This window comes from Acinetobacter sp. Q85-2 (genome assembly GCF_013420555.1).
Classification (GTDB): Bacteria; Pseudomonadota; Gammaproteobacteria; order Pseudomonadales; family Moraxellaceae; genus Acinetobacter; species Acinetobacter indicus.
In genome coordinates this window covers 1-57,671 of the sequence record NZ_VOXW01000008.1, presented here as the reverse complement: position 1 = coordinate 57,671, position 57,671 = coordinate 1, and the positions used below count along the sequence as shown (strand labels likewise).

General features: G+C 43.7%; 56 protein-coding genes, 3 tRNA genes and 4 pseudogenes (1 of these 63 running past the window's edge). 21 read left to right on the top strand and 42 right to left on the bottom strand.

The genetic code is table 11. The features are described 5' to 3' along the window. The 4 genes in view from hcaB to hcaE are tightly spaced (at most 2 nt apart) and all read right to left on the bottom strand, a layout consistent with a single transcriptional unit that may run on beyond the window. Positions 1-3, bottom strand: partial view of a 3-phenylpropionate-dihydrodiol/cinnamic acid-dihydrodiol dehydrogenase gene (gene hcaB / locus FTT68_RS06175; RefSeq protein WP_005182001.1) — the beginning only. 813 nt of this gene lie to the left of the window's left edge; the window shows 3 of its 816 coding nt (coding positions 1-3); it begins with the start codon at positions 1-3; its stop codon lies off the left edge, out of view. 2 nt (positions 4-5) lie between these two features. Further along, complete coding sequence (gene hcaC / locus FTT68_RS06170; RefSeq protein ID WP_005181999.1) at positions 6-332, bottom strand: 3-phenylpropionate/cinnamic acid dioxygenase ferredoxin subunit; 327 nt, start codon at positions 330-332, stop codon at positions 6-8. Then, complete coding sequence (gene hcaF, locus FTT68_RS06165) at positions 332-850, bottom strand: 3-phenylpropionate/cinnamic acid dioxygenase subunit beta (RefSeq protein ID WP_005181997.1); 519 nt, start codon at positions 848-850, stop codon at positions 332-334. The genes hcaC and hcaF overlap by 1 nt, the downstream gene beginning before the upstream one ends. Then, the gene (hcaE, locus tag FTT68_RS06160) at positions 847-2,214 is read right to left on the bottom strand and encodes a 3-phenylpropionate/cinnamic acid dioxygenase subunit alpha (RefSeq protein ID WP_005181982.1); all 1,368 of its coding nucleotides are present in this window, start codon (positions 2,212-2,214) and stop codon (positions 847-849) included. Before hcaE ends, hcaF begins: the two co-directional genes overlap by 4 nt. Positions 2,215-2,498: 284 nt before the next feature. Between hcaE and hcaR the strand changes: the two genes are divergently transcribed. Then, entirely contained in the window at positions 2,499-3,398 is a 900-nt protein-coding gene (gene hcaR / locus FTT68_RS06155; protein ID WP_005181980.1) for a DNA-binding transcriptional regulator HcaR, read from the top strand. A 306-nt stretch (positions 3,399-3,704) separates the two neighbouring features. Then, on the top strand, positions 3,705-4,382 hold the full coding sequence (locus FTT68_RS06150; protein ID WP_160241647.1) for a DUF1345 domain-containing protein: 678 nt from the start codon (positions 3,705-3,707) through the stop codon (positions 4,380-4,382). Between the two features lie 75 nt (positions 4,383-4,457). Here FTT68_RS06150 and FTT68_RS06145 read toward each other — a convergent pair whose 3' ends face one another. From FTT68_RS06145 to FTT68_RS06115, 7 genes are all read right to left on the bottom strand, one after another. Continuing rightward, positions 4,458-5,318, bottom strand: coding sequence for an alpha/beta fold hydrolase (locus tag FTT68_RS06145; protein WP_005181976.1), 861 nt, complete (start codon positions 5,316-5,318; stop codon positions 4,458-4,460). A gap of 282 nt (positions 5,319-5,600) precedes the next feature. Further along, a complete protein-coding gene (locus FTT68_RS06140; protein ID WP_005181973.1) occupies positions 5,601-6,872 on the bottom strand; it encodes an OprD family outer membrane porin in 1,272 nt (423 codons plus the stop codon). Positions 6,873-7,461: 589 nt separating this feature from the next. Then, complete coding sequence (gene dmpG, locus FTT68_RS06135; RefSeq protein ID WP_005181971.1) at positions 7,462-8,481, bottom strand: 4-hydroxy-2-oxovalerate aldolase; 1,020 nt, start codon at positions 8,479-8,481, stop codon at positions 7,462-7,464. Positions 8,482-8,492: 11 nt separating this feature from the next. Next, entirely contained in the window at positions 8,493-9,389 is an 897-nt protein-coding gene (locus FTT68_RS06130) for an acetaldehyde dehydrogenase (acetylating) (protein WP_005181969.1), read from the bottom strand. A 36-nt stretch (positions 9,390-9,425) separates the two neighbouring features. After that, positions 9,426-10,223 carry a 2-keto-4-pentenoate hydratase gene (locus tag FTT68_RS06125; RefSeq protein ID WP_005181967.1) on the bottom strand — a complete coding sequence of 266 codons (798 nt, stop codon included), beginning with the start codon at positions 10,221-10,223 and terminating at the stop codon, positions 9,426-9,428. A gap of 537 nt (positions 10,224-10,760) precedes the next feature. Then, positions 10,761-11,429, bottom strand: a complete 669-nt coding sequence (locus tag FTT68_RS06120; RefSeq protein WP_016659605.1) for an HAD-IA family hydrolase — start codon at positions 11,427-11,429, stop codon at positions 10,761-10,763. A gap of 382 nt (positions 11,430-11,811) precedes the next feature. Further along, positions 11,812-12,780, bottom strand: coding sequence for an RluA family pseudouridine synthase (locus FTT68_RS06115; RefSeq protein WP_016659606.1), 969 nt, complete (start codon positions 12,778-12,780; stop codon positions 11,812-11,814). 753 nt (positions 12,781-13,533) lie between these two features. On the opposite strand from FTT68_RS06115, the gene FTT68_RS06110 reads away from it, so the two are divergent. The 5 genes from FTT68_RS06110 to FTT68_RS06090 all read left to right on the top strand — a co-directional run bounded on the left by FTT68_RS06110 (position 13,534) and on the right by FTT68_RS06090 (position 19,399). Further along, positions 13,534-16,935 (top strand): Rne/Rng family ribonuclease, encoded by a 3,402-nt coding sequence (locus FTT68_RS06110; RefSeq protein WP_160241649.1) that lies wholly within the window; start codon positions 13,534-13,536, stop codon positions 16,933-16,935. A 170-nt stretch (positions 16,936-17,105) separates the two neighbouring features. After that, on the top strand, positions 17,106-18,947 hold the full coding sequence (locus tag FTT68_RS06105; protein WP_016659608.1) for a long-chain-acyl-CoA synthetase: 1,842 nt from the start codon (positions 17,106-17,108) through the stop codon (positions 18,945-18,947). A gap of 130 nt (positions 18,948-19,077) precedes the next feature. After that, positions 19,078-19,153, top strand: a tRNA-Lys gene (locus FTT68_RS06100). Positions 19,154-19,173: 20 nt separating this feature from the next. Next, positions 19,174-19,249, top strand: a tRNA-Lys gene (locus FTT68_RS06095). A gap of 74 nt (positions 19,250-19,323) precedes the next feature. Further along, positions 19,324-19,399: transfer RNA gene (locus FTT68_RS06090), tRNA-Lys, on the top strand. Positions 19,400-19,524: 125 nt separating this feature from the next. On the opposite strand, the gene FTT68_RS06085 is transcribed toward FTT68_RS06090, so the two are convergent. Continuing rightward, the gene (locus tag FTT68_RS06085) at positions 19,525-20,121 is read right to left on the bottom strand and encodes a hypothetical protein (RefSeq protein WP_228718931.1); all 597 of its coding nucleotides are present in this window, start codon (positions 20,119-20,121) and stop codon (positions 19,525-19,527) included. 288 nt (positions 20,122-20,409) lie between these two features. Here FTT68_RS06085 and FTT68_RS06080 point away from each other — a divergent pair, with 288 nt between their 5' ends. Beyond that, complete coding sequence (locus tag FTT68_RS06080) at positions 20,410-20,676, top strand: PspC domain-containing protein (protein WP_005181954.1); 267 nt, start codon at positions 20,410-20,412, stop codon at positions 20,674-20,676. Positions 20,677-20,744: 68 nt separating this feature from the next. On the opposite strand, the gene FTT68_RS06075 is transcribed toward FTT68_RS06080, so the two are convergent. Continuing rightward, complete coding sequence (locus tag FTT68_RS06075) at positions 20,745-21,875, bottom strand: HPP family protein (protein ID WP_005181952.1); 1,131 nt, start codon at positions 21,873-21,875, stop codon at positions 20,745-20,747. A 480-nt stretch (positions 21,876-22,355) separates the two neighbouring features. Here FTT68_RS06075 and glyQ point away from each other — a divergent pair, with 480 nt between their 5' ends. The 7 genes from glyQ to FTT68_RS06040 all read left to right on the top strand — a co-directional run bounded on the left by glyQ (position 22,356) and on the right by FTT68_RS06040 (position 29,305). Further along, complete coding sequence (gene glyQ / locus FTT68_RS06070; protein ID WP_005181950.1) at positions 22,356-23,345, top strand: glycine--tRNA ligase subunit alpha; 990 nt, start codon at positions 22,356-22,358, stop codon at positions 23,343-23,345. Further along, positions 23,345-25,414: a glycine--tRNA ligase subunit beta gene (gene glyS, locus FTT68_RS06065; protein WP_180083874.1), complete on the top strand. Its 2,070-nt coding sequence runs from the start codon at positions 23,345-23,347 to the stop codon at positions 25,412-25,414. Before glyQ ends, glyS begins: the two co-directional genes overlap by 1 nt. 86 nt (positions 25,415-25,500) lie before the next feature. Beyond that, positions 25,501-25,779 carry an AAA family ATPase gene (locus FTT68_RS06060; RefSeq protein ID WP_180006767.1) on the top strand — a complete coding sequence of 93 codons (279 nt, stop codon included), beginning with the start codon at positions 25,501-25,503 and terminating at the stop codon, positions 25,777-25,779. A gap of 74 nt (positions 25,780-25,853) precedes the next feature. Continuing rightward, positions 25,854-27,395 (top strand): ATP-dependent endonuclease, encoded by a 1,542-nt coding sequence (locus FTT68_RS06055; RefSeq protein WP_180006766.1) that lies wholly within the window; start codon positions 25,854-25,856, stop codon positions 27,393-27,395. A 75-nt stretch (positions 27,396-27,470) separates the two neighbouring features. Beyond that, on the top strand, positions 27,471-27,860 hold the full coding sequence (locus FTT68_RS06050) for a hypothetical protein (protein ID WP_005181941.1): 390 nt from the start codon (positions 27,471-27,473) through the stop codon (positions 27,858-27,860). A gap of 290 nt (positions 27,861-28,150) precedes the next feature. Next, the gene (locus FTT68_RS06045) at positions 28,151-28,675 is read left to right on the top strand and encodes a hypothetical protein (protein WP_005181937.1); all 525 of its coding nucleotides are present in this window, start codon (positions 28,151-28,153) and stop codon (positions 28,673-28,675) included. A 204-nt stretch (positions 28,676-28,879) separates the two neighbouring features. After that, the gene (locus FTT68_RS06040) at positions 28,880-29,305 is read left to right on the top strand and encodes a hypothetical protein (RefSeq protein WP_104470692.1); all 426 of its coding nucleotides are present in this window, start codon (positions 28,880-28,882) and stop codon (positions 29,303-29,305) included. 98 nt (positions 29,306-29,403) lie between these two features. On the opposite strand, the gene FTT68_RS06035 is transcribed toward FTT68_RS06040, so the two are convergent. The 3 genes from FTT68_RS06035 to FTT68_RS06025 all read right to left on the bottom strand — a co-directional run bounded on the left by FTT68_RS06035 (position 29,404) and on the right by FTT68_RS06025 (position 32,034). After that, positions 29,404-30,360 carry a 2-hydroxyacid dehydrogenase gene (locus FTT68_RS06035; protein ID WP_160241653.1) on the bottom strand — a complete coding sequence of 319 codons (957 nt, stop codon included), beginning with the start codon at positions 30,358-30,360 and terminating at the stop codon, positions 29,404-29,406. A gap of 100 nt (positions 30,361-30,460) precedes the next feature. Then, on the bottom strand, positions 30,461-30,658 hold the full coding sequence (locus FTT68_RS06030; protein WP_160241654.1) for a hypothetical protein: 198 nt from the start codon (positions 30,656-30,658) through the stop codon (positions 30,461-30,463). A gap of 101 nt (positions 30,659-30,759) precedes the next feature. Then, positions 30,760-32,034, bottom strand: a complete 1,275-nt coding sequence (locus FTT68_RS06025; RefSeq protein WP_160241655.1) for a hypothetical protein — start codon at positions 32,032-32,034, stop codon at positions 30,760-30,762. 121 nt (positions 32,035-32,155) lie between these two features. Between FTT68_RS06025 and FTT68_RS06020 the strand changes: the two genes are divergently transcribed. Together FTT68_RS06020 and FTT68_RS06015 are read left to right on the top strand one after the other, a co-directional pair. After that, entirely contained in the window at positions 32,156-32,938 is a 783-nt protein-coding gene (locus FTT68_RS06020) for a class I SAM-dependent methyltransferase (RefSeq protein WP_034598303.1), read from the top strand. Positions 32,939-32,951: 13 nt separating this feature from the next. Continuing rightward, positions 32,952-33,500 (top strand): hypothetical protein, encoded by a 549-nt coding sequence (locus FTT68_RS06015; RefSeq protein ID WP_180006764.1) that lies wholly within the window; start codon positions 32,952-32,954, stop codon positions 33,498-33,500. A 65-nt stretch (positions 33,501-33,565) separates the two neighbouring features. Here FTT68_RS06015 and FTT68_RS06010 read toward each other — a convergent pair whose 3' ends face one another. Further along, a complete protein-coding gene (locus FTT68_RS06010) occupies positions 33,566-34,768 on the bottom strand; it encodes a TIGR03862 family flavoprotein (protein ID WP_180006763.1) in 1,203 nt (400 codons plus the stop codon). 2 nt (positions 34,769-34,770) lie between these two features. Continuing rightward, positions 34,771-35,421 (bottom strand): SAM-dependent methyltransferase, encoded by a 651-nt coding sequence (locus tag FTT68_RS06005; RefSeq protein ID WP_180083884.1) that lies wholly within the window; start codon positions 35,419-35,421, stop codon positions 34,771-34,773. Between the two features lie 84 nt (positions 35,422-35,505). On the opposite strand from FTT68_RS06005, the gene FTT68_RS06000 reads away from it, so the two are divergent. Together FTT68_RS06000 and FTT68_RS05995 are read left to right on the top strand one after the other, a co-directional pair. Continuing rightward, positions 35,506-35,679 (top strand): DNA gyrase inhibitor YacG, encoded by a 174-nt coding sequence (locus tag FTT68_RS06000; protein WP_005181919.1) that lies wholly within the window; start codon positions 35,506-35,508, stop codon positions 35,677-35,679. A 181-nt stretch (positions 35,680-35,860) separates the two neighbouring features. Continuing rightward, complete coding sequence (locus FTT68_RS05995; protein WP_005181916.1) at positions 35,861-36,040, top strand: hypothetical protein; 180 nt, start codon at positions 35,861-35,863, stop codon at positions 36,038-36,040. A gap of 69 nt (positions 36,041-36,109) precedes the next feature. On the opposite strand, the gene FTT68_RS05990 is transcribed toward FTT68_RS05995, so the two are convergent. From FTT68_RS05990 to FTT68_RS05970, 5 genes are all read right to left on the bottom strand, one after another. Further along, the gene (locus tag FTT68_RS05990) at positions 36,110-36,754 is read right to left on the bottom strand and encodes an MBL fold metallo-hydrolase (protein ID WP_075175249.1); all 645 of its coding nucleotides are present in this window, start codon (positions 36,752-36,754) and stop codon (positions 36,110-36,112) included. A 3-nt stretch (positions 36,755-36,757) separates the two neighbouring features. After that, positions 36,758-37,786, bottom strand: coding sequence for a ferrochelatase (gene hemH / locus FTT68_RS05985; protein WP_168381716.1), 1,029 nt, complete (start codon positions 37,784-37,786; stop codon positions 36,758-36,760). Between the two features lie 66 nt (positions 37,787-37,852). Further along, positions 37,853-38,881, bottom strand: a complete 1,029-nt coding sequence (locus tag FTT68_RS05980; protein ID WP_127801785.1) for a DUF4062 domain-containing protein — start codon at positions 38,879-38,881, stop codon at positions 37,853-37,855. Positions 38,882-38,995: 114 nt separating this feature from the next. Beyond that, the gene (gene murI / locus FTT68_RS05975; RefSeq protein ID WP_180083876.1) at positions 38,996-39,865 is read right to left on the bottom strand and encodes a glutamate racemase; all 870 of its coding nucleotides are present in this window, start codon (positions 39,863-39,865) and stop codon (positions 38,996-38,998) included. Between the two features lie 46 nt (positions 39,866-39,911). After that, a complete protein-coding gene (locus FTT68_RS05970) occupies positions 39,912-40,523 on the bottom strand; it encodes a DUF1285 domain-containing protein (RefSeq protein ID WP_180083886.1) in 612 nt (203 codons plus the stop codon). A gap of 188 nt (positions 40,524-40,711) precedes the next feature. On the opposite strand from FTT68_RS05970, the gene FTT68_RS05965 reads away from it, so the two are divergent. Further along, entirely contained in the window at positions 40,712-42,424 is a 1,713-nt protein-coding gene (locus FTT68_RS05965; RefSeq protein WP_016659624.1) for an electron transfer flavoprotein-ubiquinone oxidoreductase, read from the top strand. A gap of 147 nt (positions 42,425-42,571) precedes the next feature. On the opposite strand, the gene FTT68_RS05960 is transcribed toward FTT68_RS05965, so the two are convergent. The 12 genes and pseudogenes from FTT68_RS05960 to FTT68_RS05910 form a co-directional block, all read right to left on the bottom strand. Then, entirely contained in the window at positions 42,572-43,834 is a 1,263-nt protein-coding gene (locus FTT68_RS05960; RefSeq protein ID WP_180006762.1) for a type VI immunity family protein, read from the bottom strand. A gap of 171 nt (positions 43,835-44,005) precedes the next feature. Beyond that, complete coding sequence (locus tag FTT68_RS05955; RefSeq protein WP_228289504.1) at positions 44,006-44,479, bottom strand: hypothetical protein; 474 nt, start codon at positions 44,477-44,479, stop codon at positions 44,006-44,008. A gap of 12 nt (positions 44,480-44,491) precedes the next feature. Then, entirely contained in the window at positions 44,492-44,938 is a 447-nt protein-coding gene (locus FTT68_RS05950; protein WP_180083878.1) for a hypothetical protein, read from the bottom strand. A 297-nt stretch (positions 44,939-45,235) separates the two neighbouring features. Beyond that, entirely contained in the window at positions 45,236-45,664 is a 429-nt protein-coding gene (locus tag FTT68_RS05945) for a hypothetical protein (protein WP_075167225.1), read from the bottom strand. 101 nt (positions 45,665-45,765) lie between these two features. Beyond that, positions 45,766-46,044: a hypothetical protein gene (locus FTT68_RS05940; RefSeq protein WP_228151051.1), complete on the bottom strand. Its 279-nt coding sequence runs from the start codon at positions 46,042-46,044 to the stop codon at positions 45,766-45,768. Between the two features lie 84 nt (positions 46,045-46,128). Next, a pseudogene (locus FTT68_RS14120) lies at positions 46,129-46,230 on the bottom strand (IS5/IS1182 family transposase); the annotation flags it as partial. Between the two features lie 164 nt (positions 46,231-46,394). Further along, complete coding sequence (locus FTT68_RS05935; protein ID WP_168369763.1) at positions 46,395-46,808, bottom strand: hypothetical protein; 414 nt, start codon at positions 46,806-46,808, stop codon at positions 46,395-46,397. Position 46,809: 1 nt separating this feature from the next. Then, positions 46,810-47,529, bottom strand: a complete 720-nt coding sequence (locus FTT68_RS05930; protein WP_228289503.1) for a hypothetical protein — start codon at positions 47,527-47,529, stop codon at positions 46,810-46,812. A 210-nt stretch (positions 47,530-47,739) separates the two neighbouring features. Beyond that, on the bottom strand, positions 47,740-48,663 hold the full coding sequence (locus FTT68_RS05925; RefSeq protein ID WP_075175634.1) for a hypothetical protein: 924 nt from the start codon (positions 48,661-48,663) through the stop codon (positions 47,740-47,742). Then, the gene (locus FTT68_RS05920; protein WP_180006761.1) at positions 48,663-49,598 is read right to left on the bottom strand and encodes a hypothetical protein; all 936 of its coding nucleotides are present in this window, start codon (positions 49,596-49,598) and stop codon (positions 48,663-48,665) included. The genes FTT68_RS05925 and FTT68_RS05920 overlap by 1 nt, the downstream gene beginning before the upstream one ends. 2 nt (positions 49,599-49,600) lie before the next feature. Continuing rightward, a complete protein-coding gene (locus FTT68_RS05915) occupies positions 49,601-50,548 on the bottom strand; it encodes a hypothetical protein (RefSeq protein WP_180006760.1) in 948 nt (315 codons plus the stop codon). 17 nt (positions 50,549-50,565) lie between these two features. Beyond that, entirely contained in the window at positions 50,566-50,937 is a 372-nt protein-coding gene (locus FTT68_RS05910; protein ID WP_180006759.1) for a hypothetical protein, read from the bottom strand. Here FTT68_RS05910 and FTT68_RS05905 point away from each other — a divergent pair. Beyond that, positions 50,931-51,197, top strand: a pseudogene (locus tag FTT68_RS05905) (4Fe-4S dicluster domain-containing protein); the annotation flags it as partial. The gene FTT68_RS05910 and the pseudogene FTT68_RS05905 sit on opposite strands and share 7 nt — an antisense overlap. Positions 51,198-51,274: 77 nt before the next feature. On the opposite strand, the gene FTT68_RS05900 reads toward FTT68_RS05905, so the two are convergent. The 7 genes and pseudogenes from FTT68_RS05900 to FTT68_RS05880 all read right to left on the bottom strand — a co-directional run. Beyond that, positions 51,275-52,342, bottom strand: coding sequence for a PoNe immunity protein domain-containing protein (locus FTT68_RS05900; RefSeq protein ID WP_180006758.1), 1,068 nt, complete (start codon positions 52,340-52,342; stop codon positions 51,275-51,277). A 4-nt stretch (positions 52,343-52,346) separates the two neighbouring features. Beyond that, a pseudogene (locus tag FTT68_RS14145) lies at positions 52,347-52,454 on the bottom strand (hypothetical protein); the annotation flags it as partial. A gap of 93 nt (positions 52,455-52,547) precedes the next feature. Then, entirely contained in the window at positions 52,548-53,615 is a 1,068-nt protein-coding gene (locus FTT68_RS05895) for a PoNe immunity protein domain-containing protein (RefSeq protein WP_180006757.1), read from the bottom strand. A gap of 4 nt (positions 53,616-53,619) precedes the next feature. Further along, positions 53,620-53,739, bottom strand: a pseudogene (locus FTT68_RS14140) (hypothetical protein); the annotation flags it as partial. An 81-nt stretch (positions 53,740-53,820) separates the two neighbouring features. Continuing rightward, entirely contained in the window at positions 53,821-54,888 is a 1,068-nt protein-coding gene (locus tag FTT68_RS05890; RefSeq protein ID WP_180006756.1) for a PoNe immunity protein domain-containing protein, read from the bottom strand. 4 nt (positions 54,889-54,892) lie between these two features. Continuing rightward, a complete protein-coding gene (locus FTT68_RS05885) occupies positions 54,893-56,344 on the bottom strand; it encodes a hypothetical protein (RefSeq protein ID WP_180006755.1) in 1,452 nt (483 codons plus the stop codon). Beyond that, positions 56,341-57,671: type VI secretion system Vgr family protein (locus tag FTT68_RS05880; protein ID WP_180175239.1), on the bottom strand; the 1,331-nt coding region annotated here is incomplete at its 5' end. The genes FTT68_RS05880 and FTT68_RS05885, both read right to left, overlap by 4 nt.

Here is a 57,671-nt window from a genome sequence, read left to right as displayed (position 1 = left end):
CATGATTACTCTCCTGCCATCTCTACATATAACGCGCCATCTTCAACAATCACTGGGAATGTCTGGATTGGATCTGTTGCTGGCAAGCACAGTGCCTGACCAGTTTTCAAACAGAAACGTGCAGAGTGCAGCGGACATTCAACTGTACCGTCGTCTTCCAGATAACCTTCAGACATCGATGCATTACCATGTGAACAGCGATCATTCATTGCGAAGAATTCACCGCCATTGTTGAATACTGCCAGCGCATCGATACCGTTTACGCCGCAGTCCACTTTCAATGCTTCGCCTTCGTCAAGCTCGTCAACTTGGCAAACAAAAATCTTATTCATTAGAAGAACACACTCAGGTTATGTGAGTTATAGGTAACTTGGTCAAGCGTGATCTTACGGTTGAAGATCTGGAAGCCTAAGCCGCCTTCAACTTTACGGATCTTGTCATGACGCTTACCACAGTAAATCGTAACGTCTTTCTCTTTTTGGGTACGGTACAGTAAATAAGTCACGTACACATCGTATTCGCCTTCTACTTCAGACGCTTCAACAATCACGTTAGACACCATGTGAGTCGTACGTGATGGAGGCTCTTCTGCCCAGGCCATACCGGTTTCAAGACGGGCAACACGACGTTCCAACAGATCTTTCGTATCGTTGAACACCCAAGTCGTCGGTGGTTCAACCGAACGACGACGGTCACGGGTTTGTGCGTTTGGTGTGGTACGTAGCGTATAAGAAATATCTTCAGCTAGCGTGTCTAACCACTCGCGGAATTTCCAGTCATCAAGAAGCTTGGCTTCTTGATACAGGAACTGACTGATCTGGTGATGAAGTTCTAAGCTGATTTGACTCATTTCATAAGCTCCTTCTCGTATTCGTCAGCCGCTTTTTCAACGTCTTCCCATTTTTCATGGATCAATAAATCTGCCCAGCGACGGTACATACCGCGTGCTGCAGTTTCAGAGAAAATGTAGTTGGTGATGCCCGGGATACCATCTTCACGTACTTTCTCGTTGCCTTTACCCATCTCAACGATCAATTTGTTTTGACGTGCTTTATAACCACGTAAAACTTTCTGAATCTCGATCCAGTTCTCAGAGTCATCTTGCTCCAGGAAGCCGGCAGGACCGAATGCACGCGTTGCAGAGCGTTCAAACGCTTCTTTCACTTCTTGAGACGCTTCAGCATCGGCAATACAGAATGCCCAAACTTCAGTTTTGTTTGGACCACGTGGGTGCCATACGCGAAGTGTTGCAGTACCGTTCAACCAAGACAGTGTCGGGAACATGGTGTTGTGACCTGCAAGACGCAGCGCACGTACTTCACCTAGACGCTCTTTTACTTCTTCATACGTTTCGCGGAAGTAGTTGGCCACTTCACCGTCAACCCAAACGTTTGCATCTGGTTTCTCTGTGAAGAAGAAGCCTGAACCGTGACCACGTGAACCGTATTGCAGTGCATCTTTTGCAGTTTCCCAAACTGGACGAGCCGTTTGAGCAGCACCTAATTTCTTGGTTGATTCGTCGTCTGGTTTCGCGCCAAGTACCTGAATCGCAGATGCGTGAGAGAACAGAGCGTGGTATTGGTCAGATGCAAACTGTTCAGCTGCAAATTTCCAGTTACACTCGATTTCCCACTTGTGTACACCACCGATGATTTCAGTACCACCTGGACGACGGTCTACAACGCCATCAAGATACCAAGCGATATCACCCATGTATTCTTCTAGATCTGGTGTGGTTTCATCCCAGCAGCCGAATACCAGGCCTTTGTAAGACTTCACACGGTTTACTTCAACCAGACCCCATTGCTCTTTACATGCACCATGCGGGTAAGCACGATCTTCAAGCGGGATGTCTTTTAAAGAACCGTCAATACCGTAAGACCAGCCGTGGTATGGGCAAGTAAACGCACGGGTATTACCACAGTCTGCGAAGCTTACGCGCATAGAACGGTGACGGCATTGGTTTAAGAATGCTTTGATCGAGCCATCTTTTTGACGTGCCACAATGATCGGATCTTCACCCATATAGGTATTGAAGAAGTCGCCCGCCTTAGGAATTTGGCTTTCATGGCAAAGGAATAACCAGGTACGACCAAATACACGTTCAAGTTCTAACTCGTAGATATCTGGATCAGTATAGATAGATGGCGTAATACGTCCATTTTGTGCATCGACTAAAGCGTCGATTTCGCGCACATCAATTTTTCCACTCATTGAAAGCTCTCCTGTGACCGACACAACGGCACAAAATAAATAGACTCAACTTTGCATGGATAATGATTTTTTAGCGGGGTTTAGTGAAATATTTTTTTTGTTTTAATTAAGATATTTTATCAATTACTTATCGCTTATTTCTCTTTATTAAAGCATTAATAAAATTTGAAAGCCTATTTATTTCCTAAATGGCAGAATAATCTTCACCTAATAGTTGATTATAGACTATACTCTTAAGACATGATAGTTAGACATTTTTTGAATTAATCTTTTGGAATGGGTTTATGGAATTACGTCACCTTCGCTATTTCATTACCGTGGCTGAAGAACTGAACTTCAGTAAGGCTGCCTTGAAGCTCTACACAGCCCAGCCTTCTTTAAGTCAACAGATTAAAGACCTCGAAGAAGACGTTGGCGTAAAACTGTTACACCGGACCAAACGTAAGGTCGAACTGACAGAAGAAGGCGCAGTGTTTCTGGAACAGGCGCGCTTGACCCTGGCGCAGGCCGACAAAGCCGTGGCTATGGCGCGTCAGGTGTCCCAGGCCAAACAGCAGATGCTACGCATTGGCTTTGTACCGGTCGCGGAAATGAAGATTTTCCCGTATGTGTTGCCGAATCTGCGCGTACAGAACCCCGATCTGAAAATTGAATTGCTCAGTATGAACAACAATGATCAGATGAAAGCCATTAAAAAAGGTGAACTGGACATCACCTTTACCCGTCACAACTTTAACAGTGATGAAATTGAAAGCCAGTTCGTGCTGCGCGAACCGCTGATTTTCATTTTGCCAAAAGACCATCCGCTGGCCAAATACGAACGTATTCCGGTCAAAGCTCTTAATGGCATTGATTTTATTATTCCGGCCGCAGAGCAGTCGCAGAATCTGCACGACATGATTCTAAACTTTGCCAAGACCAATGGTATTGAATTTAATATTGTGCAAAAAGCCGACAACATCCTGTTCAATATCAACTCGATTGGTATGGGACTGGGTTGTACCATTTTGCCGGGCTACATTGCCCCGCTGACCATGAACAACACCATCATCCGTCCGCTGGATATCGAACTGCCTTATCTGGACCTGTATGTCAGTTACCGTAAAAACAGCAACTCGCCATCGGTCGACAAGTTTATGGAACTGTTGACCCGGGTGTTTTATCTGGATATTAACCGCGATTAAGCCGCGCTTTGGCTGACTGCCTGCCAGCATCATTATTTCGAGACTAAATAATGGTGCTTTTTTTATGGCCAATTTGCCGACTTTTTAATCAGATTAGACTTAAGTCGCAGGCTTTTTTGCACCATTTTTTATCATTTTTGCACTTTTACGACTTTTTCTCTGCTAGCCGCACAGATTTATTTTCAGCCGCAAACTACAACTTAAGTCTAATAAGCTAGACTACAGTGAAGTGCCGCTATGTTCTGCCCCTGAAGCAGGATGCTAGGCATGCTTTTATCTGTCATGGGCCAGATCAAAGGAATAAGAATGATAAAAACACCGTTTAGCCATATTAAAACCGGGATGCAGTCTCATCCTTATTTTTTTATCAGTTTTCTGATCACCACGGTGCTGTACGGTATTTTTCAGTGCTTGAGCCCGTGGACCTGGTCGACCTGCCTGCTCATCAGCTGGAATATTGCCGTGTCCGGCTATCTGCTCTTTACCCTGCTGAATTTCTGGCACAGTGATCATCAGCATATTCTGCAACGCGCCCAGCAGCAGGATGCCAGTAAATGGCTGATTCTGTTACTGCTGTTTCTCACCCTGGTGATGTGTTTTATTGCGATTATTGTCGAGATCAACTTATTTGCCCAAACCGACTTTGCACGCATGGGGCATTTTCTGCTGGCGATTACCACTATTTTATGTGCCTGGCTGTTTATGCATACCATTTTTGCGATTCACTATGCGCATGACTATTATCTGGCGCTGCAACAGCATCAGGCAGGTGGGCTGGAGTTTCCGAAAACCCCTTACCCGACCTATCCGGATTTTCTCTATTTTAGTTATGTGATTGGCACGTCGGCACAAACCGCCGATGTCAGCATCAGCTCACGCGCGATGCGTATCCTGAACACGCTGCATATTGTGCTGGCCTATATGTTTAACACCACTATTCTGGCGATTTGTATTAATCTGGTGGCCAGCTTTATTCAGCACTAAACCGGTTGAGCCAGAAATTCCGCCCATAAAAAAAGGATGGCCTGTCACCATCCTTTTTTCGCTTTTATCACCGGCTTATTTTACGCCGTGCGCCGCCAGGTAGTTTTTAATAACTGTGTTGAACTCATCGGCTTTTTCAACTTGTGACCAGTGACCACATTGGCTGAAGATGTGTGCATCTGCATTTGGCACCACATTCAGGATGTCCCAGGTACGGGATACTGGAATCACCACGTCTTGAGTACCATGAATCAGAAGTACAGGTACGGTGATGTCTTTCATTTTTTCGAAGTCTAACGGGAATTCGAAACGGTCACGGTCACGCGCACCCACCACGTCCATTAAACGGTCAGATGCATAGTCATTTGCAGCCGAGTCAAAACGGACTTTCACCAGTTCGTCTGTAATCAGGTCTTTGTTCACCACGAACATAGACAGTGTCTTACGGATCCCTTCTTCAGTCAGTACTGGGTTCGCGTGCGCTTTCAGTGCCGCAGTTTGCTTGGCACCACCGGTACCCATAGACACGATACCCAGAACGCGCTCTGGATAATCCAGTGCCAATTGAAATGCCAACCAGCCACCTAAAGAGTTACCCACCAACCAGGTTTTCTCGATACCTAAAGCATCTAAGGTACGGATTGCGTGATCAACCCAGGCACGGATCCCGTATTGGGTACCCGGTGCAACAACGGTTTGACCATAACCAATGGTATCAATCGCGATACAACGTGCCTGTTCACCAATTTGTGGCAGGTTTAACCACCAGTTGGCCGCTGCAGATACACCCGTACCTGAACCGTGCAAGAACAGAATTGGCGTACCTTCACCAATTTCATGGTAATGGGTGAGTTCACCTTCTGCGGTTTCAATCCATTTATCTTCTAAGCCAAAGAATGAATCTGTTGTATAGTCAGGGATTTGGACAGTGCTCATACTTACTCCTCATACAGTCTTTAGCTTGCGTTTCCCTCAATCTTGGAAGGTCTGGACGTCAAGTGACTCGTTGAACATGCGTTTTCTATAGGCTTATATTAACCGCTCCTGCGCTTTCAACTGATACAAAATTACGATTTTAAGCTACAAAAAAACGATTATTTAAGCCATTGTTTTTAAACATTTTAGTTAATTTTAAATCCTTATTTTTATTAGGACTTTCATCTGTTTTTACATAAAAAAGAGCAGCTGGAGGTGCAGCTGCTCTTTGAGCTTGACCAATTAGAATGTATAGGTATAGGTCGTCGCGATACGGTGTTCTTCTAGATCGTTACCACCTGAGATATTGTCATAGTTGGTATCAATAAACATGTAGTTGAAACCTAAACCTTTTAGCTTACCTTCTGGTACCACATAGTTCACAATCAGGTTGTTTTCATTTTCTTTGCCACGCGGTTCGCCTGCACCATTATCGACATCCCAACCACGGAAATGACGTGCAGTTGCGGTTAAACCTGGTACACCCACATCAGCAAAGTTATAGGTATAACCCAAGCTCCATGATTTTTCATCTTTACGGATAAAGCTTGCCACCGACCAGTTGTCTAGATAAGGCTGTGGTACCCAACCACCCAATGTCGGGAACATTGGCGCTTTGTTACCATGCTCTCCAAACATTTGCTGGTAGCCTAATTGTACTGTGTGCATACCATGGTTGATTTTTGCACCTGCAGACACGGCCTGGCTGTCAATCTTGCCATACAGCTGGTCACCCGATTCGCTGTTGTCAAAATAACGTACATGGGTGTCTAACTTGGTGTTTTCAGCCAAGGTCGTTTTATAGTTTACAGCGGCATAGTGTTGTTGGTAGATGTTGGTGACATCGGCATACCAGTAACTACCACCCACTTTTGGGGTGAATTGATGATCAATCCCGGCAATATACATACCGTCATCTGTACTGACTGCTGTCGCAAAGTTGTTTTGCGGAAATAAGCTCAGGTCATGATATTGATTTTCATAACGTGCATTAATGCCATCTAAATATGCCAAGGTCAGTTTAGTATCTTTAATGTCCTTAGACTCTAACCAGGCACCACTATAAGTAGTCAGTAATTGGCGAGATGGATCAAAGAATACCACTGGTGACATTGGTAATAGATCACCAACCTTCAACTCAGTTTCAGATACCTTAACTTTTAAGGTTGCACCAACTTTACCAAAATGATCTTTAGATTCTTTGCCATCGTGAGGTAACACCCAATCCGGATTTTGATCACGGCCGTTGAGTTTAACTGCATGTTGAACCAGTACATCTGCTCCAATTTGCACGCCACCACCAATATCATGATAACCAGACTTGGCATCCAAAGTTACCGCCTGTGACCATGAACCAAAGTTCAATTCTGGTTTATCTTGATACTGACGATCTAAATAGAAATTTTTAAATTTAAGTTGAACATTGCTGTCATCAATAAAATCTGCATATGTAGCAGAAGTTCCTAAAGTTGCTGTCGCAGCAAGCATTGCTATCCATAATTTTTGACGACGCATGGTAAATTTTCCCATTCAGCAGATAAAAACAATGCCGTCATCATGCGTAAGCATAATCAAATAGAAAATCCGACCACAGTATTAAACATTTATCGTTTTGGGCATTTTTTTGATTTCACAGCGCTTTTTTTATTTTTTTAAGATATTTCACCAATCATTTCCCTGCTAAATACTCTCCACCCTGCAAATATAAACCCCTGTTATTCATATTATTTTTCACTGTATTTTTTATTTATTTTGAGTTTTTAGGCTTTATTTATTGGTTTTAACATTAACACTTTAACTAATAGCTTTTAACTATCAGTATTATTTATAAAAAATTTAATATTTAAAACAATTCAGCTTTTCCCCGAATTTAAACCCCTTAGCTTTCCATTCCCCCTTCTCCATCCTTTTAAAATAAATCTCGGCTGATCATTTAAAAGACTTTTTATATAAAAATAAGATGCGTTTTAAATACATTGATCTGTGTGATTTTAAATCCGGATTTATTTTTAAAGTGTGATATTAAGCAACTCAATCACACCAATAAAAAAAGCACCCCAAATATATTGGAGTGCTTTGCTTAAGCCAGTTTTAAAATTAAAACTTAAGCTTGCATTTCACGTGCTTTAGACATAGTAAGCGCCAGGTCTTCAATCATGTCTTCCTGACCGCCCACTGTACCACGGCGACCAAGTTCCATCAGGATTTCACGCGCAGACACGCCATATTTCGCTTCAGCGCGTTTTGCAAACAACAGGAATGAAGAGTAAACACCCGCATAACCTAAAGTTGCCGCATCACGGTCTGCACGAATTGGGTTGTGCATCATTGGAATCACAAGGTCTTCAGCAACGTCTTGTACTTTGAACAGGTCAACGCCTGTATCCATACCCATACGGTTCGCTACAGCAATGAACAATTCAAGTGGTGTGTTACCCGCACCCGCACCAAGACCTGCAGAGGCCAAGTCCACACGTACTGCACCTGCTTCAACCGCAGCAACCGTATTTGATACACCCATACCTAAGTTGTGGTGACCGTGGAAACCGAGTTCGATGCTTGGGTCAAGGTGTTGACGTAAGTGACCCACGCGGTCTTTCACGTCTTGAGGAAGCATGTAACCTGCTGAGTCTGTGACATAAATACAGTTCGCACCGTAAGACACCATCTTCTGTGCTTCTTCTAAAAGACGCTCAGGAGAAGCCATGTGAGCCAGCATTAAGAAGCCCACGGTGTCCATGTCGAGTTTACGAGCAGCAGTGATGTGCTGTTCAGAACAGTCCGCTTCTGTACAGTGTGTTGCAACACGAATCGTTGATACACCAATTTCATGCGCCATTTTCAAATGATCAACTGTACCGATACCAGGAAGAAGCAGTGCAGACACTTTCGCATTCTTCATACGTGGCACAACAGCAGACAGGTATTCTTCGTCAGTAGCAGCAGCAAAACCGTAGTTCACTGATGAACCACCAAGACCGTCACCGTGGGTCACTTCAATTAAAGGTACGCCTGCATCATCTAATGCTGTTGAAATGGCAATCATTTGCTCAACAGTGGTTTGATGGCGCTGCGGGTGCATACCATCACGTAAAGTCATATCATGAACAATAATCTTAGACATGAGGTTGCTCCTTAAGCTTCAGCAGTGTTGAAAACGTGTTCAGCAAACATTTCTGCAGTACGTGCAGCTGCTGCTGTCATGATGTCGAGGTTACCTGCATATTTCGGCAAGAAGTCACCTAAACCTTCGACTTCTAAGAAGATCGAAACACGGTTACCGTCAAAAATAGGACCGTTTACCAGTTTGTAACCTGGTACATATTTTTGCACTTCTTTAATCATCGCATGTACAGATTCAGTGATCGCAGCTTGATCTGGCTCACCTTCAACTAAACAATGTACTGTGTCACGCATCATCAGTGGTGGCTCAGCTGGGTTAATGATGATGATCGCTTTACCTTGTTTCGCACCACCAACTTTCTCAATTGCACCTGCAGTAGTACGGGTAAATTCATCAATGTTTTTACGCGTACCTGGACCAACTGATTTCGTCGATACCGTTGCAATGATTTCGCCATATTCAACCGGTTGAACGCGAGAAACCGCAGCAACCATTGGAATGGTTGCCTGACCGCCACACGTTACCATGTTGACGTTTGGCACTTCACCAGCCGCAAGCAATGCTTCCAGGTTGACAGGTGGTACGCAGAATGGACCAATTGCAGCCGGTGTTAAGTCAATCATTAACACGCCAAGTTCATTGAGCTTGCGGCTGTTTTCTGCGTGTACGTATGCAGACGTTGCATCGAATGCAATTTTGATGTCATCTTCGATTACGTGAGGAAGAAGACCATCTACACCTTCAGCCGTGGTTTTTAAACCCATTTTCGCCGCACGCGCCAGACCTTCAGATGTAGGATCAATACCCACCATCCATACTGGCTCTAACCATTCGCTACGTTGTAATTTGTAAAGCAAATCAGTACCGATGTTACCTGGACCGATCATTGCACATTTAATCTTTTTCATGAATGTACTCTCTTAAAATTCTGATCAGGTTGGGGCTTATTCAGCAGCGAATGCCGCTGTAACTGAACCAAAGCCTTCAATTTCAACTTTGAATTCATCGCCTGGTTGCGCCACAACCATTGGCCCTAATGCACCTGTTAAGATGATGTCGCCTTTTAACAATGGACGACCACGGCGTACCATTTCATCTGCCAGCCAGACTGCAGCATTCAATGGGTTGGCTAAACAGGCTTTACCCACACCTTGAGAAACCACTTCTTCACCGCGGGTCATGACCATCTTACAGTTCACAAGATCCAGGTTTTCCAGTTTTACCGGTTGAGAACCCAGTACAAACGCCGCTGAAGATGCGTTGTCTGCCACGGTGTCAATCAGGCTGATTTTCCAGTTTTCAATACGGCTATCCACCACTTCTACTGCTGGCAGTGCGTAGTCAGTTGCACTGATAATGTCAGCATAGGTGTGTTTTTCTTTGGTCAAATCTTCTTTAATGACCAGTGCAATTTCTGCTTCAACTTTCGGTTGAATCAGCAAACCTGCAGGAATGGCTTCACCATCACCATAGGCCATATCTGCAAACAACATACCGAAATCTGGCTGATCAACACCCAGTTGTGCCTGAACTACCTTCGAGGTCAAACCAATTTTGCGACCTACTAAACGGCGGCCTTCTTTCAACGCGCGTTCGGTATTTACTTCTTGAACTGCGTACGCGATATCTACATCAGCAGATTCACCGCCTAATTGTGGGCGAATCGGTGCAATCGCAGTTTGTGATAATTCAGCATCTCTTAACGCTTGAGCAACTGATGCAACAACAGCAGAATTCGACATCAATGTTTCCTTAAACTGCAAAAATTGGGCTTATGCTGTTGACTAGATTTTCCGGCATGCAGCTGAACATCGGCCGATATAGGGGGGACTGATCAGAGCGGCAACAGGCTGTTGCTGCCGATCTCTAGCAAACGCGCATAGATATAAACTGATTTAGAATCGGAAAAATGGACTTTTTATGCCAATACTTATTTTATTTTTTACAATAGCTAGAACCTATAACACAGCCACAACTCAACCGACACGAAGCCCCTGATAGCTATAGATTTCCGAGTATTTCTATCCACTTTTTAAGAAAATCTGGATGAGAAGTTTCAGCGCTTAAGGCTTCGGTATTAGACGATTTTATCAGCAGCTTTTAGAGGCAATAAGGCTGCACAGTGTTTATACAGCCTCTAGAACAGAAAAAGAAAGACGAAACTTTGCAATCACGCAACATGCCCAGGCAGAGATCAATATAAGAAGGAAGAAAATAAGCTCTTGAATAAAAGAAGAAGCGGCAAGAGGTTCACTTCTTCTGAAAAGATGCTCTCCCACCTAGATGGCCTGTTTCATTTGTACCTGCTGTAACAGGAACTGATGCAGGCTGCTGACATCCCCGGCAATTTTTAGCGGTTGAAACAGCTGTAACACTTCGACCGTATGTACCCCATAGCTGACACCCACACGCGGCATGGCAATAGCCTGCGCCATTTCCAGATCATAAGAGGTATCGCCGACCATAATTGCCTGCTCAGGGCGCACCCCGGTTTCTGCCAGAATTTCTTCTAACATTAAGGGATGCGGTTTAGAGCGGGTTTCACTGGCGGCACGGGTCGCAGCAAACAGATTCATACTTTGAGTCTGCTGCAATACACGATCTAGGCCTTTACGACTTTTACCGGTAGCCACCGCGAGTTTTACCCCGGCATTCTGTAAATCATCCAGCATCGCCGCCACACCATCAAACCAGACATCGGTTTTGGAGTTGGCTACATAGTGCTCGGAATAGCACTGTAAAATCTCGCCATGCAATTCCGGCACCATCGGGAACAAACGCTGCGCCACTTCAGGCAGGCCCAAACCGATAATGCTTTTGGCTGCTTCATCGGTTAAGGGTTGCTGAAACTGCTGTGCAGCGAACTGTAAACTCGCCACAATTTGACCGACTGAATCAAACAAGGTGCCATCCCAGTCGAAAATGATGAGTTCTACAGCTGTATTCATATATGGTTTCCTCGATTTGATTCGGTTTAAATCCACCCCGACCCTCCTTTAAAAAAGAGGGAGAGCTTCATTAGAAAATAACTTTTATTGCAAGATCACAACAGATATTAATTACCCAACGGCGACATCCATGTCGCCTTTCGCACATTTCGGATGCAGATATCATTTACTATCGCAACGCTCCCTCTCCTGAACGAGTTTAAAGCACTGCTTTAAACGACGTGCAAGAAGGAGACTTGCGCAGCAGTGCTGCTCAGGGAGAGGATTTTTCCGAAATTTAATCTCCCCCTTTCGGAACAATGTTCCTCATCTTTAATTTTAATAAAGAGGGAAATTTCCCACTTAAATAAAGCAAGACGAACGAGAATTAAAAAGCCAAAGATTACTCATCATCTTCTGCAAGCGTTACCACCTTATCCGCCTTCTGCGCTCTTAACTGCGCCACCAGACTCTGCATATCTTCAGGCAATGGTGCTTCAATGGTTGGATAACCCGGAATCTCCAGACGCATGGCGTGCAAGCATAAACGGCGTGGTTTAGGCCCGCGATATTCGGTTTCATGACCGTATTTTTCATCACCCACCAGCGGATGGCCAATACTCAGACCATGCACACGAATCTGATGGGTACGTCCAGACAGCGGCGATGCATAGACCAGTGTGGCATGCATAAAGCGCTCTTGCACATTCCACTGGGTTTTCGATTCTTTACCTTCTTTAGACACACGCACGCGACGTTCGCCATTGGCCAGCTCATAACGATGTAGAGGTGCATCAATCAGCTGTTTGTCCAGCGTCACCTGTCCTTTCACCACCGCAGCATAGGTTTTACGGATTTTGTGCTCACGCAGCATGTCCTGCAAGGTTTTTAATACGCTGCGTTTTTTCGAAATCATCACCAGACCCGAAGTATCGCGGTCAATGCGGTGAATCAGCTCCAGATATTTTTTCCCGGTGGCCGCGCGCAAGCCCTCAATCAAGCCATAGGCCACACCACTGCCCCCATGCACGGCAATGCCCGATGGCTTGTTCACCACCATCAGCCCTTCATCTTCATAGATGACCCGGTTCAGCAAGCCTTGAGCAACTTTATCTGACACCGGCGCCGGGGTATCATCTTTCTGTTCAAAACGGATTGGAGCAACCCGGATCTGATCGCCAATATTCAGCTTGGTTTCGGCTTTGACCCGTTTTTTATTGACCCGCACCTGACCTTCACGAATCAGACGGTAAATCCGGCTTTTGGGCACGCCTTTTAAACGGCTAAACAAAAAGTTGTCAATCCGTTGCCCCGCTTGATGCTCATCGACTTCAAACCAAGTGACACTTTGCCATTGTTGGGTAGAATTCATACAGTTACGACGACCTAAAAAAATACTAAAATTGATTAAAAACTGATCACTTGGGCTATGCTTTACACAAGAAACATAAGCTTAGCCCATAGGCAGATGATGCAAGGTTTGATATAGTCAGCGCACGGAAACCATCGTAAGTGGGTAAAAGTTGGGTCATTTCGGTTTTTACTGAAGTTGATTATTCAATCAAACACTCCACTAAACACGTAAAGGTCCCAAAAGAATTATGCCGACGCCGAAGGCTTATTATATCGGCAAAACTGCAAACTGTTGCGTTTAATTGTACTTAAGGTACATAAATCAGTTTGCCTGAAAAAATATGTCGCCAACCTCAAGTTGGTTTTTAAACGTAAACTGATACACATCAGACTAGTCGTTCCCTGATGTCGCATTCAGGCTACAGCGTTGATACATTGGATCTGCACAAATTGTAAAGATACGACGATAATTCCGTATCAAGACACTCGACTAAAAGAAGGGATGATCTTTGAGCAATGTGACAGTGAAAGTTACTCACATCCAATGTACCGCTCGTCCGCCAGTGAAACGACCAGGTGACTTTAATCGTTTAAAGATTGAAGCCGTATTGACATCATCAATACGTGAATCATCCACCGAAACCCGATTATCAGGCCGGTAGAGAAACGTTCAGACCGCTGTATTTGAGATCTGAACCATGATCCGTGATGTTTGATGCTCGCTACGTATAGAGCGATGTTTTGCTGTGTATCACTATAAGGTGTTACACCCATGAAACGTATGTTGATTAATGCAACACATGCTGAAGAAATTCGCGTTGCACTTGTCACTGGTCAGCGTCTTTACGATTTTGATTTAGAAAATCGTACCCGTGAACAAAAAAAATCAAATATCTATAAAGGTCATGTGACTCGCGTAGAGCCATCTTTAGAAGCTGTATTTGTTGAGTATGGTGCCGGTCGTCAAGGTTTCCTGTCGATGCGCGAAATTGCCAACTCTTACTACAAGGCCGATCCTCGTCAAACTTCAAATATTCGCGAACTGATTACTGAAGGCACCGAACTGCTGGTTCAGGTAGAAAAAGAAGAGCGCGGCAACAAAGGTGCTGCCCTGTCGACCTTTATTTCACTGGCGGGCCGTTACCTGGTCCTGATGCCAAACAACCCGAAAGGGGGTGGTATCAGCCGTCAGATTTCCGGTTCAGTGCGTGAAGAACTGAAAGAAATGCTGGCCTCTTTAAACGTGCCACGCGGTATGAGCGTGATTGTACGTACTGCCGGTATTGGTCGTTCTCAAGAAGAATTACAACTTGATTTACAGCATCTGCTAGATCTGTGGGCGCAAATTCAAAGCACCTCAAGTTCTGGTCCATCGCCAATGCTGGTGCATCAGGAAGCCGGTGTCGTCACGCGTGCCATTCGTGACTACCTGCGTGATGATGTGGCTGAAATCCTGATTGACTCAGAACAGGCCTATAACGAAGCTTATAACTTCGTAAAAGCGGTGATGCCACGTCAGCTCGACAAGTTAAAAACCTATACCCTAAATGAACCACTGTTCGCGCATTTCGGTATCGAAAGCCAGATTCAAACCGCCTATGAACGCGAAGTCAAACTGCCTTCAGGTGGTTCAATCGTGATTGACCAAACCGAAGCATTGGTGTCAATCGACATTAACTCGGCAAAATCAACTCGTGGTCAGGACGTTGAAGATACCGCACTAAACACCAACCTGGAAGCTGCTGAAGAAATTGCACGCCAGTTACGTTTACGTGACATCGGTGGTCTGGTAGTAATCGACTTTATCGACATGACCAAAGACCGTAACCAGCGTATGGTGGAAGCCAAGCTGCGTGAAGCAACGCAAAGCGACCGCGCGCGTATCCAGTTTGGTCAATTGTCACGCTTTGGTTTAATGGAGATGAGCCGTCAGCGCTTACGTCCATCTTTAGAAGAAGCGACCGGTTATGTTTGCCCACGTTGTCATGGTACCGGCATGGTACGTGACTTACGTTCTCTCTCACTGTCGATTATGCGTAAAGTGGAAGAGATTGCGCTACGTGAGCGTCATGGTGAAGTTCAGGTTGAAGTACCGGTTGAAATTGCAGCATTCTTATTGAATGAAAAGCGTCACAGCCTGGTTTACCTTGAACAAACCTCAAATGTACGTGTAACGGTATTGCCGCACCCGCATTTAGAAACCCCACATTACGAAATCTCTTACAATCCGGAAGGCTTTGCCCCAACCAGCTATGAACGCACAGCAGCCACCCGCTTAAGCGAACAGGAACTAGGTTATGAAGCCTCTGAATGGCATTTAGAAGAAGAACAGCACGCTCAGCATGCAGCTGCGCCTGCAGCACCGCAAAAGGAACAGAAGCGTCCAGCCAAAGCTCAAGCCGCTGCGCCTGCACAAGTGGCCCCTGCTGCCGCTGCACCAAGTGCTAGCCCATGTGCATGGTTAGAAAACCTGTTTGTGCAAAAACAGGCCAACACGGTTGATCAGTCACGTAGCGCCAACAATGCGGCTGCAGCGATTGAGCAAATGGTCAATAATGGCGCAGTTAGCCGTGGCCAGTTCGGTCAGATTGCAGCTGCGGCGCCTGTGGCTGCACCAGCAGCAGCAACCAGCAATGCTTATCTTGCCCCATCAACTGTGGCCAAGCATGAGCGTGATCACGCTGAAAAACCGGCTGAACGTGAAGAAAAATCATCACGTCACAACAACAAAAAGCGCAGCAAGCACAAAGAGCCGCGCGAGCAAAACAGCCAGAATGACAACAGCCCAGCACAGCATCAGGTACACGAAGAAGTGGTGCAGCTGTCACGTCAGGAGCAACGTCAGGAAGCGCGTGAAAACAAACGCAACTCCCGCCGTCAGCACAACAACAATGAACAGACGCAAAACGAAGCGCAACAGCAAGATGCTGTGCCACGTCGTGACCGTCGTAACCAGCAACGTCCAGAGCGTCCAAATCGCCACCGCGATGCCAGCGTGCTGAATGACACGGCTGCACCGGCAGCAGCTACAGCAGCACCAGCCGCTGAAGCACAAGGCCTGAAAGTGGACCTGGTGGATGCACCACGTCAGGACGTGATGCCAACTGCTCTGGTGGTGAATGTTGATGCTGCACAAAGTGAAATTGTCGCGCTAAACCAGAACGCAGCCGCTGCACCTGCAGCAACTGCTGAACTTCCGGTTGCGACCAGCACTGAAGCAGTAGAAGAAGCACCAGTACCAAAAGAAGAAGTGGCACCTGCGGCAATTGTGGCTGAAGAGCACAAATCGCAACCGGTGAAACGCGCCAGCAACGATCCGCGTCAGCGTCGTCGCCAGCAACGTGAAGGTCGTGCGCAACAAAACCAGCCGCCAAAGCTGTCACCATCTCAGGTTCCAGCCTTGCAGCAGTACACGGTAGGCAGCCTGATCCGTCATGTGTATGGTGAAGATTGCTCGGTACTGATTGAGCAGTTTGGTTTAATCCCAACCTTTAACCGCGCCCTGCAAAAGTTCACTGAACAATATGCAGCCAGCCTGGTCGCTCAAGCACCTGCGGCAGAAAGCCAAAAGCAGCCTGTGACCCGTGATGTTGAAGTCAGCAAAGCTGAGCCAGAAGCAGAACCTGCTCCTGTGCTGGACCTGACTCCACCAGCGCCAGTCAAACGTGTGGCCAATGATCCGCGTGAGCGTCGTCGTTTAGCCAAACTTGCTGCCGAACAGGCGCTGGAACAGGCCAAACAGGCCCATGCCGACGAAGCAGAAAAAGCACCCGCTAACGATGCACCAGCAGAAACTGCGGCGGACGCTCAAGCAGCTGAAGCAACAGAAGCCACTGCTGCAAGCAGCACAGCAGCACCTGTAGAAGCGACTGCCGAGCCAGCAGCAACTGAAGCAGCACCAGCGGCTGAAACCACTGCGACTGAAACTGAAGTGGCGACTGAAGAAAGCGCTGCAGCCGAAGCACCGGCTAAAGAAACAGCGAAAGCTGAAGCAGCGCAACCAGTACAGGCTGAACTGCCAGTTGATGCAGCAGATGCCAGCGAAGCACCGGCAAATGCAGAAGCTGAAGCTCCAGAAGCCGCAGCAGACAAGGCCGAGAAAGAAAAACCGGCACGTCCGCGTCGTCCACGTGGCCGTCCACCAAAGAAAGCCAACACCTCAACTGAGTCATAATTTGCTTTTTTGCAGGTGAATAAAAAAATCCAGTCATTTCGGTGGCTGGATTTTTTTTGTTAATTTGTCAGATTAGGTTGATTACACTACAACGAAACGATTAAAACCTTAAAGTGCAATATTCATGCGCTAGAACTACAGATTGGATGTCGAGAATAAATAGGATTCATATGAGCCATACAACACAACATGATCTTATTGGTCTGGCCGATGTCGCCGCCAAAATTCCAAAGTTTATCGGCAAAGTCCCGAATCTTATTCAGGGTCTGAGTCAAGCCTATTTACGAACGCCATCCACCCCTGCCGGTCTGGGCATTGCCTTTGAAAAAGCGGTCAAACGTAATCCGCATGGTCTGGCTTTAATGTTTGAAGAGCAGCGCTTTAGCTACAAAGCCCTGAATGAATGGGCCAACCAGATTGCCCACTATTATCTGTCACAAGGCGCACGCAAAGGCGATGTGATTGCGGTAATGCTGGAAAACCGCCCGGAACTGATCGCGACTGTCATCGGTCTGGCCAAAATTGGCGTCACCATTGCACTGGTAAACACCTCACAGGTCGGCAAGGTGCTGACCCATAGCATCAATCTGGTCAAACCGGTCGCGCTAATTGTTGGCGAAGAATGCCGTGCTGCGGTAGAGGAGATTCGTCAGGCGCTGGATTTACCGGCAGATCGTCTGGACTGGTTTGCCGATCAGGAAACCCAGCGCGATGCCGGCAAAGCTCCGAACGGCTTTAATAATCTGGCCGAAAAGATCGACCATTTCCCGAAATTCAATCCGCCGACCACACATTCGGTCCAGGGCAAAGACGGCCTGTTTTATATCTATACCTCGGGAACCACCGGCCTGCCGAAAGCCGTGGTGTTCACCCATAGCCGCTGGACCCTGGCTTACGGCACCTATGGCCATGTGCTAAATCTGAATCCAAAAGATGTCATGTATGTGACCCTGCCGCTGTATCACGCCACCGGTATTGTGGTGTGCTGGTGTGGGGTAATTGCCGGTAGTGCAACCCTGGCAATTCGACGTAAATATTCCACCTCCAGCTTCTGGAAAGATGTACAGAAATTTAATGCCTCCGCCATTGGTTATGTCGGCGAGCTGTGCCGCTACCTGATGGATGCACCGCCATCTGCGCTGGATCAGGACCATCGTGTTACCAAAATGATTGGGAACGGTATGCGCCCGAATATCTGGAACAAGTTTAAACAGCGCTTTGGGATTGAAGAAATTCTGGAGCTGTATGCCTCCAGTGAAGGCAATGTTGGCTTTAGCAACATCTTTAACTTTGACAATACCGTTGGCTTTTCTCCAACCCCCTATGCGATTGTGGCTTTCGATAAAGAAAAAAATGAACCGGTCCGGGATGCGCGCGGCTGGTGCCAGAAAGTCAAAAAAGGTGAAGTTGGTTTATTGATTGGCAAAATTACCCGCCGTTCGCCGTTTGATGGCTATACTGATCCGGAAAAAAACAAGGCGGTGATTTTAAAAGGCGTTTTCCAGCGTGGCGATCAATACTTTAATACCGGTGATCTGGTACGAAATATCGGCTTCCGTCATGCCCAGTTTGTTGACCGCCTCGGGGATACCTTCCGCTGGAAAGGCGAGAATGTCTCCACCACCGAAGTGGAAAATATACTCTGTGATTATGACAAAATTGCCGAAGCGGTGGTCTACGGCGTAGAAATTCCAGAAACCAATGGTCGGGCCGGAATGGCGGCCATTACCTTAAATGCCGATGCAACACTGGATGAACATGACCTGCAGCAGATGGTGAGCCAGTTTAAACAGGCCCTGCCCGGCTATGCGGTTCCCGTATTTTTACGGATTCAGGCCCAGGTTGAAACCACCGGCACTTTTAAATATCAGAAAAACAAGCTCAAAGAACAGGCATTTAATCCGGCAGCTACCACGGATCGTTTGCTGGTGTTGCTGCCCGGTGCAGCGGCTTATACTGATCTAACCCCGGAAATTTTCGAGCAGATTCAAACCTATCAATACCGCTTCTAAGCCCAAAGTTGTCTATTTTTTGATTCCCTAGCATGAATTTGTTTCATTTATAATCAAACATAGACAACTTTTTTATTTTTTACTTGCGCTCAAACGAGATCTTGCTACAATACGCTCCATCAAATGATATGGGTCGTTAGCTCAGTTGGTAGAGCAGCGGACTTTTAATCCGTTGGTCCCGCGTTCGAGTCGCGGACGACCCACCACTCATTTGAAAGCCTAAGATGGGTCGTTAGCTCAGTTGGTAGAGCAGCGGACTTTTAATCCGTTGGTCCCGCGTTCGAGTCGCGGACGACCCACCATCTTTCCTTAGGAACTCTGCAAAAACTCCAGTTCTTGCATCTTAAAAAATAAGCAGCTTATTTTTTATTCCTCAGGGTCGTTAGCTCAGTTGGTAGAGCAGCGGACTTTTAATCCGTTGGTCCCGCGTTCGAGTCGCGGACGACCCACCATTTATCTTCCAGAATAAATATCTTCGCTTCCCTACTCTGCATTGCACATTTATATGCTGGGCTGCATCGTATCTGCGCTACAACCTCAATATTAATGTGGATGAAAGAACGCTCAATCTGCTTTTTTAATCGGCCGACTTTTCCAGATAATAAGCATGTGCCGGTAAAGGATTACGGGAAAAATACTGCTGATTTACCGTCGATACTGTGGCAATTTTTTCTAAATCCATGCGTAGATTCTGCGTGTCATCAATATCATAAAAAATTTCCACCCCATTACTGCGATGCACAATAATCTGGTGCGTGGTTTCATCATACATCCAGTAATCCAGATGATAATTCATTTGTGCACCGGCCATGACCCGGCCCAGATAGACGATGGAACGATGTGCGGTGCCATCGGGCAATAAAGTCAGAATAAAATCGACTGTACCGGTCTCACATTTGACATAGGCATCTTCACAGCTAATTTTTACCTGATACCGGCCGACATAGGCCAAGGCCGCTTCCGGCACCACGGCTTTATCGGCATCTTTTGCAGATGGAAATACCGGTTGGCCAGCCACTTCACTCAGGCGTTTACTTGGCACATCTTCCGTCACCTGCAGGTCTGCCACGGGTGTAAACGGCTGTGCCTCCTCTCCTTCTTGACTGTTAAACGTCGGGTCACAAGCGGCCAAAGACAGGCAACAGATTCCCCATAACCATTTCGAACAATGCACAGCCAATATGGTGTCTCCCGGGTATCAATAAAAATAGCCACCGTATGCCTTTGCATCAGGTTGATGGGCTCACAGCGAAGCTATTGAAATTATATGAATTTTCACCCAAATCTACAGTTTTTGTAGACCTGTTTCAAGATTTTAAAGCGCAATATTTATACCGTGTCATTTTATTTACATAAATTAACGATTTATAGCGCATTGACCCTTTAAAAACGGAAATAGGTCGCCAATTTTATTTTATGAGTTGTTGATTGACTCACCATTTTATTTTTTAAGGAGACCTCAATGGCCAATGTTGGTTTATACCGCTCTAACCGCTCAAACATGATTGCAGGTGTAATGGGTGGTATTGCTGAACGTTTTGGTTGGAATGCAAATTTACTCCGCATTATTTTTGTGTTGGTATCCATTATGAGTGCCGCCTTCCCGGGTATTCTGGTGTACTTGGTACTGTGGCTGGTGATGCCGAAAAAGAAAGCTGAAATTGAACACGTGAATGGCTATCGCAATCCGGTACGTACCATTCATGAAGATCAGAACAGTTACCGTTAATCTTCATTTTTCTTGCACAGTTTAAAGCTACGGTGGACCCCTATTACCGTAGCTTCTTTTTTCTGGCTTTAACTTTCCGTAGTTTTGCTGCGTAGCCAGATCAGACGCTGGTTCATGGCGGCAATCATATCGGCGCGGCTAATAATCCCGACCAGCTGCTGCTGTTCCACCACTGGAATATAGTTAAACGAACGTTCCACAAAATACGGGACCAGATCGGCAATACTCTGATGTGGTTTTACCGTCACCACCTTGCGGTTCATAATGTGTTTGACCTGATGCTGCCATGACATCCGCACATCGGTAGCATGTTTAAACCATTCCACCACTTCATACAGTGCCAATGTGCCGACCAGTTGCTGCTCGGCATTTACCACCGGCAAGCTCATTAAATTGACCTGCTTGAACTTGTCCAGCGCGAGCTGGATATCATCATCCTGCTGCAAGGTAATCACATCATGGGTCATGATATCTTCACAGCGCCATTCCTGCACGTTTTCATCCTGCATACGCGCATTGGCCTGATATTGCGCTTCCAGAATAATTTTCTGCAAATCGTATTCACTAATGTCCAGCAGCTCGGTCTGATGCTCCAGTACATGATGAATATCTTGCGGCTGAATGGTGACTTTCTGGGTCGGGGTCGGGTCTTGCGAACGCAGATTCAGCTGGGCCTTGTGCGGATATTGCTTGCCGGTCAGTCGGTTAAACATCATCGCCACCAGCAGCAATAACAGCGAATTTAACAGCACCGGATAAAAGATAAATAAATAGCCCAGTTCACTGACCGCCTCACCGCCCAATACCGCAGTAATTGCCACTGCACCACTCGGTGGATGCAGCGAATCAGTCGACATCATTAAAATAATAGATAAGGCCACCGCCACACTAAAGGCTTCGGTCAGATTCGGAATATACAGCGCACAAGTCACACCAATAATGCCGGCAATAGTATTGCCAATCACCATATTCCACGGCTGTGCCAGCGGACTGGCCGGCACCGCAAACAGCAATACTGACGACGCACCCATCGGCGCGATATACCAGGCATTAATATCGCCCAGAATCCATAAGCTGATCAGTGAAGATAAACTTAAGCCCAGCAAAGCACCCAATCCGCACAACAGACGTTCTTTCAGCGGCAGTAATTTGAAATTGGGTTTTAAGATTTCTAACCATTCAGATTGCGGATGAAACACGGGAATCCTTTGTGATTTTGGCGACGGCCGCCATTATAAAATGAAGCAGCTTATAAGATGTATTCATTCTATATCTTATAATTATGAATTTTTCTGTTGAGATGTATATCAGTATAGGCACACTGAATCATCCTCTTTTTAGAAAAAATTGATAAGCTCTTCATTTTAAAAACATCGTTTTTGCGTACACACCGTTCAGCGCAGATGATTGCGCTGTATACACCAGATGAAACCGATCTTTGAGAAAAATGACTGAAATGACAATGCTGGGTTTTCCCCGAATCCTACAGACCAAAATCCGGTTTTTGTGGATAGACGGATCAATCTAACGCCGGTTTCTCTACTGATTTTTTACGACGATTTTTCGGTTAGGCTTCGCTTCCTGATCAAAGCGCCAGCATTGTATGGATAACCTTTGCTACCTCCCGCCAAAATCCTTATAATTGAGCACAATTTTTCTCTAATTTTAAGTGGATGACCATGAGTCGCGCCATATCGCATATTGATACTTTCCAAGGCTTAATTCTTGCCTTACAAAATTACTGGGCGGAGCAAGGCTGCGTCGTGTTGCAGCCTTACGACATGGAAATGGGTGCAGGAACATTCCACACTGCGACCTTCCTTCGCGCACTGGGTCCTGAAACCTGGAATGCCGCTTATGTGCAACCATCACGTCGTCCGAAAGATGGCCGTTATGGTGAAAACCCGAACCGTTTGCAACACTACTACCAGTTCCAGGTGGTATTAAAGCCAAACCCGGACAACATCCAGCAGTTATATCTGGATTCTTTAAAAGCCATCGGGATTGATCCTTTGGTTCACGACATCCGTTTTGTCGAAGATAACTGGGAATCACCAACACTCGGTGCTTGGGGCTTAGGTTGGGAAGTCTGGCTGAATGGTATGGAAGTGACGCAATTCACTTACTTCCAGCAAGTCGGTGGGGTTGAATGTTATCCGGTCACCGGTGAAATCACTTACGGTTTAGAACGTCTGGCGATGTATCTGCAAGGGGTCGACTCTGTGTATGACCTTGTTTGGACTAAAGGTCAGTTCGGTACGGTCACCTATGGCGATGTATTCCATCAAAATGAAGTAGAACAATCGACCTATAACTTTGAATATGCGCCAGTCGACAAACTGTTTGAACTGTTCGATTTTTACGAAGCAGAAGCCTCTCGTTTGATGGAAGCAAAACTGCCACTTCCTGCTTATGAGCAAGTGGTCAAAGCATCACACAGCTTTAACTTGCTCGATGCGCGTGGTGCAATTTCTGTGACTGAGCGTCAGCGCTACATTTTACGTGTCCGTACATTGGCGCGTGCCATTGCACAAAGCTACGTGGCCGCACGTGCAGAGCTTGGTTTCCCAATGGCGGAACCGCACTTACGTGATGAAGTTCTGGCACAGTTAAAAGCACAGGTTGAGGCGGAAGCCGCGCAAGCAGAAAAATCAGCGGAGAGCAAATAATGTCTAAACATACTGTTTTATTTGAACTTGGCTGTGAAGAACTTCCACCAAAAAGCCTGAAAAAATTACGTGATGCGTTACAGGCAGAAACGGTTAAAGGCTTAAAAGATGCAGGTCTGGCTTTCGATTCAATCGAAGCTTATGCTGCACCACGTCGTTTGGCGCTTAAAATCGTCAATGTAGATGGCGCGCAAGCCGATACACAAAAACGTTTTGACGGCCCTGCTGTGCAAGCAGCATATGATGCAGAAGGCAAGCCAACCAAAGCGCTTGAAGGCTTTATGCGTGGCCAAGGCATTACGGTTGATCAGGTTTCGACATTCCAGGCCGGTAAAGTTGAAAAAGTTTGCTACTTAAAAGATGTCAAAGGCCAAAGCCTGGATGCGCTGTTACCGCAAATTTTACAAAATGCCTTGGACAACCTGCCAATTGCAAAACGCATGCGTTCTGCAGCCAGCCGTACCGAATTCGTACGTCCTGTGAAATGGGTAGTGTTGCTGAAAGACAATGACGTGGTTGATGCCACCATTCAAGATCACAAAGCTGGTAACGTGACGTATGGTCACCGTTTCCATGCGCCTGAAGCAATCACTTTAACGCATGCTGATGAATACTTAAGCAAGCTTAAAGCAGCTTACGTTGTGGCGTCTTTTGAAGAGCGTCAAGCCATCATCGACCAACAAGTGAAAGCACTTGCTGATGAAGTGAATGCCATTGCGATTGTGCCTGCAGATCTTCGTGACGAAGTAACAGCTCTTGTAGAATGGCCTGTTGCACTTCGTGCAAGCTTTGAAGAACGCTTCCTTGCTGTTCCTCAAGAAGCGCTTATTACGACCATGCAGGACAACCAAAAGTACTTCTGCCTGGTGAATAGCGATAATAAACTGCAACCGTACTTCATTACGGTGTCAAACATCGAGTCGAAAGATCCGTCACAAATTATTGAAGGTAACGAGAAAGTCGTTCGTCCACGTTTGTCGGATGCTGAATTCTTCTTCCTGCAAGACCAAAAACAACCGCTTGCTTCTCGTAAAGAGAAATTGGCAAACATGGTCTTCCAGGCAGAATTGGGTACGCTTTGGAACAAATCTGAACGTATTGCCAAACTTGCTGTTGCGCTTGCGCCAATTACAGGTGCAAATGCGGCTGACGCTGAAAAAGCTGCCCTGCTGGCAAAATGTGACTTAACCTCTGAGCTTGTGGGTGAATTCCCAGAACTTCAAGGCATCGCGGGAACTTACTATGCACGTCTTGAAGGCGAAAATGATGAAGTGGCTGAAGCACTTGGCGAGCAGTACTTGCCTAAATTTGCAGGTGATGTTTTACCGAAAACCAAAACAGGTACAACCATTGCGCTTGCAGACCGCTTAGATACGCTCACCGGTATTTTCGGTATTGGTCAAGCGCCTACAGGTTCGAAAGACCCGTTTGCCCTGCGTCGTTCTGCAATTGGTATCTTACGTCTAGTGACTGAAAACGAGCTTGATGTTTCAATCGAAGATTTGATCAAACTTGCTTTAGCTGCGTATGGCGATGTACTCAAAGATCACGATAAGACTTTAAACGATGCGGTTGCATTCCTTGAAGGTCGTTACCGTGCCAAATATGAAGACCAAGGTGTGGCTGTTGACGTGATTCAAGCCGTTCAAGCCTTGTCACCAAAATCACCGCTTGATTTTGACAAGCGTGTCAATGCGGTCAATCACTTCCGCGCATTGCCTGAAGCGGCTGCACTTGCTGCTGCGAATAAGCGTGTTGCCAATATTCTTGCCAAAGAAGCGGCACCAGCTGGTGAAGTGGTTGAAGCGAATCTGGTGGAAGATGCTGAAAAAGCATTGTTCGCTGAACTTGCAAAAATCACGCCTGTAGTTGAGCCATTATTCGCTGCTAAAGACTACACTGCTGCGCTCTCTGCACTTGCTGCACTGCGTGCGCCTGTAGATGCGTTCTTTGACGGTGTAATGGTGATGGCGGATGATGCTGAATTGAAAGCAAACCGTTTACGCTTGCTTGCTCAGCTTCGTAACTTATTTACGAAAGTGGCGGATATTTCGGTGCTTCAACACTAAAAACTAATTGGTTGTAAAATACACGAAACCCCGCTATAACATTAGCGGGGTTTTTTATTTTTATAAACAATATATTAGGGCTGATAATGAGTGTAATTATTAAAGAATTGGAGATTTTGAATTTTAGGTCATGTAAAGATACTCAGGTATGTTTAAAAAATTTCACCGCTCTAATTGGTTATAACAATGCGGGTAAATCAAATATTCTTTTGGCTATTAAATTTCTTTTAGAAGGCTTAAGTGTTAAATCTTTTAACTACTATGCAAATGCAAATAATTGTGAAGAACCCATAGAAGTAACAGCTCTCCTAACCAACATCAAAGATGACTTATTAAATTGGCTTTGTTGCACAAAGATTTCATAACTATATGATTTTAAAAGTTTTGATTGTTTTTTGATCCAAAATTAAATTTATTTAAATCAGATGCTTACATATTTATGCAACAAAGCCTATTAAATTTATTAGAAGAGGATCATGCAAATAAGCTTCGACCATTTATACAAAATGAAGAATTAAAAATTAAAAGAAGAACCTTCCTCGATAGAAATGAAAAACAGAAGATAGTTGCTACCTTATTTGATGGTAAGGAGTGGAAATCTATCCCTTCCGGTATTGAACAATCAATTATAAAAATTTTTCCAAAATTCATTCATATTGAAGCCATGACAGATGCTCATGAGGATTCAACAAAAAATAAAAGTGGGACAGCAATATCTAAACTTCTTGAACTGATTTCTTTAGAGATTCAAGAAAACTATCAACAAGATTTTATAACAAGTTTGGAATCTGTTTCTAATCTTTTATCACATGATGGAAGTAATAGAATTCCTGCATTGAGTAAAGTCGATACAGGTATAAATGAAATAATTAATGACTTTTTTCCAAATATATCGGTAAAGCTGCATTTCCCAACCCCAACCATCGAAGATATTTTTAAAAGTGGGACTTTGAAAATATTTGAAGATACACATACAGAAAGAGATTTTAATAATTTTGGGCACGGTACTCAGCGCTCAATCCAAATGGCTCTTATTAGATATTTGGCTGACTTACAGCAAAAGAATCCTAGCTCAAGAAGATCAAATACTATTATTTGTATTGATGAACCTGAACTCTATTTACATCCTACAACTATTGAACTTGTACGTGATGCATTAATGACTCTCAGTAATTCAGGTTACCAGATTTTATTTTCTACGCATTCCGCAAGTCTTTTGTCCTCTGAACATGCAATTAATGCTTTACAAATTCATAAATCTCCAGAGTTAGGCACACAAGCAAGAAAGCCTATTTCAAAAATTATCGAATCTCTTAATGCTAAGTATCCTAGTCATTTTTATGAAGTGTTTAAGTTAAATAATGCTTCTCAAATATTTTTTAGTGATGAAGTCCTTTTAGTAGAAGGAAAAACTGAGCTTAGAGTTCTTCCTAACATATATACTAAAATACATAAACGCCCTTTTCATCTCAAAAAACTATCTCTAGTTTCTGCTGATAGTAAAACCAGTCTTTTACCTATTCAAAAAGTTTTAGGTGCTCTTGGAATTCCTTCAAGAATTCTTACAGATCTTGATTTTATCGGTAATTGTAAGGATTGGGATCTAATTGATGATTCTAATGCTCATTATTTTGAAGAGTTTAGAAGTTTAGTAGAGAGAAATAAGGACTTACCTGATTTGAATATTTGTCAGGATCATGTCAAAGACTGTTCGTCCTTAAGACAAATCGGTGCAAAAAAGTTTAAAACTCTAGCTCAACTACCTGAAGCCAAACCCATACTAAAAAACATTCATAATTCTCTAAAAGTTAAAGGCATATACATATGGTGTACAGGAGATATTGAGGCTGTTTATGGTTTTAATTCTAAAAGAGAACAAGAATGGCGTAGATTTAATACTGCTCTTATAAATAATGAATCTATTGAAGAATTAGTAAGTGATTACGAACATTTGAGAGATGCTATAGAGTGGATTAGCTAAAAGTGGAGTAACTATAGGCATATCCCTATATATTTCATATACTCAACCTAACAACACTCAACAAGAAAGAAGCTTATGAAACTTAAAACTTTAATTTTATCTGGTCTAACTTGCCTTTCTCTGGGTGCATGTACCTCTGCGCCAGTCATTCCACAACTACAAGCAGGGGTATTACAAGAAGTCCAAAATCTTGAGGTCTATCCAGACACCACGCATAACTCGGCCAAACTGACCAAGTTTATTGATAAATGCGTGATTGAATTTAGAGGGCAGCTCAAAGCCGGCCGCTCAATTGAACAATGGGCATTTAAAGGCAACACCCTCATTTCAGCCGGTTCAGCTACCTTTGCCCAAGATGGCACCAGCACCGCCCATAATTTTGACCTGCATGATGCCACGGTACAGAAAAACTTCCTGACCCTGCGCGATCATTTCCATAAAGATGCACTGGCGCAATGTAACTAAAAATTCAAGCATCATGCCTGCAAAAGGTATGGTGCTTTTCCACATTTCCTAGAAAAAATAAAAATAACCCGAAAAATAAATAGATTTTTCATCATTCAAATTATATCTGCTATACCAACTGGTATAAGACTTCGCAGCCAATCCCCGGTTTACAAAAATGCCTGAATTGTTAAGCAGTTGTAGCAAGATTGTGGATGTTTTTGCATAAAGCATATCGGCGCATATTTTTCTCCTTAAGATAGGCACCGCTCACAGCATTGCGTCTGTGGCACACATGCAAGGAAAATCCTATGAAGAAAACTCTCACAACAATATTCATGAGCAGCGCCCTACTCGCGACATCTTCACTGTATGCCGCGCCAGCACTTCAGGCCAATGTCAACGCATCGGCAGCTGTGCAGACGCCACAGGCTGGTGGACTTTTAAATAATGTAGTGCAAGGTACGCAGCAGACCTTACACAGCGCAGGCGAGCATGTCGGTCAAGGATTACATAGCGTAAAAACCACGACCCAGAACACCTGGCAAAACACCAAACAGTTCAGCAATGAAAAAGCCGAAGCCGGCAAAGAAAAAGCCGCAGATTTAAAACAGGCGGCCTATGAACGCTCAAGCGAACTGAAACAGTCTGCCGCCAAGAAAGCCGCAGCAGCCCGTGAACATGCCGCAGACCGCACGGAAAAAACCAAAAACAGCCTGAAACAGAAATCGGCACAGGTACAATTGCACAGCAATGCGCAGGTTGATGTCGATACGCCTGTGGCCAAAGCCAAAGTCAGCAGTAAAACCCATACCGCGGTTGGCGCTGCACAATAATCAAAATGAGAGAACCAAGCCTGCAACCCTGCGGGCTTTTTTAATTTTGTGGTTGAGTTTCAAGACAATTCAGCAGATGCTCAACACAGTAACAGGAATCTTCATGATTTCTTCATGCCTTCAGTTTAGGCTTAGGCTTTCCATTCTCTTTTAGCAGGGGTCATGATTATGCATAAAATGAAATCCGTATTGGCTGTTGGCCTTATGCTCATGGGCACTGCAGTCTGGGCACAAACTCCACCAGCAGAAGCGAATAGCAGCACCAAGCTCCAAGCCCCGATTCAGCCGTATGCCGATAATCCGAATTTACTGCATGTCTGGGCCTATAAAGCACAGCAAGGTGTTTTAAACGCGGCAGATCGGGTTGGTGAAGTGGCAGAAAAAGGTGTGCAAAAAGTACGGCCTTCGGTGCATCAGGCCTGGGAAAATACCAAAACCTTAACCAGCAACACCACGCAACAGGCCAACCAGAAAATTCAGGACACCAAAGAAGCTTTAGGCGGCGCACCGCAACAGCCGGTACCAATTGTACAGGGCAGCTTGAGTCAGCCAGATACCGCTCAACCGGCGGCATCAGTACCTGCTGAAACCGGTTCAGGGGCCACCAGCTATGCCGTGACCGAACTTTAAGACGGGAGTGAGCGAGAGCCTCATCATCACTCGCCTTTTCATTCCACCCAAAAATACGGACCTGAATGCGTCCGTATTTTTTATTGCTTGATATCTGCTTAATTGACCTGACGGATCGGTTGGCCCTGCTGAAACGCGATCACGTTTTCTACCATTTGCTGCACAATCCGCTGCCGCGCATCTACACTGCCCCATGCACTATGCGGGGTTAAAATTAAATTGGGAATAGCTGAGTCTAACAGGATATTGCCCTGCTTGGGTGGCTCGACACTCAGCACATCCATCGCCGCACCGGCAATTTGTCCGGACTGTAAGGCTTCGGCCAGCGCCGCTTCATTGACAATACCGCCGCGGGCACAGTTAACTAAAAACGCGCTATGTTTCATGGCAGCAAACTCAGCCGGCCCGATTAAATCCCGGGTATCTTCGGTCAGTGGACAATGCAGGCTTAAAAAATCTACCTGCGGTAACAGCTCGGCAAAAGGCACCCGCGACGCAGATTGTGGCCGGTTGGCGAGAGCAGCAATTTTGACCTGCATGCCGAAGGCTTCGGCTAGCTTGGCCACTGCCTGCCCCAACTCACCATAACCGACAATGCCCAGCGTTTTTCCAGCCAGCTCGACAATTGGATAATCCAGCAGACAGAACTGGCTAGAACGCTGCCACTGGCCCTGTTGCACCGCCTGATGATAACGCACAAAAGAAGTAGCCAGATTTAACATCAGCATTAAGGTATGTTGCGCCACTGCGGCCGTGCCATAACCCTGACAGTTACACACCACCACACCCTGGCGGCGTGCCTGTTCCAAATCGACATTATTGGTACCGGTGGCTGAAATCAGGATCAGTTTAAGCTGCGGGCATTGCTGTAATGTCGCGGCATCCAGCAAGACTTTATTGCTGATAATCACCTCGGCAGATTGCACCCGTGGCAGCAGCTCTGCAGGCGAAGTGGTTGGATACAGCGTTAACTGCTGCTGAAAGACAGCGTTTAAGTCTTCTAGCTGTAAATCATCCTGATCCAGCGAGGCAAAATCCAGAAATATGGCGTTCATGTGGTGCATCCTCTCATCATGGCGTGAAGAAATTAAAGCACACTTGTAGCGCTGCGCGTCAGTTCAAAAATGGGATGCCCACAAAAAAACGCCCATGAGTTCATGGGCGCTTGCTGTGATAATTGCGTAAAGAAAAGCGGATTTGCCGAATGACATAAATGGTTAAAGCCAATACCAATAACAGGCCACTGCCGAACACCATATAGGCTGAATAATGCACCGTTTGTGCCGAAGCCACCGACGGAACAGCCCAACCCAGCAGGCTCAGTACCACAACAGACAGAGATCGAATGGTCATAACACTACCCTACTTTTTATCCACTGGTTGTTTTACATCCATCTTCATCTTAGCCTGAATATAAAATAAAACAAGGACTTCGGGGTCAGTGCAGTTTTGGCTTACAGCACCACTTCGGGCTGGGTCACAAATTTGGCACTTTCCGGGCTATCATCGACAAATTCATTGCCGCCAAATTCATCACTACTTAAATTCAGCTGTTTATAACTCAGCACATAATAATCGCTGTATTTTTTAATCACGATGGGGTGCATACCGGCGCTGAGCTCATCCTGTTCCTGAAACAGTTTCATGACCTGACGATCATTCATGGCCACAATATAACGCTGGTCATTCAGCCAGATTTGTACCAGTCCATTGCCCTTGGCATAAATCGGAATCAGGAATTTATGGTTTAAGGCCACAGCACTGGCAGCATAGCTTTCGATCTTCTGGCTAATGACATTAAATACCAGCCCATGGCCAAAACAGTCCATCAGCTGGCGGCGGCTTTCCTGCGGCAGGTTAAACTGAATCCCGAGTTTATGCAGGTCATGCTGATCGACCTGTTTATTGCTGAGCAGCGAGCGAATCAGGTTCTGCTTGAGCTTGACATCAAAAAAGCCGCTGTCCAGTTGCAGTTCGTTATTTTTCAGGATTTGCCCCAGCGCATGTTTGTGCCGTGGCAACAGGTTTTCAATCAGCTTGCGATAGTAGAACTTGCTGTTCTTTTTGACCTGACGCATCTTCTGGTAAAAATGTGCCGGATCAAAAGGATGGCTAAGAAAATCATTGAGCAAATCGGAACTGGCCAGCACCGCAATCGCATCATGTCCGGTAAACGGTAAATGCAGGGTCTGCAGCGAAGGCAGTACCGCCTGCAGTTTTAAATACTGGGCGCGGTCTTCGGCATAGTGCGGATCATAAATCACGATATATTCGCGCTCAGCCGAAACATCTTGGGGCTGAATACGCATGTCAGCATTGTGCTGCGGATGGAAGAACATATTGTAGCGCGTGTCCAGAATATCTTCCGGATCAATCGAATATTGCGGCACCAGTGCCACCACACGTTGCAAATCAAGCAGGTTGGAATATTTGATGGCCGCATAACCACCCATCGAACCGCCATAGCCAATACGCTGCTGAAACGGCGCAATGGTGGCGGCAATTTCATTCAGCATCGCGCGCATCGACTGTTCGGGAAACCAGGATTTCTCCTTTGGCATGATGCCAACCACATTATAGCCGTGTTTGCTCAATGACTTTTCAGCATTAATGGTCAGGCCTTTGGCGCGGGTAATTAAATCGCCAAAAGAAAAAATCAGCGCCTCTGAATGACCGGGCATCCAGATGACGCGGATATGATCGTCTTCAAAAATTATGTGTTTATCCATTCCCACACCAGAGCTGCACAGCCCTCTATCAAGATTCAAAATAACAAATAGACCGTATGCCGACGACTAAAAAGCGAATATGTTATTTTATAGATGCCCGGCAGATAAAAAAGCGCAAAATATGACACAATTCCTCCATCCTGCAGCAGAACAAGGCTTTTCCACAGCCGCCAAACTTTATCAACAGGTCCGACCAAGTTATCCACAAGCGCTGGTTGCATGGTTAAAAAACCAGCTCAAATCTGATGCCGCACCGGTCTGTGTCGACCTGGGTGCCGGTACCGGTAAATTCCTGCCGATTCTGCAACAGCTTAGCCCGCATGTGATTGCTGTTGAGCCAGTGGCCGAAATGCTGGCACAACTGCAGCAACACTATCCTGATGTGCAAAGCATTCAAGCCTATAGTCATGCCCTGCCACTGCCTGATGCCAGTGTCGATGCCGTCTGCTGCGCGCAGTCCTTTCACTGGTTTGCCAATCTTGAAACCCTGAACGAAATTTACCGGGTGCTGAAACCGGGTGGTCAGCTATTGCTGATCTGGAATCAGCGTGACACCCGCATCGACTGGGTCAAGGCACTGGCCGAGCATATAGCACCGCTGGAAGGTGATACCCCGCGTTTTCATAGCGGCCAATGGCGACAGGTCTTTTCGGCTGCGACCGGCTTTAACGCTAACGCAGAAGCTACTTTTCAGCAATGGCAAAGCGGTACAGTTGAACAGGTGGTGTCAAAACGCCTGCTTTCTACCAGTTTTATTGCCGCGCTGCCTGAACACCAGCAACAGCAGCTGAAACAGCAGTTCGAGCAGATGGTGCTGCAATATACAGGCAAACAGCCGCAGCAACAAATTGACTTTCCCTACCTGACCCATGTGTATAGCTTTACAAAAATTACAGAACAATAAGGATGAACCTGTCATGTCCAATCTGATTAAACCTTTATCTCTGGCCTGTCTGCTTGGCAGTGCACTGCTGCTGAGTGCCTGCGAGCGCAATCCATCACCAGAACCGAAGCAGGAATTAAGCGCCGAAGATCAGGTGCTGCAGGAACTGAAAAGTGAGCCGGTACGCACTTTCCCAAAAACCGAGCAGGACTTGCATGACCTGCAGCTACTAACCGACTATGAACAGCGCTTTGGCCAGATGAGTGAGGAAATGGAAGCCGAACTGATGCAGATGCAGCAGCAAGGCACGCTGGATGATGGCTTTGCACGAAGCCGGCAAGGTGACAATATCCAGTCGGCACTGAATATGCTGAAAGCGCTGGATTTAAAGACCGAACAGGGCCGCTATATCCAGGGCCTGATGTATGAATATTGGGATCATCAGGCTCAGCTGCATGCCCAGCAACCAGCTTCAGCTGCATCGGAGAGTGCACCAGACAGCGTTAAAGGTCTGGGGAAATTTATTCATGCCCAAGAGCAATTAGAACACTGGCGCGACCAGTATCCACAGCTCGAGCATTAAATGATATGCACAACCTCAGGGCCCTAAATAGCCCTGATTTTTTACAGGCAGGATGTCTGTGAGTTTTACTGCCCTGTAGCGAGATAGGCATGTACACCTTCCCCAGCTGCCCGTCCGGTGGCAAAACAGGCCGTGAGCAAATAGCCGCCGGTGGGTGCATCCCAGTCCAGCATTTCACCGCAGCAAAATACTGCCGGATGATCCTTCAGCTGTAACTGCGGGCTGAAGGCACTGCGTTTGATTCCGCCGGCACAGCTAATCGCTTCTTCAATCGGGCGAAAACCCGTTAATTCAATCCGTAGCTGTTTGATCTGTGCCGCCAGTGCCTCCGGCTGATGCCATAAGCTTTTATCGACCAGTTCACGCAGCAGACTGCTTTTGGCTGCATCTAAACCGGCTTTACGCCAGACATTGCTAAGTGACTGCTTTTTACTGGGGTGTAATTTTTTGGCCAGCTGCGCCTGGGACTGCTCGGGCAGTAAATCCAGAAACAGCACCATGCGCTGCTGCTGTTTCAGCTGTGCACGTAAGGCCCGGCCCTGCTTATAAATCAGGCCGCCTTCCAGTCCATAATGGGTCAGGACAATATCGCCGATACTGCGCGTATGCGGTTCTACCCAGGCCTCAACCCGTTTTAAAGGCTGACCAAACACTGGCTGCATAAAGCTGGACCACGGATATTCCACCCCGGCATTGCTGGCCTGAAATGGTTCAATCTGCTCTGGACGGAGCCAGTCCTGCCAGGCACCATCACTGCCTAATTGCGACCACGACAGCGCACCACAAGCCAGCACAATCGCATCAAATGCTTCACTGCGCAGTTGCCCATGTTTTAAGTCCAGAATCTGCAGCTGTTGCTGCTCAAGGCCTTTGACCTGCTGGCGGTAATGAAACTGCACCCCATTATCCGCCAGTCGTTTTAACCAGGCCCGTAATAGCGGTGCAGCTTTCATCTCCACCGGAAATATCCGCCCGGATGAACCGACATAAGAGCGAATGCCCAAGCCTGCCATCCAGTCCTGAATCCAGCCAGCATCCCAGCGCTGAATCCACGGCGCCAGCCAGTCGGCCTGATCATAACGCTGAATAAACTGCGGCACTGCTTCGGCATGGGAAATATTTAACCCGGTTTTTCCGGCCATTAAAAACTTGCGTGCTGCCGAAGGCTTCTGCTCATAGACATGCAGGTTATAGCCATACTGGCTGAGCACCTCAGCCGCCATCAAGCCGGCCGGGCCTGCCCCGATAATGGCAATCCGCTTGGACATGCTTATTCTTCCACTGCCTGCGCTGGCGACTGGCCCTGAAGCGGCTGAAAATCGTCAAAACGGGTATGATAACCCTCCGGTTTGCGAATAATCAGTTGCTGGCACAATTCACCGCGCTGCAAATATTTAATTTCAAAATGGGTCCGGGCAGAATCGGCGGCAATCCGCTGTTTCTCAAACGGCAGTTTCCATAGCGCCAATAATTGCTGTTCAGCTTCGGCAATATATTCAGGGATATTACTGGCCAGGGTAATCTGTCCATTCGGTTGTAAACGCGACAGCAAAAACTCAAAAAATGGCATATTTAGCCAGCGCTGGGCCGGATTATGTGGCTCCGGATTCGGATATAAAATAAAGCACTGCTCGACTTGCGCCGGATATAGCGCATGTACAATCCACGGTAAGGCATCGGCATGGACTGGCTGCAGATTGGCATGCGGTTCTAATCCATGCTGCTTTTGCATGGCCAGAAACTTTTCCCGGGTGCGCTCAATCGCATACAGGGTTTGCTCAGGATGTTGCCCACTGAACAACAGCGCGTGCTTGCCTTTGCCTGCACCAATTTCGATACAGACAGGAGTATTGGCAATGGCTTGAAAGTCACGCGGAGCATGCATACGCTGGGCTTGAAATTGACGAATGGGCATAATCAGATCAAACTTATAAAAAACCGCACAAGTCTATCAAGTGCAGCTGTTTTTGCCTAATCTAATCCGGGATTTTATCAGGAGACCCGCATGCCACGTACATTCCCTTGCCCACGTTGTGGTGAACCTTCTGTCTGGGAAGGCAATGAATTTCGCCCTTTCTGTTCCGAGCGTTGCAAGCTGATTGATTTGGGCGCCTGGGCCAGTGATGAATATCGCCTGCCGACTCAGGATGCACCCTCGGTAGATAACCCGGAAGACTAAAATGAGTTACGCGGTTTTACAAAAAGCCGCTTTTACTGGAAAGGTGTAATAAAAATCCTACACATTTAAAACTTCTTTGCGCAAACAGCGCACACATTTAAAAATTTTACTGCAAAACGTTACCCTATTCGCATTCGGTTCTTTTTTAAATGGCCTCGAGATTCTAATTATCGAGCCCTGTATGCCCACGCTCCTGAAAATTCTTTTTTTCGCCTTTCTGCTTGCCGCAATCTTAATGCTGGCGGTCGGTTTATATAGTCAGGATACGCTGCTGATTGGGGTGGCGGTATTATTTGCCTTAATGGCCTGGCTGGTGGGCATGGAAGCGAAAAAACAGCTGAATGACCCGTTTCGCAAATAAATGGCAATCAAAACGGCGCAATAAAAAAGTCAGCACTGTGCTGACTTTGGTTAGGGTGAAATTTGCAGATTAACCGGCCTGCCCCGCCACAAAAGGATTGTGCTGTTTTTCAAAACCAATGGTACTGATCGGACCATGCCCTGAAATAAACTGGGTTTCATCGGGCAGGCTAAAACATTCACGCTGGATTGAATCCAGTAATTGCTGATGATTCCCTCTCGGGAAATCTGTCCGGCCAATCGAGCCTTTAAACAGCACATCACCGGTCCAGAGCAAACCGTAATTGGCATTATAGAACATCACATGACCTGGGGTATGTCCCGGCGCAAAACGCACTTCAAACTGTTCATTGCCCAGCTGCAGCTGCTCACCACCTTCCAGCCACTGATCCACCTCGACCTTTTCAGGAATCGGGAAACCATAACGCGCCGATACTTCCTGAATCATATCCAGCCAGAATGCATCTTCCTTATGCGGGCCAATGACCGGCACATTCCAGCGTTTTTTTAAGGCACCGACAGCACCGGCATGATCCAGATGACCATGAGTTAACCATAAGGCTTTCACAGTTAAGCCCAGTGCTTCAACTTCTGCCTGCAGCTTGTCCGGTTCGCCGCCCGCATCAATCAAAATGGCCTCTTTGCTTTCTGCATCCCAGACGATGGAACAATTTTGGGCAAATGCCGTGACCGGCACAATTTTGACTTGTAACATGGGTTAAGCGTCCTGTTGAAAATGGGCAAAAGTCTGTTTCAGCGCATCCAGATTAGCCTGAAGCAAGGCATTCAGCAATTGTAAATGATCGTCCCGCTGGTTGAGCGCCGGAATATAGGCATAGTGTTCCCCGCCCGCCTGCTGAAAAATTTCGGCATTTTGTATCGCCAGTTCTTCCAGGGTTTCCAGACAGTCGGCAGAAAATGCCGGACTCATAATTTGAACCGATTTGACCCCCTGCTGGCCCCATTCTTCGAGCAGCACATCGGTATAGGGCTTGACCCATTCCTGCTTGCCAAAACGTGACTGGAAACTGATTGCCCACTGATCCTCATTTAAACTCAGCGCCTGCGCCACCAGTTGAGCGGTTGTGCGACTGCGCTCGGCATACGGGTCGCCTTTATCGGCATACGGCTGTGGAATACCGTGAAATGACATCAGCAGTTTTTCCGCCGGACCATGCTCGGCCTGAAATTCGCGCACACTCTGCGCCAAAGCCTGAATATACAAAGGATGCTGATAATAATCGCGGATAATGCTCAGCCCCGGCAAATTGCGCTGCTGCGGAATCCATTTGGCTATAGCATCATATAGCGGCGCGGTGGAAGTTGCGGAATATTGAGGGAATAGCGGCAGGACAAGGAGATGATCTTGCGGCTGCTGGGCCAGCTTTGCCAGCAAAGCGTCGATGCCCGGGTTGCCATAGGTCATGGCTGGCACAATATTCAGCTCAAATTCCGGGTAGAGCGGAGTTAAGGTCTGTCTGATGGCATCAACCTGCGCCTGCAAAATTTCGCGCATAGGCGAATCCTGATTCCAGACCATGGCATAAGCATGTGCCACGCGTTTGGGGCGAAACGGTAAAATAAACAGCCTTAAAATGATTTGCCACAGCAGTTTGGGAATTTCAATCACCCGCTGATCAGACAGGAACTGTTTCAGAAAACGTCGTACCGCGGGCACAGTCGGTGCATCCGGTGTGCCCAAATTGGCCAGAATAATGGTGATTTTCGGTTTCGCAACAACAGACATTAGGCTCTCAGGAATCATCAGGGAACGCGTTTACTTTAACAGCTTTCCCGTCTGTTACTAAATGAATTAATACGTCGATTTATATTGAAAAACACGATCATTATCAAGCAGGTTACTGTCCAGCAACTTCTGCCCTTTGGCTGTGGTCTGCCATAGCATACGCTGGCGTTCATCCCGGCCGGCCTGCACAATCCAGTCATTCTGGCGCATCTGCATTTTAATGGTATGCAAGGCACGAATATTGATTTGCGCCCGTGCCACCGCATGCGCCCGTGGCATTTCACGCCGCGCATCAGTCAGGCCGGTATCATTTAAATATTCATTCATGCGTTTGGAAAAATATTCTTCCGGGGTCGGATGAATAAAGGTCGAGCCTAAAATACTGAACAGCTGCGCCCAGGTCAGCTGTTTTTGTACTTTCAGTTCTTTAAAATTACCATCCTGATAGGCATGCATCCGGTATTCAAACTGGAAAGCTTCATGCATGGATACTTTGGGCAGGCTTAAAAACGGATCGGCTTCGGTCTTGCCAAGTTCATTTTTTAACTGGGCCACTTTGGCCTGTAGCTGCTCGATTTCATCATGCAGGGCCTGGGTATTTTGCGGACGCACCCAGCCCACCACCGGATAACGCTCCAGCATTTGCGGCATATTAAAGCGTACCGCCAGCTCCAGATCACGCAAGCTGCGATAGCAAAACACCTGATCGACTTCCTGCTGTAACAGGCGACGGAATTCTTTAAATTTTTCCCGCAGTTCAGGTTTGGCATCCTGCAAGCTGGCATCACGTGAATCCGGGTCTTCATGCATAAACACAATCATCGGTTTCTGCTTGGTGACCGCGTAAATATATTCCAGATGCATATAGCCCACACCCGATACCGACTGCTCGCCATACTGGCTGCCCAATAACAGCACCACATAATCGCAGTCATCAATCTGACGACGGGCAAATGCCGTACTCAATGGAGTACGCTGCTCCAAGCCCCAGGAAAAGAAGCCCATTCCCACCAAGGTCTGTGTCAATACCATGCGTTCCGGCTGCATCTCTGAACCGGACGTAGAGATAAATACCTGATAGCGTTTATCGAGCATTGGCTCTCCTTCCTTCCCTCAATAGCTGAAGCGCCCAATGGGCATCAGTATTGTTCCCCAATCAAAAAATAAGTCATGCTGAAGCAATCATGTTGCTTTCTTTATGGAGCTGGCTTAGCGTGGCAGATTGGAAATTTTCCAGCGGATCTGCTCAGGCATCAGATGCCCGACAATCGGTTGTAAATGTTCAGCATTTTGACCGCTGACATAACAATGAATCTGCACCTGATCGGCTCGGCTCTGTTCAAATAATAACTCATTTTTCGTTAAAATGCGGGAAGTTTGACGCGCAACGGCAGTTCCTGAGTCAATTAATGTCAATTTCTGACCAAAAATAGACTGAATCGCAGTTTTTAAGAAGGGATAATGGGTACACCCCAGCACCAGATGATCTGCGCCAGCATCCACCACTGGCTGTAACAGTTCGCTTAAAGTGCTTAAACAGGCCGCGCTCATTTGTGCTCCGCTTTCCACAAAAGGCACCAGCTCAAGCGAGGTTAAAGGAATCACTTTGACCTCGGCCGGCAAGGCAAAACGCTGAATCACGTCTTTAATTAGCTGGCCACGAAAGGTCGCCGGTGTCGCCAGCACAGCCACGGTTTTGGTTTTGCTCTGCAGTACCGCCGGTTTTAAGGCTGGGACCAAACCAACAATCGGGAAATCTTCCCCATAATGCGCACGCAGATAATCCAGACTAAAAGCCGAAGCAGTATTGCAGGCCACCACTGCAATTTTACAGCCCTGCCGATACAGCCACTCGATAGCCTGAGCGGTCAGTTCGCGAATTTCCTGATCATCACGCGGACCATAAGGCACATGCGCCGTGTCGGCATAATAAACAATCTGTTCATTGGGCAAATGCTGGGCAATTTCCAGCGCCACCGACAAGCCGCCAATGCCTGAATCAAAAATCCCGATTGGCGCATCCGCCTGCGCTCTGGTCATAGGGTGCAACAAAGGAGCAAGGGGATGAATGGCGGTCATGGCAGCGGAATGAGCAGTTTGAAATAGGATGGCTCAAGCTTAAACCTCAGGTGCCTAATTGCAATAGCAAATCACCACTTTTCAGGCTTAAAATTGCATCGCCTTCGGCATTTTCCTGCAAGCTGCCCAGCTCGATCAGATGAAAAAAAGCCGCACGCTGGATCAGGGCATTCAGACCAAAACGCACATGTACATAGGGACGCAACTCCCCTTCATATTCACGCATAAAGATCGGATGCTGCTCATCGACAATCACCAGGTCCTGGGTGGTAGTGGTCAGTTGCAGATAGGTCTTGCCTTCAATATCAACCTGATCTACCTGATTGACAAATAAAGGCTCATCTTCCACCTCAATTTCAATCTGCTCGACCGGGGTTTTTAAATAGAACGTGTGACCTTCTTTCCAGAGTACGGTAGAAAACAGCTCAATTAATAACTGGCGCTTCACCAATTGACCTTCGTGCCACCATTCTCCATTGGCTTTTACCGTTAAATCCATTTTGCCACAATGCTTTGGATGCCAGTGCTCCAAAGGGGGAATTGACCTTTTGTGACCGGGCTGTGCATCTTTTAAGTATTGTGCAATGCCCATTAAATTTTTATCATCAGAAAATGCTACTTTTTTCGTCGGATTTGGTTCATTGTGCTCATTGTTCATCATTGAATACCCTGCTGACGGAAAAATAATATGATTCAGCCAATTGGCTAGACCAAGGTTTAAAACTATACTAGCCCACAATATAAAAGACACGATAGCAAATTTGTGTCTAGGAACTAAGAACACTCATGGCAGCACCGGATTCTGAGATGACGGTTGCCACCTTCTAGTATTATGAGGAGTCCTACATGGAACACATCGAACGTGAATCGATGGAGTTTGACGTAGTTATCGTAGGTGCTGGCCCTGCGGGTCTGTCTGCGGCGATTAAAATCCGTCAACTTGCAATTGAAAATAACCTGAATGATCTGTCCGTTTGTGTCGTAGAAAAAGGCTCCGAAGTCGGTGCGCACATCTTGTCAGGTGCGGTGCTGGAACCACGTGCCATCAATGAGCTGTTCCCGAACTGGAAAGAAGAAGGTGCACCGTTAAATGTACCGGTGACAGAAGATAAAACGTTCTTCCTGCTGTCTGAAACCACTTCGAAAGAAGCACCACACTGGATGGTGCCAAAAACCATGCACAACGATGGCAACTATGTCATTTCACTGGGCAACGTGGTGCGCTGGTTAGGCCAGAAAGCCGAAGAACTGGAAGTGTCTATTTTCCCGGGCTTTGCGGCGTCTGAAATTCTGTACCATGAAGATGGCACAGTAAAAGGCATTCAAACCGGTGATATGGGCATTGGTAAAGATGGTGAACCGACCCACAACTTTGCCCCAGGTTATGAACTGCATGCCAAATACACCCTGTTTGCTGAAGGCTGTCGTGGTCACTTAGGCAAACGCCTGATCCAGAAATTTAATCTGGACAAAGATGCCGACCCTCAACACTACGGTATCGGCATTAAAGAGCTGTGGGAAATTGATCCGGCCAAACATAAACCAGGTCTGGTGATGCACGGTGCTGGCTGGCCATTGTCTGAAACCGGTTCTTCCGGCGGCTGGTGGCTCTACCACGCGGAAAACAACCAGGTCACACTGGGGATGATCGTCGATCTGTCTTATGAAAACCCACATATGTATCCATTTATGGAAATGCAGCGCTGGAAGACTCATCCTCTGATTAAGCAATACTTGGAAGGCGGTAAGCGTATTTCTTATGGTGCGCGTGCCGTAACCAAAGGTGGCTTTAACTCGCTGCCTAAATTCACTTTCCCGGGTGGTTCCTTAATTGGTGATGATGCCGGCTTCCTGAACTTTGCCAAAATCAAAGGTTCTCATACCGCAATGAAATCCGGCATGCTCTGTGGTGAGGCAGTCTTTGAAGCAATTGCTGCCGGTGTCGAAAAAGGTGGTGATCTGGCGATTGCCCGCGTGACTGAGGGTGAAGATTTCTTTGTAAAAGAATTAACCTCTTACACTGAGAAGTTCAACAACAGCTGGCTAAAAGAAGAGCTTTACAACGCGCGTAACTTTGGCCCGGCAATGCACAAGTTTGGTCAATGGTTTGGTGGTGCGTTTAACTTTATCGACCAGAACATCTTTAAAGTGCCGTTTACCCTGCATGACTTGGTGCCTGACTTCAGTGCATTAAAAACTGTAGATGCAGTGAGCTTTAAGCCGAATTATCCAAAACCGGATGGCAAATTAACCTTTGACCGTTTGTCTTCAGTATTCGTTTCCAACACCGTACATGAAGAAAACCAGCCTGCACACTTGAAGCTAACCAATGCCTCGATTCCGGTTGATGTGAATTTGCCTAAATGGGATGAGCCGGCACAGCGTTACTGTCCTGCGGGTGTGTATGAAATTATGGAAAATGATGATGGTTCCAAGCGCTTCCAGATTAACGCAGCCAACTGCGTACACTGTAAGACTTGCGACATTAAAGATCCATCGCAGAACATCACCTGGGTAACACCGGAAGGTGGTGGTGGTCCAAACTATCCAAATATGTAATCTCGATTGAGATCAAAATAAACCCGCGTAAGCGGGTTTATTTTTTCTTTCTTAGATAAATCTAACTCAATACTTATAGCTATTTTTATTTTTGTTATTTTAGTAAAAATATATACTAAAGTTATAGTAAGCCGTTCATGACTGAGTTTATTCTTCCCCATCAAACTGCCAATACACATCCCCCCAATCACTTTCAAAATCAGGGAAAGTATCTCCGTGTTTAAAATATTGGCGTGAGTTTTCTTTGGCAAATGTATACCAGTAACCTGCGTGTGGGCAGGGTTCTCCAGCGAGTACAATATCAATTCTTTCTGGTTCTTGAGCTTCGACTTCCACTCGTTTTAATTCAGGCCATGTACTGTCTTTATCAAATCGAGCAATCCATTGTTTCGCACTTACTACATCAAAACGTGGGTTTGGATCATCTGACCATGCATCTAAGGTCGTAAGTTTTAAGTTATCACAACGTATCGGTTTAATTAGCTCATTTGCCAATACCAATAGATCAGGGACACCTTCTTCAACTGGATAAAGTGAGAGCTCGCCCAAACGGATCCATAGACTATATAGATTAGGATTTTCTGAATCCTCTATTTTAGTTATTTCAATACGTGGATCATTGAGTTTTTCGCGAATTTGCTCTTCACTTAAACCTAACTTTTCTAGCCAATAGGGCGAAAGTAAAAAACACCATGTTGGGGTACGAATTCCTCCACCTAAAGCGTCACGATCTTCTGAGACAAACATATTTTCATGAGAAAACTCCATCCCAGGATGATCTATATCGAGCCCGTAAAAATAATCCGTAAAAGTCCGCTCAACTGTTTCAAACTCTGGAGATACAAATGCAAATTGCCCTGTATTTCCTATTTCATAGCCACTATAGGCTTGAATTGGGTTAAGCTTTTCTAGACACTGCTTAACAAAATGATGCCACCTAACTGGATTAGATCTATACCATTTATCACCAAAGGTTAATTTAATACTAGAATAACGTTCATTTGAGTCTCTAATTTTAGCGCCTAAGGCCCAACGTGCACTTTGATTAGGAGATTCTGCAGATGTTGCACCAATATAGTAAATAAAATGTTTTTTATAAACCGTTGTCATTTCCGTTAACATTTCGTTACGACTTCTAATCCACTTATTAGCCTTTTTCCATACTTCAGTATCACTCCTAAACCTTAATTGAAAAGGCTTATCTATAATAGAATTTTCAAATTCGATATAAATAGCCACAACTTTATTTAATATTTCTACACAATCTTTATTACAAATATAAAAAGTAACACAAGGACAAACACCAAATTCTTGGTTTTCCTCCCCATAAAGAATTGAAGTATCTTGAGGAATATCCCGAACTAACTCCTCTATTTCTTGTTTACTTAAATAGAGTTGTGATGTACTCATTATATTAATTTCCTCTTCTACCTCTTGTATTCCCTTGAGTTTAAGCTTTACTTTGATCCTTTGACGTAGCATCTCCATGTTAACGAAAAATTGAAAATTATTGTTTTTATTCGCAGATGGCTTTGTTGCATAAATATGTAAGCATCTGATTTAAATAAATTTAATTTTGGATCAAAAAATAATCAAAACTTTTAAAATCATATAGTTATGAAATCTTTGTGCAACAAAGCCGGTGTTTTCTAAACTTTTACTGATCTGACTCTCACCATATTCTAAGCGTCTTCTACCACCAACGCCTGTAAAACCGCCCGAAAGGTCATGATCTTGCACTTTAGCTATTATTTTATCAACTTTGCTCAGCTCCCCATTAAATGGGGTTCCAACCCCAGAAACATAAATAGGATGATTTAACTTCACTGGCGACTTTGTACGCTCAATTTCGAATAAACTATAAGATTGTGCATTTCGCCATAACTTTGCTGGGTTGGCGAGCTTTCCTTTATCTTGGTCTGCTTCTAAATTGTTTCCTGTCCCATCAAAAAAAACAGAAATATTAACTACATCCGCACAATCTTGCTTGGCTTGTGGATGCAGATTACTGACATCTTGATTGCTATTTTTTATTTTTTGTAATTGAGAAACCATATTCTTACCTTTTTATTTTTTATCATTCTCATTTAATTCATCAATTAATTCTGATCTTACTTCTAATCCCTTTTTTGTAGCATCAGGCATATTCCGCCCTTCAGTCAGTGTGATTTCAACCGTATCATCTGGATAAAGGTGCACTGCTAAATAGCTTTTTCCTTTTAAGTCCTCTTTGGTCAGATAAGGAACATTTTTTGCAACGTGTTGTTTACGAATATTTGTTTGTCCCCATGTAACATATTGTGGTCCAGTAATAATCGCAGATCGTTTAGTGGCTGCCCCAAAGCCTCCTCCAACCTCCTCGCCATTCACTCGTACAATATATGGTCTATAACTTGGATCATAGCCAAATGATGTGGTCGTTAGAACATAGGTTTTACCGGAACCTGAACTGCATCCTATCAAACCTAAAGCCAAGCCTACTGGCAGCATCACAATTTTTTTAAATATATTCATCACATCACCTGTCGCGACTCCAACTTCTTTTCGAACGGCTTTGAAAAGTTAATACTGATTTGATTTTCACCATATCTTATCCGTCTTACACCACCTGTAAGCTCATAATCTTGCACTGTGGCTATTCTTTTTTCGACTATATTTAGCTCACGATTAAATGAGGTTCCGACACCAGATACATAAATAGGATGACTAACTTGAATCCCCATCAGCACAGTCTTGTTTTTTTGTGGACCAAGATTATCTACATCTTGATTTGTATTCTTAACTTTTTATATTATTTATCATAGGACACCACTATTTATTATTTTTCTCTTTTCGTAGTTTATTTCTCCATTCTAGCCCTTTCTGTGTAGCATTAGGCATGCTTTCAGAATCTGTAAGTGTAATTTCAACACTATCATCCGGATAGAGATGCACTGCTAAATAACTTTTTCCTTTTAAATCCTCTTTGGTTAAATAAGGAATATTTTTTGCAACGTGTTGTTTACGAATATTTGTTTGCCCCCATGTAACATATTGTGGTCCTGTAATAACTGCCGATCTTTTCGTACCGCCACTACCAATTAACTCTTCATTTAACAAAACATCATATGTGCGATAACTTGGATCATAATTAAAGGAGGTTGTCGTAAGTATATAAGTTTTACTTGAGCCTGCACTGCAACCAACCAAACCTAAAGCCAAGCCTACTGGCAGCATCACAATTTTTTTAAATATATTCATCACATCACCTATAATTTTTAATTTACTTAAAGAATATTCCTAACTTCACGTTTCTTTGATGCCAAATTAATTGTGTTAGCATAAAGTTATGTTTTATGAGTTTATTCGTTTTCGTCAACTAAACTCTCTAAGTCTTCCATCGCCTGATCCATTGTCATCATCTTATTTTTCACTTTTAGCAGCACACTTTGAAGCAGCTCTTCTTGCTCGAAAGTATTTTTATATATCAACGTTAGACAAATAAAATTTAAAATATCCCGAGTACCTTCCAAACCATATTCACGTGCTAATGCTATTTTTTCCACAACATACTGGTAAAGTTCCCATTCATTAAAGCCCTCAACTTTAAGTGATGTGCTGAAAAAGCTACCGACACACAAAGTGACCCAAATTGAAGAATTGCTGCCGCACTGCTGGAAACCTGAATCGAATTAAAAATTGGTATGGGATTCAGCGGACGCTTACTTTGGATCGAACCAAATGGCAATATTCCCACGATTAATGAGAGCTCGGTTATATGCGGGCCAATTGGTTGTGCGGTAGATTTTGTGTGTAGGCTTCTTCATTTGGAAATTATATTGCCGAAGGAGTCCTTAAGAATAGCTTTGTGCAACAAAGCCTAAAATAATTAAAATTTACATTTTGATATTTTTAAATAGAAAATTTAATTATACTTTCTAAACCTTGTTCGCTTTACAGAAAAAATTAGAACATTCAAGCTATCACCTATTTACTTTAAAATTAATAATATAGTTCCTAATAGAAGTAAACAAAATGCTGAAATAATTATATTCTTTACGACAGAATTATACCATTGCCCATGTTTTTTTAATAATAAGTTAAGATTTTTATCATTAAGATTAGGAGCTAAAGGAAATAGCCCTTTTGAGAAAACAGTGTCTCGTTTTAATATTTTTAATTCTCTAAACCTTGCAGCTGCAATAATTGCTGTTGTTGTCTCTATCAAAAAAAAATTAGTTAAATCTAATTTTTTAAAATACTTAGGATTGCCAAACAATAATTCTGAGATAGAACCTAGATTTTTTTTAACGTATGCATAGCTTTTGAAACTTGTTATCAATGAGATTGAAAGCCAAAGAGCACCTGTAAGAGCAAATATTATCTCCAAAGTTTTTTCAAACATTTTAATCTATCATCCAATTTATACTACGATCAGCACCATTTCCTATAGTTTCACCGATTTTACCGCCAATAATACCTCCTCCTAATCCACCTAAAACAGCACAAGCCCCTATAACAACTAGTCCAATACCACCAGTCCCTACACCAATTACTAAAGCAGCAGCACCACCGATAGCAGCTCCTTTTGTTCCTCCATATATACTTCCTCCTACTTTCAAAGGCTCAACCAATACAGCTTTTCTAATTTGCTTAGCATCTCCTGTTTCTGCGGATTTGTAAATATTATAGCCACCTTCACCAATACTCATACCAATCATCAAATTACCGCCCCACCTCAGATTTTTACTGATGCGACCTACCTCATTCATATTTTTCAAATATCCAGGTATGCCCCCTTGATAGTTAGCCCCTTTAACAAAAGCTGTATTTTTTAATTGGCGTCGTAAGTTATTGGTCTTAATTCCTGTGTCCCATTGAAATATATTTTTTGAAATCCTATTTTCAAAGTCTTTAAAAAGTGGTGCGTTGGCAGCTTGAAATTTTGCAAAATGTTTATCATTTGATAGACGTGATTTTTTTTCATGTTCAGCTACATAATTCTTCACAATTTGAGAGTATGAACCTAAAGTTTTATTTTTAGCTTCTTCAACGAAAAGTATTGAGCCATCCACAACGTTTTTTGCAGTTGTATAGATTGAGCCAATCATACGGCTTTGTTGCACAAAGATTTCATAACTATATGATTTTAAAAGTTTTGATTATTTTTTGATCCAAAATTAAATTTATTTAAATCAGATGCTTACATATTTATGCAACAAAGCCTAAACTATCTAAAAAAAGACCATAGTTATTTCGCATGGTCTCAAAAAATTCTAACGAGCTAAATTCTTCTAATAAATATACAGCTTTAGGATTTACGCTATAACACATATTTACTTCTTATTCGTCACTTCTAAATACCAAATCGTTTCACCCCAACTATTATTCTCAAACTCAGGAAATACTTCTCCCTGTTCAAAATAACGGGATTGCAATTGATTTGCAGGGCTCCACCAATTACCTGTCTGTTGACAAGTCTGCCCAGCAAAACCTTTTAAATTTTCAGCTTGAATAGTCTCAGATGACCCACCCTCGTCTGCAATTCGTTCAACCAATACCCATTCCGTATCTTCCTCATGATCATATTGTGGGCAATCTGGATCAAGTCCCACTAATGCTTCTATCGCATCATGCCCTTTAAGCAGCAGCTGTGCACTTGCTTCCTGTATTTCAGGAATGTAAATACCATCCTGTGGCACAGTTTCGCCTGTTTTTACCGTAACATTTTGGTTTAACTTATATATTGGTAAAGATGATGGTAAGTTTAACTCTCCTAAATAATCTGAATCATAGTCTTCTTTTAAAAAAGTCATAGGCCAGCTACCAAAAACTGTAGCTTTAATATTAGATGATAACTTACTAGCTTTACTTTGCCATTGATCAAATAAGGCTAAATTACCCTCATCCATCCAATCAGGGAAATAGTCTATTCTTTGATTTCTAAAGTCAGTCACCACATTCCCTGCATATTGTAAAGCAGATAAATCACCCTCTAATAAACGTTTATATCCATAATTTAATGCCTCTAGAGTTGATCGAAAATTAGGCAAAACATGCTCACCCCAAACCACATCGGGCTGTTGTGAAATATGACGGTTCCGATAATCATAAGGTAAATCTTGCATAAATAGCTCGAGCGCATCCTCTGCTGCATCCAGCATATTCTTAAAAGTATCGACTAGTTCGCTAAAGTATTCAGCCGAACTATAGCGTTCTAATAAATAAATTTCTTGAGGATGAATCTTAAACTTAGACATTATTTCTTATTCGTCACTTCCAAATACCAAATTGTTTCCCCCCAACTATTATTCTCAAACTCAGGAAATACTTCTCCCTGTTCAAAATAACGGGATTGCAATTGATTTTCAGGACTCCACCAATTACCTGTCCGTTGACAAGTCTGACCAGCAAAACCTTTTAAGTTTTCAACTTGAATTGTCTCAGATGAACCACCTTCATCTGCAATGCGTTCAACTAGTACCCAAGTACAATCGCCATAAAAAGTCTCAAATGTTTCAGGATCCATACCAGTAGCTATAACACTTCCTACTCCTCTACCTTCCTCCTCACTTGCTGCCATAAACTCAATTCTATTTCTATCTTCTTCACAAATATAGATACCTGTTTTCCCAACGTTCTCATTAGATTTAACCATTATTTCTGGATTTACCCTATAAATTGGATAAGAGTCAGGTAAAACTAGATTGATTTCATGAAATATATCAGCTTCAGGATAATCAATAACAAGCTCATCAATATTCCAATAGGTTGGATAAGTATTTGAAATAATTGAAGCATAGCTTTTGGCAATTGAATAATAATCCCAACATTCTTTTACTTTATCTGTAGGTAAATCATCCATCCAATGTGGAGAAAACTCACTCAAACCTTTATCATTAGAGCGTATTTCTCCAGTACAACGTAAATAAGTAAAATCACCTGTTTTTATTTTTGCGTATGCAGTCTCTATACGATCCATCGTATTTCTTAAATTAGGCAAAACAGTTCCCCCCCATTGAATATCTGCTTGTTCTGGATATGGTAAACTTCGTAAATTATGCATATAGATTTCAAATAGCTCCTCTAGGCTTTCTAAAAAGAGACGATAGTTGTTGTACATCACTTCAAAGAACTCTAAGGAGCTAAACTGTTCCAACAAATATACAGCTTTGGGATTTACGCTATAACACATATTTACTTCTTATTCGTCACTTCCAAATACCAAATTGTTTCCCCCCAACTATTATTCTCAAACTCAGGAAATACTTCTCCCTGTTCAAAATAACGGGATTGCAATTGATTTGCAGGACTCCACCAATTACCTGTCCGTTGACAAGTCTGACCAGCAAAACCTTTTAAGTTTTCAACTTGAATTGTCTCAGATGAACCACCTTCATCTGCAATCCGCTCAACTAAGGTCCAAGTACAATCACCATATAAGGTCTCAAATGTTTCAGGATCCATACCAGTAGCTATAACACTACCTACTCCTCTATCCTCTTCCTCACTTGCTGCCATAAACTCAATTCTTTTTCTGTCTTCGTCACAAATATAAACACCTGTTTTTTCAACTTTTTCATTAGATTTAACTATTATTTCTGGATTTACCCTATAAATTGGATAAGAGTCAGGTAAAACTAAATTTATTCCATGAAATACATCAGCTTCTGGATAACCATTACTCAGCATATCCATACTCCAATAGGTCGGGTATGTCCTCCCAATAATAGAAGCATAATTTTTTGCAATTGAATAGTAATCCCAGCACCGTCTTACTTTATCTGTAGGTAAATCATCCATCCAATGTGGAGAAAATTCACTCAAACCTTTATCATTAGAGCGTATTTCTCCAGTACAACGTAAATAAGTAAAATCACCTGTTTTTATTTTTGCGTACGCAGACTCTATACGATCCATCGTATTTCTTAAATTAGGCAAAACAGTCCCACCCCATTGAATATCTGCTTGTTCTGGATAGGGTAAACTTCGTAAATTATATGGTAAATTATGCATATAGATTTCAAATAGTTCTTCTAAACTATCTAAAAAAAAACCATAGTTATTTCGCATAGTCTCAAAAAATTCTAACGAGCTAAATTGTTCTAATAAATATGCAGCTTTAGGATTTACTTCGTAATTCATAGTTTTCTCTATCTTGTTTATCTCGGTTTATGTTCTAGCTTGGCAGCCAAACTATAATCGCCCATTTTAGTTTGCAAAGTTGGAACACCCACCATTGAAAAATTGCCAATCTCAGTGTCGGTGCCATAGCCCCAACCTGTCAATTTTCGCTTGCTTAATCCCGAAGGAATTAAATGATCAGGATGAAGTACAATTTGAATCCCACCACCTTTTAAATAAAATTCGCCAAGCTCTTGTGAAGCAGCAGGTCCTTCCCATGCATACAACTTCTGTCCTTTAGGAACTGTATATTCAAGATATTCACCATTAGCATTCCAGCTTGCCCAAACTGCAAATTTATCACGCCAATCTTCACGACTTTTTAGCTTTCCAAACTCAGACTTACGCATCCAACAAATACTGTTATCTAAACTACGTGGATCTAAAACACGATATAAAACTTCACCTTCCTCAATGGGATGAGCCTGCTCAGCGCTACTGCCCTGCTGGTGTATACGAAATAATGGAAAATGATGATGGTTCTAAGCATTTCCAAATTAATGCTGCGAACTGTGTTCACTGTAAGACTTGTGATATTAAAGATCCGTCACAAAATATTACTTGGGTTGTACCTGAGGGTGCAGGTGATATGAGCTATTCGAATATGTAATGTCTTTTAAAACCCTCGCTAAAGTTTTTTTATTAAACTTCGATAAATACGAAAGTTTCCCCTTGAGCGATATAGTTTTATTCTTCACCATCAAAATACCAATATACTTCACCCCAATCTTGTTCAGAAAGCGTTGGTAAAATCTCACCTTTACTAAAGTGCTGACGCTCATTTGGTTGGGCTGGAGTCGTCCAATAACCTGTTTTTGGACATTTATCCCCACCTTTGATTTTAATTTTTTCTACTGAATCTTGTGTTTGTACTTTTTCTGATTGTGCTTTAGAAAAATCAACTAAATCTTTTGGATAAAATTGGTGATCTCGATAAGTGGTGTCATCAATATCTAACAACCATGTAACAGCTGCCGCTTCCCATGACCAATAACCAAAATAACTGATACCTGATCTAATATCAGGTTGTGGATGTTGATCATGATAAGGTTCACGACGACTGGCTTCATACCAATCTTCTAAGTATTGCAACATCATTGCTGGACGTTTTTCAGGTGCAGCATCAAAAACTTTAATGAGCTTACGATAAGGCAAATGACGACGTGCATCATTCGGTGGTATGCCTCGATCTGTTACAAATGGAGCAATCAATCGCTCGATTAAGCCATCTTTTTCCTGCCCTTCAGGAGTTGCTTCTGTATAGTCGATAATCGGCATAATCCGATTCATTTGATCTGTATAGCCTGTAAGTAAGCCGAAGCAAATTAAACGCAAAGCAATATACCAATAATCTTCTGTTCCCAAGGAAATATGCCAGACATAACGTCCACCTGCATCAGGGCTTAAATTATAAAGATGACTCGTTTCAGCATATTCTTCTGTCCAATGAAGAAGATACGGGTAAAGTTCTTTTATGAAATTTAAATCACCACCTGCTGAATATTGTAATGACATCAAATCTAATGCATCTCTCATTCTTTGGTGACCAGATGCTATATATCCACCAAACTTAGAATCATTTTTATAATGACTGAAACCATCTACAACGGTATATAGTCCATTTATAAGTTCTTCAAAATTTTCATGATAATCTTGGGCATTTAAAAAATTATCTCTAAATTTTGTTTCATCATTAATCTCTAGAAATTGCCATTTTTCCCAATCTATTTCTTGATCATTGACTTGTGTTGACATTCTTTTATCTCTCCAACATCTCGTTTGGTAAAACAAATTCTAATTTTATACCGTGTGCGGTTACTGTCAGTGTACACTTTGGCTAATTTAGGCCTTTACATTTCTCATAATGGTTGAAGTTATTTTTTTCTTTGGACTTATGATATTAAGAATGGGCAATAATATTATCCATATAAAAATAATGCCCCGAAGGGCATTTTTAATTCTATTCTTCACCATCATAATACCAATATACTTCACCCCAATCTTGTTCAGAAAGCGTTGGTAAAATCTCACCTTTACTAAAGTGCTGACGCTGATTTGGCTGGGCAGGAGTCGTCCAAAAACCTGTTTTCGTGGATTGCTCTCCACCTTTGATTTTAATTTTTTCTATAGTGGTTTCTGCTGAAACCGATTCAGCTTGCGATCTAGCAAAATCAACTAAATCTTTTGGATAAAATTGGTGATCTCGATAAGTTGTATCATCAATATCTAACAACCATGTAACAGCTGCTGCTTCCCATGACCAATAACCATAATAACTTCTACCAGATCTTAAGTCGGTTTCTGGATGCTGTTCAAAGTATGGTTCACGACGACTGGCTTCATACCAATCTTCTAAGTATTGCAACATCATGTCTGGACGTTTTTCAGGTGCAGCATCAAAAACTTTAATGAGCTTACGATAAGGTAAATGACGACGTGCTTCATTTGGTGGTGTACCTCGATCTGTTACAAATGGTGCAATCAATCTCTCAATTAAGCCATCTTTTTCTTGTCCTTCAGGCGTTGCTTCTGTGTAGTCGATAATCGGCATAATCCGATTCATTTGATCTGCATAACCTGTCAGTAAACCAAAGCATATCAATCGTAAAGCAATATACCAATAATCTTCTGTTCCTAAGGAGATATGCCAGACATAACGGCCACCTGCATCAGGGCTTAAATTATAAAGATGACTCGTTTCAGCATATTCTTCTGTCCAATGAAGAAGATATGGATAAAGTTCTTTTATAAAATTTAAATCCCCGCCTGCTGAATATTGTAAAGATATCAAGTTCAGAGCATCTTTCAATCTTTGATGACCAGATGCTATATATCCACCAAATTTAGAATCATTTTTATAATGGCTAAATCCATCAACAACTGTATATAACCCATTAACAAACGTATCAAATCTCTTGTGATACATTTCTTGCTCAAGCAACTTATCTCTAAATAAACTTGTATCTTTTACTTCTAAACTCAACCATTTTTGCCAATCTATTTCTTGATCATCTACTCGTGTTGACATTCTTTTATCTCTCCAACATCTCGTTTGGTAAAACAAATTCTAATTTAATACCGTGTGCAGTTACTGTCCGTGTACACTTAGGTTTATTTAAGCCTTTACATTTTTCATGATGGTTGAAGTTATTTTTTTCTTTGGACTTATGATATTAAGAATGGGCAATAATATTATCCATATAAAAATAATGCCCCGAAGGGCATTTTTAATTCTATTCTTCACCATCATAATACCAATATACTTCACCCCAATCTTGTTCAGAAAGCGTTGGTAAAATCTCACCTTTACTAAAGTGCTGACGCTGATTTGGCTGGGCAGGAGTCGTCCAAAAACCTGTTTTCGTGGATTGCTCTCCACCTTTGATTTTAATTTTTTCTATAGTGGTTTCTGCTGAAACCGATTCAGCTTGCGATCTAGCAAAATCAACTAAATCTTTTGGATAAAATTGGTGATCTCGATAAGTGGTGTCATCAATATCTAACAACCATGTAACAGCTGCCGCTTCCCATGACCAATAACCAAAATAACTGATACCTGATCTAATATCAGGTTGTGGATGTTGATCATGATAAGGTTCACGACGACTGGCTTCATACCAATCTTCTAAGTACTGCAACATCATCGCTGGACGTTTTTCAGGTGCAGCATCAAAAACTTTAATGAGCTTACGATAAGGCAAATGACGACGTGCATCATTCGGTGGTATGCCTCGATCTGTTACAAATGGAGCAACCAATCGCTCGATTAAGCCATCTTTTTCTTGTCCTTCAGGTGTTGCTTCTGTGTAGTCGATAATCGTCATAATTCGACTCATTTGATCTGCATACCCTGTCAGTAAACCAAAGCATATCAATCGTAATGCAATATACCAATAATCTTCAGTTCCTAAAGAAATATGCCAGACATAACGTCCACCTGCATCTGGGCTTAAATTATAAAGATGACTCGTTTCAGCATACTCTTCTGTCCAATGAAGAATATATGGGTAAAGTTCCGTTAAAAAATTTAAATCTCCACCCGCGGAATATTGTAAAGATATTAAGTTTAAAGCATCTTGTAAGCGTTGATGACCAGCTGCGATATATCCGCCAAATTTAGAATCATTTTTATACTTATTGAAACCGTCTGTAACGGAATATATACCATTCACTAAAATGTCAAATCGTTTATGATACATTTTTGATTCAAGAAAGTTATCTCTATATTTTTTTGAATCTTTTACTTCTAAATTTAACCAACTGTGCCAATCTATATCTTTATCACTTACTTGTATCGACATTCTTTTATCTCTCCAACATCTCATTGGGTAAAACAAATTCTAATTTAATCCCATGCGCAGTCACTGTCCGTGTGCACTTGGGTTTATTTAAACCTTTACATTTTTCATGATGGTCAAATTTATCGCCTGTAATCGTAACTAGGCTTCTATCATAAGGACAACGTATTGCAACGGTTTTTCCAATTTTTCTTTCTGTACTTGGTTTAAAGTTAACACGTCGCCATGCTTCTATTTGTAAAATCAATTTTTCTTCATGTAACTCAATAATTTTTGAGCTTTTTATCTTATTAGCAATCCATAAATGTGACATTTGTACGCCATCACTCACCGTTGTTCCAACGGAGCGTTTCACTTTATCATCTTGGTCTGATGCCATATAAACATCGAGACCCATTTTCAATGCCATCATGGCTGCTTTAGGCGTCATGAGTGTTCGATGACTCAGAGCATTGGTCGCTTTACTGTCTGTTACACGATACTTATGTGCTAGTCGAGCACTATGCCAAACGTGATCGATACCGTTATGACCCGTATCGTGATATTCGTACAGCACACCATTATTGTTAATTTTAGAGCGACTTTTCATGCGTTTTACATAGTAGTAATCTGTTATATGTTCACCACCAGAACCAAGTTCTTGATTCGACCTTCTTTTTCGCTGTAATTGTTGACGTCGCGTTGAAGTATTTTGACGACCTGGGCTTACATTATTTCCTCCAGTATTTCTTGGTACATTGCCATTTTGCTGAGTGCGTGGGGCTGGATTTTGATTTGGTCTACTGGTTGTTGTTGGTGTTCGAGTCGTAATTGGAGCTCTAGCTGTAGTGTTAGGATAAGGAGTTGCTAGTGCCTTTTTATGGGCTGCTTGCATTTCTTTCATAACCATATCAATTTTTTGATTGGCAACTTTCTTCATTTGCTGAAGCTGAGTTACTAATGTTTTTAACTTAGCATTGCCGAGAACAGCTCGGGTCATCCAACTATCAAAAACGCCAATTAAACCATCAATAATTTTATTACTAGTTGTTTGCAGCTCTCTTGTGTATGTATTCCAATTTAAGGTTCTAAACCATTTATCTACATCACCACGTAATGTTTTGCTTGGTATTGCATCCAAAATAGCTCCCATAGCTTTACCTGAACGCAATTGTTTAAAAACAATTTTTAATCCATCACCAGCAATTGGAACAAATGCAACAAGATTAAATACCAAATCAAACCAATTCTCTTTATTATCTGGCTTTTCTGATATTTTAACGACTGAGACAATCACATTCCCGACATCAACGCCTTGACCAACAAAGGGTATACAACCTATCACAACTGCAACAATAATTTGAGCAGGACTGGAGCCACTACCATCAAGTACACCTTTAATCCATTGAGCCGCCGATTCTTCCCCTTTAGCTGTTATTCTCACAGCTTGCGTTGAACCCTTGGCTACGGCAGTATTCATTGTTTATCTCCTAGGTCTAATCTAGAAGTAGAATCATCTGTAAGTAAAATTTCTTCTAAATCATCTGCTATTGCATCGTCTACATCATTTTGTTGTGGTATTAATTGTTCTTCATAATCGCTTACATGATCGTCGTATTCGATATTATTTGACGTGAGCATCTCTTCAATTTCATCAGGGAAATATTCATCTAATAATGCATCAAGTTCCTGTTGATTATATTTTTCAATTAACTGCTCTGCTTCAGTAACACTCATCACTTTTTGATCTTTGAAAGGATTATCAACTTTTTCTCTATCTGGTTTCGCCTCAACACTACTAAAGCCATAGTAGACTTTAGGTTGAGTTTTATCACTAGGAATAGTGACTTTGGCATAACCTTCGGCATCTAGTACTCCTTCTTGGGCAGAACCATCAGCAAAAATCAATTTAAATGGAGCTTGTGCAACAGGTTTTAAGTCATCATAAATGTATTTTAATTCCACTTTATTAGGTAATAATTTAAAGGTAGGTAAAGCTGGAAATTTTGCTGATACATTCTTTCCATTCACAAACTGATGCTGCCCTGCCTTAACCTCAAACTTACCGCCAGTCGTAGGAAAAATCCCCGAAGCATTTATTTTTAGCTGTGAACCACCTGCAGTTAAAACAATTTCTTTAGCACTTTTAAAATCAATAACATCTTCTGTGGAGATGACCTGCACCCCTTTTCTGGCAATAAGATCTGCGCCATCCCCTTGGGCCTGAATTTCGACTTTGCCTTTACCGGCATACAAACGTGCCCCCTCTTGTGCTGCAAACAGGCTTAGTTTCTGGCTGGCATGCGCAATCAAAGACTGTTGTGTGCTGAGGTTAATACTTTCTCCTGCACTGTGGCTAATCTGACCATCCGCAGAGAGATGCACATCTTGCTGACTACTTAAGGCAATAGAGTTTGGTGCAGCCAATACCATGATCGCAGACTTAAAGGCATCTGCTTTGGCAGGGTCGTCATTGGCCAGTGTTTCAATAAAAGACTGGAGATTTTCTAAAACCTCTAAAGGATCGGTCTGCTGATTCTTGGCCACTTCACTTAGGGCAGTACTGTTGTTTAAGCTGCTTTCTAGCTGGCTCTTGGCTTCACTGGCATCGAGATGATTGCCTTCGGCCTGTGCCTGTGGATGGGTGGAAATCAGCAAGCCTTCTCCAGCACGTACTGCACCCCACTGATCGGTTCTCAGTTCAAAACCTTCACCACGGCCATCACTTTCAGCGCTGGCTTTGGGATGGCTCAAGTTCCCCAGGTTCAGTTGGGTCGCACCATGGCTGCTTTGCAGCTGGGCAGAGA

Excerpts from the sequence above, each read along its gene's own strand:
- hcaC (WP_005181999.1), bottom strand. The coding sequence starts at position 332 with ATGAATAAGATTTTTGTTTGCCAAGTTGACGAGCTTGACGAAGGCGAA.
- hcaF (WP_005181997.1), bottom strand. The coding sequence starts at position 850 with ATGAGTCAAATCAGCTTAGAACTTCATCACCAGATCAGTCAGTTCCTG.
- hcaE (WP_005181982.1), bottom strand. The coding sequence starts at position 2,214 with ATGAGTGGAAAAATTGATGTGCGCGAAATCGACGCTTTAGTCGATGCA.
- hcaR (WP_005181980.1), top strand. The coding sequence starts at position 2,499 with ATGGAATTACGTCACCTTCGCTATTTCATTACCGTGGCTGAAGAACTG.
- FTT68_RS06150 (WP_160241647.1), top strand. The coding sequence starts at position 3,705 with ATGATAAAAACACCGTTTAGCCATATTAAAACCGGGATGCAGTCTCAT.
- FTT68_RS06145 (WP_005181976.1), bottom strand. The coding sequence starts at position 5,318 with ATGAGCACTGTCCAAATCCCTGACTATACAACAGATTCATTCTTTGGC.
- FTT68_RS06140 (WP_005181973.1), bottom strand. The coding sequence starts at position 6,872 with ATGCGTCGTCAAAAATTATGGATAGCAATGCTTGCTGCGACAGCAACT.
- dmpG (WP_005181971.1), bottom strand. The coding sequence starts at position 8,481 with ATGTCTAAGATTATTGTTCATGATATGACTTTACGTGATGGTATGCAC.
- FTT68_RS06130 (WP_005181969.1), bottom strand. The coding sequence starts at position 9,389 with ATGAAAAAGATTAAATGTGCAATGATCGGTCCAGGTAACATCGGTACT.
- FTT68_RS06125 (WP_005181967.1), bottom strand. The coding sequence starts at position 10,223 with ATGTCGAATTCTGCTGTTGTTGCATCAGTTGCTCAAGCGTTAAGAGAT.
- FTT68_RS06120 (WP_016659605.1), bottom strand. The coding sequence starts at position 11,429 with ATGAATACAGCTGTAGAACTCATCATTTTCGACTGGGATGGCACCTTG.
- FTT68_RS06115 (WP_016659606.1), bottom strand. The coding sequence starts at position 12,780 with ATGAATTCTACCCAACAATGGCAAAGTGTCACTTGGTTTGAAGTCGAT.
- FTT68_RS06110 (WP_160241649.1), top strand. The coding sequence starts at position 13,534 with ATGAAACGTATGTTGATTAATGCAACACATGCTGAAGAAATTCGCGTT.
- FTT68_RS06105 (WP_016659608.1), top strand. The coding sequence starts at position 17,106 with ATGAGCCATACAACACAACATGATCTTATTGGTCTGGCCGATGTCGCC.
- FTT68_RS06080 (WP_005181954.1), top strand. The coding sequence starts at position 20,410 with ATGGCCAATGTTGGTTTATACCGCTCTAACCGCTCAAACATGATTGCA.
- glyQ (WP_005181950.1), top strand. The coding sequence starts at position 22,356 with ATGAGTCGCGCCATATCGCATATTGATACTTTCCAAGGCTTAATTCTT.
- glyS (WP_180083874.1), top strand. The coding sequence starts at position 23,345 with ATGTCTAAACATACTGTTTTATTTGAACTTGGCTGTGAAGAACTTCCA.
- FTT68_RS06060 (WP_180006767.1), top strand. The coding sequence starts at position 25,501 with ATGAGTGTAATTATTAAAGAATTGGAGATTTTGAATTTTAGGTCATGT.
- FTT68_RS06055 (WP_180006766.1), top strand. The coding sequence starts at position 25,854 with ATGCAACAAAGCCTATTAAATTTATTAGAAGAGGATCATGCAAATAAG.
- FTT68_RS06050 (WP_005181941.1), top strand. The coding sequence starts at position 27,471 with ATGAAACTTAAAACTTTAATTTTATCTGGTCTAACTTGCCTTTCTCTG.
- FTT68_RS06045 (WP_005181937.1), top strand. The coding sequence starts at position 28,151 with ATGAAGAAAACTCTCACAACAATATTCATGAGCAGCGCCCTACTCGCG.
- FTT68_RS06040 (WP_104470692.1), top strand. The coding sequence starts at position 28,880 with ATGCTCATGGGCACTGCAGTCTGGGCACAAACTCCACCAGCAGAAGCG.
- FTT68_RS06035 (WP_160241653.1), bottom strand. The coding sequence starts at position 30,360 with ATGAACGCCATATTTCTGGATTTTGCCTCGCTGGATCAGGATGATTTA.
- FTT68_RS06030 (WP_160241654.1), bottom strand. The coding sequence starts at position 30,658 with ATGACCATTCGATCTCTGTCTGTTGTGGTACTGAGCCTGCTGGGTTGG.
- FTT68_RS06025 (WP_160241655.1), bottom strand. The coding sequence starts at position 32,034 with ATGGATAAACACATAATTTTTGAAGACGATCATATCCGCGTCATCTGG.
- FTT68_RS06020 (WP_034598303.1), top strand. The coding sequence starts at position 32,156 with ATGACACAATTCCTCCATCCTGCAGCAGAACAAGGCTTTTCCACAGCC.
- FTT68_RS06015 (WP_180006764.1), top strand. The coding sequence starts at position 32,952 with ATGTCCAATCTGATTAAACCTTTATCTCTGGCCTGTCTGCTTGGCAGT.
- FTT68_RS06010 (WP_180006763.1), bottom strand. The coding sequence starts at position 34,768 with ATGTCCAAGCGGATTGCCATTATCGGGGCAGGCCCGGCCGGCTTGATG.
- FTT68_RS06000 (WP_005181919.1), top strand. The coding sequence starts at position 35,506 with ATGCCACGTACATTCCCTTGCCCACGTTGTGGTGAACCTTCTGTCTGG.
- FTT68_RS05995 (WP_005181916.1), top strand. The coding sequence starts at position 35,861 with ATGCCCACGCTCCTGAAAATTCTTTTTTTCGCCTTTCTGCTTGCCGCA.
- FTT68_RS05990 (WP_075175249.1), bottom strand. The coding sequence starts at position 36,754 with ATGTTACAAGTCAAAATTGTGCCGGTCACGGCATTTGCCCAAAATTGT.
- hemH (WP_168381716.1), bottom strand. The coding sequence starts at position 37,786 with ATGTCTGTTGTTGCGAAACCGAAAATCACCATTATTCTGGCCAATTTG.
- FTT68_RS05980 (WP_127801785.1), bottom strand. The coding sequence starts at position 38,881 with ATGCTCGATAAACGCTATCAGGTATTTATCTCTACGTCCGGTTCAGAG.
- murI (WP_180083876.1), bottom strand. The coding sequence starts at position 39,865 with ATGACCGCCATTCATCCCCTTGCTCCTTTGTTGCACCCTATGACCAGA.
- FTT68_RS05970 (WP_180083886.1), bottom strand. The coding sequence starts at position 40,523 with ATGAACAATGAGCACAATGAACCAAATCCGACGAAAAAAGTAGCATTT.
- FTT68_RS05965 (WP_016659624.1), top strand. The coding sequence starts at position 40,712 with ATGGAACACATCGAACGTGAATCGATGGAGTTTGACGTAGTTATCGTA.
- FTT68_RS05960 (WP_180006762.1), bottom strand. The coding sequence starts at position 43,834 with ATGAGTACATCACAACTCTATTTAAGTAAACAAGAAATAGAGGAGTTA.
- FTT68_RS05955 (WP_228289504.1), bottom strand. The coding sequence starts at position 44,479 with ATGGTTTCTCAATTACAAAAAATAAAAAATAGCAATCAAGATGTCAGT.
- FTT68_RS05950 (WP_180083878.1), bottom strand. The coding sequence starts at position 44,938 with ATGAATATATTTAAAAAAATTGTGATGCTGCCAGTAGGCTTGGCTTTA.
- FTT68_RS05945 (WP_075167225.1), bottom strand. The coding sequence starts at position 45,664 with ATGAATATATTTAAAAAAATTGTGATGCTGCCAGTAGGCTTGGCTTTA.
- FTT68_RS05935 (WP_168369763.1), bottom strand. The coding sequence starts at position 46,808 with ATGTTTGAAAAAACTTTGGAGATAATATTTGCTCTTACAGGTGCTCTT.
- FTT68_RS05925 (WP_075175634.1), bottom strand. The coding sequence starts at position 48,663 with ATGTCTAAGTTTAAGATTCATCCTCAAGAAATTTATTTATTAGAACGC.
- FTT68_RS05920 (WP_180006761.1), bottom strand. The coding sequence starts at position 49,598 with ATGTGTTATAGCGTAAATCCCAAAGCTGTATATTTGTTGGAACAGTTT.
- FTT68_RS05915 (WP_180006760.1), bottom strand. The coding sequence starts at position 50,548 with ATGAATTACGAAGTAAATCCTAAAGCTGCATATTTATTAGAACAATTT.
- FTT68_RS05910 (WP_180006759.1), bottom strand. The coding sequence starts at position 50,937 with ATGCGTAAGTCTGAGTTTGGAAAGCTAAAAAGTCGTGAAGATTGGCGT.
- FTT68_RS05900 (WP_180006758.1), bottom strand. The coding sequence starts at position 52,342 with ATGTCAACACAAGTCAATGATCAAGAAATAGATTGGGAAAAATGGCAA.
- FTT68_RS05895 (WP_180006757.1), bottom strand. The coding sequence starts at position 53,615 with ATGTCAACACGAGTAGATGATCAAGAAATAGATTGGCAAAAATGGTTG.
- FTT68_RS05890 (WP_180006756.1), bottom strand. The coding sequence starts at position 54,888 with ATGTCGATACAAGTAAGTGATAAAGATATAGATTGGCACAGTTGGTTA.
- FTT68_RS05885 (WP_180006755.1), bottom strand. The coding sequence starts at position 56,344 with ATGAATACTGCCGTAGCCAAGGGTTCAACGCAAGCTGTGAGAATAACA.